General features: G+C 63.7%; 50 protein-coding genes and 2 tRNA genes (2 of these 52 running past the window's edge). 27 read left to right on the top strand and 25 right to left on the bottom strand.

Going from position 1 to position 57123, the window contains the following annotated elements; all coding sequences use genetic code 11:
• The 3 genes in view from mrdA to KUW62_RS13725 are tightly spaced (at most 16 nt apart) and all read left to right on the top strand, a layout consistent with a single transcriptional unit that may run on beyond the window.
• On the top strand, window positions 1-1864 hold the 3' portion of the coding sequence (mrdA, locus tag KUW62_RS13715; protein WP_224816029.1) for a penicillin-binding protein 2. Its footprint begins 98 nt before the window's first position; only the last 1864 of its 1962 coding nucleotides appear in the window; its start codon lies off the left edge, out of view; the stop codon is at window positions 1862-1864.
• On the top strand, window positions 1861-3000 hold the full coding sequence (rodA, locus tag KUW62_RS13720; protein WP_224816030.1) for a rod shape-determining protein RodA: 1140 nt from the start codon (window positions 1861-1863) through the stop codon (window positions 2998-3000). The genes mrdA and rodA overlap by 4 nt, the downstream gene beginning before the upstream one ends.
• Before the next feature lie 16 nt (window positions 3001-3016).
• Entirely contained in the window at window positions 3017-3952 is a 936-nt protein-coding gene (locus KUW62_RS13725; protein WP_224816031.1) for a glyoxylate/hydroxypyruvate reductase A, read from the top strand.
• Here the strand turns inward: KUW62_RS13725 and KUW62_RS13730 are convergent.
• Together KUW62_RS13730 and KUW62_RS13735 are read right to left on the bottom strand one after the other, a co-directional pair.
• Window positions 3949-4734: an SseB family protein gene (locus KUW62_RS13730; RefSeq protein ID WP_224816032.1), complete on the bottom strand. Its 786-nt coding sequence runs from the start codon at window positions 4732-4734 to the stop codon at window positions 3949-3951. The two genes, KUW62_RS13725 and KUW62_RS13730, sit on opposite strands and share 4 nt — an antisense overlap.
• Window positions 4731-5327 (bottom strand): uracil-DNA glycosylase family protein, encoded by a 597-nt coding sequence (locus tag KUW62_RS13735; RefSeq protein WP_224816033.1) that lies wholly within the window; start codon window positions 5325-5327, stop codon window positions 4731-4733. Before KUW62_RS13735 ends, KUW62_RS13730 begins: the two co-directional genes overlap by 4 nt.
• Before the next feature lie 76 nt (window positions 5328-5403).
• Between KUW62_RS13735 and KUW62_RS13740 the strand changes: the two genes are divergently transcribed.
• The 7 genes from KUW62_RS13740 to KUW62_RS13770 all read left to right on the top strand — a co-directional run bounded on the left by KUW62_RS13740 (window position 5404) and on the right by KUW62_RS13770 (window position 11754).
• The gene (locus KUW62_RS13740; RefSeq protein ID WP_224816034.1) at window positions 5404-5754 is read left to right on the top strand and encodes a helix-turn-helix transcriptional regulator; all 351 of its coding nucleotides are present in this window, start codon (window positions 5404-5406) and stop codon (window positions 5752-5754) included.
• Window positions 5747-6775 carry a permease gene (locus tag KUW62_RS13745; protein ID WP_224816035.1) on the top strand — a complete coding sequence of 343 codons (1029 nt, stop codon included), beginning with the start codon at window positions 5747-5749 and terminating at the stop codon, window positions 6773-6775. Before KUW62_RS13740 ends, KUW62_RS13745 begins: the two co-directional genes overlap by 8 nt.
• Before the next feature lie 234 nt (window positions 6776-7009).
• Window positions 7010-7669, top strand: coding sequence for an ABC transporter ATP-binding protein (locus KUW62_RS13750; RefSeq protein ID WP_224816036.1), 660 nt, complete (start codon window positions 7010-7012; stop codon window positions 7667-7669).
• Window positions 7647-9401, top strand: coding sequence for a capsule biosynthesis protein (locus tag KUW62_RS13755; protein WP_224816037.1), 1755 nt, complete (start codon window positions 7647-7649; stop codon window positions 9399-9401). The genes KUW62_RS13750 and KUW62_RS13755 overlap by 23 nt, the downstream gene beginning before the upstream one ends.
• 39 nt (window positions 9402-9440) lie before the next feature.
• Window positions 9441-10274, top strand: a complete 834-nt coding sequence (gene kdsA, locus KUW62_RS13760) for a 3-deoxy-8-phosphooctulonate synthase (RefSeq protein WP_224816038.1) — start codon at window positions 9441-9443, stop codon at window positions 10272-10274.
• Window positions 10275-10284: 10 nt separating this feature from the next.
• Complete coding sequence (locus KUW62_RS13765) at window positions 10285-11604, top strand: mechanosensitive ion channel family protein (protein WP_224816039.1); 1320 nt, start codon at window positions 10285-10287, stop codon at window positions 11602-11604.
• Window positions 11605-11679: 75 nt separating this feature from the next.
• Window positions 11680-11754, top strand: a tRNA-Gln gene (locus tag KUW62_RS13770).
• Between the two features lie 52 nt (window positions 11755-11806).
• Here the strand turns inward: KUW62_RS13770 and KUW62_RS13775 are convergent.
• From KUW62_RS13775 to KUW62_RS13790, 4 genes are all read right to left on the bottom strand, one after another.
• Window positions 11807-12589: an IclR family transcriptional regulator gene (locus KUW62_RS13775; RefSeq protein ID WP_224816040.1), complete on the bottom strand. Its 783-nt coding sequence runs from the start codon at window positions 12587-12589 to the stop codon at window positions 11807-11809.
• 13 nt (window positions 12590-12602) lie between these two features.
• Entirely contained in the window at window positions 12603-13985 is a 1383-nt protein-coding gene (locus KUW62_RS13780) for a TRAP transporter large permease (RefSeq protein ID WP_224816041.1), read from the bottom strand.
• Window positions 13982-14692, bottom strand: coding sequence for a TRAP transporter small permease (locus tag KUW62_RS13785; RefSeq protein WP_224816042.1), 711 nt, complete (start codon window positions 14690-14692; stop codon window positions 13982-13984). Before KUW62_RS13785 ends, KUW62_RS13780 begins: the two co-directional genes overlap by 4 nt.
• Window positions 14693-14914: 222 nt before the next feature.
• The gene (locus KUW62_RS13790; RefSeq protein ID WP_224816043.1) at window positions 14915-16147 is read right to left on the bottom strand and encodes a TRAP transporter substrate-binding protein; all 1233 of its coding nucleotides are present in this window, start codon (window positions 16145-16147) and stop codon (window positions 14915-14917) included.
• A gap of 122 nt (window positions 16148-16269) precedes the next feature.
• Between KUW62_RS13790 and KUW62_RS13795 the strand changes: the two genes are divergently transcribed.
• A complete protein-coding gene (locus KUW62_RS13795) occupies window positions 16270-17886 on the top strand; it encodes a GMC family oxidoreductase (RefSeq protein ID WP_224816044.1) in 1617 nt (538 codons plus the stop codon).
• A 20-nt stretch (window positions 17887-17906) separates the two neighbouring features.
• On the opposite strand, the gene KUW62_RS13800 is transcribed toward KUW62_RS13795, so the two are convergent.
• The 4 genes from KUW62_RS13800 to glpD form a co-directional block, all read right to left on the bottom strand.
• Window positions 17907-18746 carry a carbon-nitrogen hydrolase family protein gene (locus tag KUW62_RS13800; protein WP_224816045.1) on the bottom strand — a complete coding sequence of 280 codons (840 nt, stop codon included), beginning with the start codon at window positions 18744-18746 and terminating at the stop codon, window positions 17907-17909.
• Window positions 18739-20211, bottom strand: coding sequence for a glycerol kinase GlpK (glpK, locus tag KUW62_RS13805; protein ID WP_224816046.1), 1473 nt, complete (start codon window positions 20209-20211; stop codon window positions 18739-18741). Before glpK ends, KUW62_RS13800 begins: the two co-directional genes overlap by 8 nt.
• A gap of 12 nt (window positions 20212-20223) precedes the next feature.
• On the bottom strand, window positions 20224-20982 hold the full coding sequence (locus tag KUW62_RS13810; protein ID WP_224816047.1) for a DUF805 domain-containing protein: 759 nt from the start codon (window positions 20980-20982) through the stop codon (window positions 20224-20226).
• Window positions 20983-21049: 67 nt separating this feature from the next.
• Window positions 21050-22615 carry a glycerol-3-phosphate dehydrogenase gene (gene glpD, locus KUW62_RS13815; protein ID WP_224816048.1) on the bottom strand — a complete coding sequence of 522 codons (1566 nt, stop codon included), beginning with the start codon at window positions 22613-22615 and terminating at the stop codon, window positions 21050-21052.
• A gap of 91 nt (window positions 22616-22706) precedes the next feature.
• Between glpD and KUW62_RS13820 the strand changes: the two genes are divergently transcribed.
• Window positions 22707-23465 carry a DeoR/GlpR family DNA-binding transcription regulator gene (locus tag KUW62_RS13820; protein ID WP_224816049.1) on the top strand — a complete coding sequence of 253 codons (759 nt, stop codon included), beginning with the start codon at window positions 22707-22709 and terminating at the stop codon, window positions 23463-23465.
• Here the strand turns inward: KUW62_RS13820 and KUW62_RS13825 are convergent.
• A complete protein-coding gene (locus KUW62_RS13825; protein WP_370632895.1) occupies window positions 23452-24135 on the bottom strand; it encodes an arylesterase in 684 nt (227 codons plus the stop codon). The two genes, KUW62_RS13820 and KUW62_RS13825, sit on opposite strands and share 14 nt — an antisense overlap.
• Between KUW62_RS13825 and KUW62_RS13830 the strand changes: the two genes are divergently transcribed.
• From KUW62_RS13830 to KUW62_RS13840, 3 genes are read left to right on the top strand one after another with little or no spacing between them, the layout of a single operon-like run.
• Window positions 24134-24823, top strand: a complete 690-nt coding sequence (locus KUW62_RS13830) for an ABC transporter ATP-binding protein (RefSeq protein WP_224816050.1) — start codon at window positions 24134-24136, stop codon at window positions 24821-24823. The two genes, KUW62_RS13825 and KUW62_RS13830, sit on opposite strands and share 2 nt — an antisense overlap.
• Window positions 24820-27339: an ABC transporter permease gene (locus tag KUW62_RS13835; protein ID WP_224816051.1), complete on the top strand. Its 2520-nt coding sequence runs from the start codon at window positions 24820-24822 to the stop codon at window positions 27337-27339. The genes KUW62_RS13830 and KUW62_RS13835 overlap by 4 nt, the downstream gene beginning before the upstream one ends.
• 47 nt (window positions 27340-27386) lie before the next feature.
• Window positions 27387-28190, top strand: coding sequence for a metallophosphoesterase family protein (locus KUW62_RS13840; protein WP_224816052.1), 804 nt, complete (start codon window positions 27387-27389; stop codon window positions 28188-28190).
• A 21-nt stretch (window positions 28191-28211) separates the two neighbouring features.
• Here the strand turns inward: KUW62_RS13840 and mnhG are convergent, their stop codons facing one another.
• Genes mnhG through KUW62_RS13875 form a run of 7 tightly spaced genes read right to left on the bottom strand, consistent with a single transcriptional unit; the run spans window position 28212 to window position 34043 of the window.
• On the bottom strand, window positions 28212-28544 hold the full coding sequence (mnhG, locus tag KUW62_RS13845; protein ID WP_224816053.1) for a monovalent cation/H(+) antiporter subunit G: 333 nt from the start codon (window positions 28542-28544) through the stop codon (window positions 28212-28214).
• Entirely contained in the window at window positions 28541-28876 is a 336-nt protein-coding gene (locus KUW62_RS13850) for a monovalent cation/H+ antiporter complex subunit F (protein WP_224816054.1), read from the bottom strand. Before KUW62_RS13850 ends, mnhG begins: the two co-directional genes overlap by 4 nt.
• The gene (locus KUW62_RS13855) at window positions 28873-29349 is read right to left on the bottom strand and encodes a Na+/H+ antiporter subunit E (protein WP_224816055.1); all 477 of its coding nucleotides are present in this window, start codon (window positions 29347-29349) and stop codon (window positions 28873-28875) included. Before KUW62_RS13855 ends, KUW62_RS13850 begins: the two co-directional genes overlap by 4 nt.
• Window positions 29346-30869 (bottom strand): Na+/H+ antiporter subunit D, encoded by a 1524-nt coding sequence (locus tag KUW62_RS13860; RefSeq protein WP_224816056.1) that lies wholly within the window; start codon window positions 30867-30869, stop codon window positions 29346-29348. The genes KUW62_RS13855 and KUW62_RS13860 overlap by 4 nt, the downstream gene beginning before the upstream one ends.
• A complete protein-coding gene (locus tag KUW62_RS13865) occupies window positions 30866-31288 on the bottom strand; it encodes a Na+/H+ antiporter subunit C (RefSeq protein WP_224816057.1) in 423 nt (140 codons plus the stop codon). The genes KUW62_RS13860 and KUW62_RS13865 overlap by 4 nt, the downstream gene beginning before the upstream one ends.
• Entirely contained in the window at window positions 31288-31710 is a 423-nt protein-coding gene (locus tag KUW62_RS13870) for a Na+/H+ antiporter subunit B (RefSeq protein ID WP_224816058.1), read from the bottom strand. The genes KUW62_RS13865 and KUW62_RS13870 overlap by 1 nt, the downstream gene beginning before the upstream one ends.
• The gene (locus KUW62_RS13875; RefSeq protein WP_224816059.1) at window positions 31710-34043 is read right to left on the bottom strand and encodes a putative monovalent cation/H+ antiporter subunit A; all 2334 of its coding nucleotides are present in this window, start codon (window positions 34041-34043) and stop codon (window positions 31710-31712) included. The genes KUW62_RS13870 and KUW62_RS13875 overlap by 1 nt, the downstream gene beginning before the upstream one ends.
• 484 nt (window positions 34044-34527) lie before the next feature.
• On the opposite strand from KUW62_RS13875, the gene KUW62_RS13880 reads away from it, so the two are divergent.
• From KUW62_RS13880 to KUW62_RS13890, 3 genes are all read left to right on the top strand, one after another.
• Window positions 34528-35466: a hydrogen peroxide-inducible genes activator gene (locus KUW62_RS13880; protein WP_224816060.1), complete on the top strand. Its 939-nt coding sequence runs from the start codon at window positions 34528-34530 to the stop codon at window positions 35464-35466.
• 84 nt (window positions 35467-35550) lie between these two features.
• On the top strand, window positions 35551-36252 hold the full coding sequence (locus tag KUW62_RS13885) for an Ldh family oxidoreductase (protein ID WP_224816061.1): 702 nt from the start codon (window positions 35551-35553) through the stop codon (window positions 36250-36252).
• Between the two features lie 3 nt (window positions 36253-36255).
• A complete protein-coding gene (locus KUW62_RS13890; protein WP_224816062.1) occupies window positions 36256-37221 on the top strand; it encodes a LysR family transcriptional regulator in 966 nt (321 codons plus the stop codon).
• Window positions 37222-37534: 313 nt separating this feature from the next.
• Here the strand turns inward: KUW62_RS13890 and KUW62_RS13895 are convergent, their stop codons facing one another.
• From KUW62_RS13895 to KUW62_RS13905, 3 genes are all read right to left on the bottom strand, one after another.
• On the bottom strand, window positions 37535-38695 hold the full coding sequence (locus KUW62_RS13895) for a carbohydrate ABC transporter permease (RefSeq protein WP_224816063.1): 1161 nt from the start codon (window positions 38693-38695) through the stop codon (window positions 37535-37537).
• Window positions 38696-38758: 63 nt separating this feature from the next.
• Window positions 38759-39787, bottom strand: a complete 1029-nt coding sequence (locus KUW62_RS13900; RefSeq protein WP_224816064.1) for a carbohydrate ABC transporter permease — start codon at window positions 39785-39787, stop codon at window positions 38759-38761.
• Window positions 39788-39905: 118 nt separating this feature from the next.
• Entirely contained in the window at window positions 39906-41138 is a 1233-nt protein-coding gene (locus KUW62_RS13905) for an ABC transporter substrate-binding protein (protein ID WP_224816065.1), read from the bottom strand.
• Window positions 41139-41335: 197 nt separating this feature from the next.
• Between KUW62_RS13905 and KUW62_RS13910 the strand changes: the two genes are divergently transcribed.
• The 9 genes from KUW62_RS13910 (at window position 41336) to KUW62_RS13950 (ending at window position 52398) form a co-directional block, all read left to right on the top strand.
• On the top strand, window positions 41336-42337 hold the full coding sequence (locus KUW62_RS13910; RefSeq protein ID WP_224816066.1) for an ester cyclase: 1002 nt from the start codon (window positions 41336-41338) through the stop codon (window positions 42335-42337).
• 488 nt (window positions 42338-42825) lie between these two features.
• Window positions 42826-44751: an acetate--CoA ligase gene (acs, locus tag KUW62_RS13915; RefSeq protein WP_224817122.1), complete on the top strand. Its 1926-nt coding sequence runs from the start codon at window positions 42826-42828 to the stop codon at window positions 44749-44751.
• Between the two features lie 107 nt (window positions 44752-44858).
• Window positions 44859-45110 (top strand): DUF4212 domain-containing protein, encoded by a 252-nt coding sequence (locus KUW62_RS13920; protein ID WP_224816067.1) that lies wholly within the window; start codon window positions 44859-44861, stop codon window positions 45108-45110.
• 15 nt (window positions 45111-45125) lie between these two features.
• Window positions 45126-46868, top strand: coding sequence for a sodium:solute symporter family protein (locus KUW62_RS13925; RefSeq protein ID WP_224816068.1), 1743 nt, complete (start codon window positions 45126-45128; stop codon window positions 46866-46868).
• A 102-nt stretch (window positions 46869-46970) separates the two neighbouring features.
• Complete coding sequence (locus KUW62_RS13930; RefSeq protein ID WP_224816069.1) at window positions 46971-48794, top strand: DUF294 nucleotidyltransferase-like domain-containing protein; 1824 nt, start codon at window positions 46971-46973, stop codon at window positions 48792-48794.
• A 10-nt stretch (window positions 48795-48804) separates the two neighbouring features.
• Entirely contained in the window at window positions 48805-49335 is a 531-nt protein-coding gene (locus KUW62_RS13935) for a hypothetical protein (protein ID WP_224816070.1), read from the top strand.
• Window positions 49336-49401: 66 nt separating this feature from the next.
• Window positions 49402-51369, top strand: a complete 1968-nt coding sequence (locus KUW62_RS13940; RefSeq protein WP_224816071.1) for an exonuclease domain-containing protein — start codon at window positions 49402-49404, stop codon at window positions 51367-51369.
• Window positions 51370-51562: 193 nt separating this feature from the next.
• Entirely contained in the window at window positions 51563-52252 is a 690-nt protein-coding gene (locus KUW62_RS13945; protein ID WP_224816072.1) for a GntR family transcriptional regulator, read from the top strand.
• A 69-nt stretch (window positions 52253-52321) separates the two neighbouring features.
• A tRNA-Met gene (locus KUW62_RS13950) sits at window positions 52322-52398 on the top strand.
• A gap of 368 nt (window positions 52399-52766) precedes the next feature.
• Here KUW62_RS13950 and KUW62_RS13955 read toward each other — a convergent pair.
• The 4 genes in view from KUW62_RS13955 to KUW62_RS13970 are tightly spaced (at most 5 nt apart) and all read right to left on the bottom strand, a layout consistent with a single transcriptional unit that may run on beyond the window.
• Complete coding sequence (locus KUW62_RS13955; RefSeq protein WP_224816073.1) at window positions 52767-53549, bottom strand: HpcH/HpaI aldolase/citrate lyase family protein; 783 nt, start codon at window positions 53547-53549, stop codon at window positions 52767-52769.
• Window positions 53546-53950 (bottom strand): RidA family protein, encoded by a 405-nt coding sequence (locus KUW62_RS13960; protein WP_224816074.1) that lies wholly within the window; start codon window positions 53948-53950, stop codon window positions 53546-53548. Before KUW62_RS13960 ends, KUW62_RS13955 begins: the two co-directional genes overlap by 4 nt.
• A 5-nt stretch (window positions 53951-53955) precedes the next feature.
• Window positions 53956-55986: a pyruvate dehydrogenase complex E1 component subunit beta gene (locus KUW62_RS13965; RefSeq protein WP_224816075.1), complete on the bottom strand. Its 2031-nt coding sequence runs from the start codon at window positions 55984-55986 to the stop codon at window positions 53956-53958.
• A 3-nt stretch (window positions 55987-55989) separates the two neighbouring features.
• Window positions 55990-57123: the 3' portion of a TRAP transporter large permease subunit gene (locus tag KUW62_RS13970; RefSeq protein ID WP_224816076.1), read on the bottom strand. 183 nt of this gene lie beyond the right edge of the window; only the last 1134 of its 1317 coding nucleotides appear in the window; its start codon lies off the right edge, out of view; its stop codon occupies window positions 55990-55992.

A 57123-nucleotide genomic window follows, 5' to 3' on the forward strand; every position in this document is an offset into this window, starting at 1 on the left:
TGCCGGGCGCATGCGGTATCTTCAAGTGGAGCGCGCGGATGATTTCCGGCTACTGGCCGAGGAAAACCGCATCAACCTGCGCCTGTTGCCGCCCGAGCGGGGGCTGATCTTCGACCGTGGTGGAGTATTGCTGGCCGGGAACGAGCAGAACTATCGCATCACGCTGGTGCGGGAGGATGCAGGCGATGTCGATGTCGTCCTTGATGAGGTCGCGCGGCTTGTGAACCTTGATCTGCGCGCGTTGGAGCGCGCACGAGAAGAAATTCGCCGCCGCCCGTCCTTCGTGCCCGTCACTATCGCCGACCGACTGAGCTGGGAAGAGATGTCGGCAATCGCGGTCAACGCGCCCGCCCTGCCCGGGGTCAATCCGGAAGTGGGGCTCAGCCGTGCCTACCCCTTGGGGGCCGATTTCGCCCATGTGGTGGGTTATGTGGGCCCTGTGTCGGATTGGTATCTGGAACAGACGGGCGACACGGACCCGGTTCTGCAAATCCCGGATTTTCAGGTCGGGCGTTATAACGTCGAGGACAAGGCGGAAGGTCTTCTGCGCGGGCGCGCCGGGACCAGCCGGGTGGAGGTCAACGCCTCGGGCCGGGTGATGCGGGAACTGGACCGCGACGCGCCGATACCCGGCCGCGACGTGCAGCTGACGGTCGATGCGGGGCTTCAGAATTACGTCGAGGCGCGGATGTCCGGCGAAAGCGCCGGTGCGGTGGTGATGGATTGCACGACGGGCGAGGTGCTGGCCGTGGCCTCCGCCCCCACATTCGATCCGAACCTCTTCGTGCGCGGCATCAGCCAGACCCAATGGGCGGGCCTGAACGAAGATCCGTATCGCCCCTTGGCCAACAAGGCGACCCAGGGCCTTTATCCGCCGGGATCGACCTACAAGATGGTCGTGGCCCTGGCCGCGCTTGAGGGTGGGTTCATCACCGCCGATGAAACCGTGCCCTGCCCCGGGCATATGGAAATCGGCAACCGGCGCTTTCATTGCTGGCGACGCGGCGGGCACGGGCGGATGAACCTGCTGGAGAGCATCAGCCAATCCTGCGACGTCTACTATTACGAGCTGGCCCAGAGGGTCGGGATCGAGAATATCAGCGCCATGGCCATCCGCCTTGGCTGTGGTGTCCGCCATGATCTGCCGCTAAGCGGAATCGCTGAAGGTCTGGCGCCCACGATGGAGTGGAAGCGGCGGCGGTTCGAACAGGATTGGGTCGTGGGCGATACGCTCAATGCGTCCATCGGACAGGGTTTCGTGCTGTCCTCTCCGCTGCATCTAGCGGTGATGACGGCGCGGATCGCAAGCGGCCGGGCGTTGGAGCCATCCCTGATCCGGTCCGTCAACGGCGTCCCGCAGGTGCCGACGCAACACCCCGACCTCGGCATCGACCCCGCCCATCTGGCGTTGATCCACCGGGGCATGTGGCAGGTCAACAATGACCGACGCGGGACGGCCTATCGCAGCCGGGTGATGAATGACGCCTATGCCATCGCGGGCAAGACCGGCACCAGCCAGGTCCGCAACATCACTGCCGCCGAACGGGCCGCGGGCGTGATCCGGAACGAGGATCTGCCTTGGGAACGCCGCGACCACGCGCTTTTCGTAGGCTTCGCCCCCTTCGACAATCCGCGCTACGCCGTGTCGGTAATCGTGGAACATGGCGGGGGCGGGTCCGTCGCTGCAGCCCCGATTGGCCGCGACATCCTGCTGCGGGCGCAAGTCGGTGACATTCCGCCATCCGACCTCTACCCCGTCAGCCAGCGGCGGGAGATCGACGACATGCATGACCGCCTGCCGATCTTTCCGGAGCCGCCCCAACCCTCTGGCCGCGAATTGTCCCGCGCACGGGGTCGCCGATGAGTTTTCTGGAATACAACGTCAAGTCGACCCCGACGGGATGGCGCAAAATCCTGCACCTGAACTGGGCGCTGGCGCTTTTACTGGTCAGCGTGGCCAGCGTCGGGTTCCTGATGCTCTATTCCGTGGCCGGGGGGTCATTCTCCCCGTGGGCAGAGACACAGATGCAGCGGTTCGCCCTTGGCTTCGTGGCAATGATGATCGTGGCGATGGTGCCGATCTGGTTCTGGCGCAACATGTCGGTCCTGGCCTATATCGTGGCGATTGTCCTGCTGCTATACGTGGAATTCTTCGGTTCCACATTCGGCGGCGCGCAGCGGTGGATCGACCTGGGGTTCATGCGGCTGCAACCGTCCGAGGTCGCCAAGATCACGGTCGTGATGATGCTGGCCGCCTATTACGATTGGCTTGACCTGGGCAAGGTGTCCCACCCGCTTTACGTGGCCATTCCGCTTGTAATCATCGGGATTCCGGTCGGGCTTACATTCATCCAACCGGACCTCGGCACGTCGCTCCTGATCCTGATGGGGGGCGGTGCGGTGATCTTCATGGCCGGCGTCCATTGGCTTTACTTCGCCACGGTTATCGCACTCGGCCTCGGGGCGATCACGGCCGTCTTGGCAAGCCGGGACACCCCGTGGGCGTTGCTCGCCGATTACCAATATGCGCGGATCGACACCTTTCTCGACCCGACGAGGGATCCCTTGGGCGCGGGGTATCACATAACCCAAAGCCAGATCGCCCTCGGCTCGGGCGGATGGACGGGGCGCGGGTTCATGCAAGGCACGCAAATCCGCGGCGACTTCCTTCCCGAAAGCCACACGGATTTCATCTTCCCCACCCTGGCGGAGGAATTCGGCTTTGTCGGGGCAGCGTCGTTGTTGCTGCTCTATGTGCTCATCCTGATCTTCTGCATCGCCACGGCGCTGATGGTGCGGGACCGCTTCGCCTCGCTCATGGTGATGGGGGTTGCGGTGACGTTTTTCCTCTATTTCGCCGTGAACATGGCCATGGTCATGGGATTGGCCCCGGTTGTGGGTGTACCGCTGCCCCTGGTCAGCTATGGCGGGTCGGCGATGCTTGTGCTGATGGTGGGCTTCGGGCTGGTGCAATCGGCCCATGTCCACCGCGCGCGCTAATCCCAAGGAAACCCCGATGCCGAAAATTCTGTTCGCAGCCCTGCCGGAGCGATGGGCCACCTACGAGCCGCATCTGCGCCAAGCACTCGCCGATGCTGGTGTGACCGATGCCGATCTGGTGCTGGCGGCTGATCCGGCGGAGGTCGATTACATCGTCTATGCGCCCAATTCCGACGTGCAGGATTTCACCCCTTACACAAGGCTCAAGGCGGTCCTGAACCTGTGGGCGGGGGTGGAGGATGTTGCGCCGAACACCACCCTGGCCGTGCCGTTGGCCCGCATGGTCGACGAGGGGCTGACCGAAGGCATGGTCGAATGGTGCGTGGGCCATGTGCTGCGCCACCATCTCGGGATGGACGCGCATATCCACGGGCAGGACGGGGTCTGGCGCAATGGCGATGTACCGCCGCTGGCGCGGGATCGGGCTGTCGGTATCCTCGGCCTCGGCGCATTGGGGCAAGACGTTGCCAAGGCACTTGCGGCGCTGCGCTTCGATGTCGGCGGATGGGCGCGGTCGGAGAAGTCGATTGCGGGGGTGCGGACGTTTCACGGACCAGACGGGTTGGACAAGATCCTGTCGCGATCCGAAATTCTGGTCCTGCTTCTGCCCGACACGCCCGCGACGCGAAATGTTCTTAACGCCGATAGGATGGCGCGACTGCCCAGGGGGGCCGTGATCATCAACCCCGGGCGCGGGCCATTGATCGACGATGAGGCACTGATCGTCGCGCTGAATTCCGGGCAGATCGCCCATGCGACGCTTGATGTGTTCCGCGAAGAACCCCTGCCTGAGACCCACCCGTTCTGGGCCCATCCCGGCGTAACCGTCACGCCCCATATCGCGTCCGAGACACGCCCGGACACGGCCTCCCAAGTCATTGCGGAGAATATCAGGCGGGGCGAGGCCGGAGAGCCGTTCTTGCACCTCGTCGACCGGACGCTGGGGTATTAACGCAGGCGTGGCGGCCTGTCGGGGTCGCTGCCCGGCGCGGACCGCTCCGGCGGCGCCACCAGTTCCGGCAGATCAAAGCGCAATCCGACCTTGGCAAGACGTGCGCAGATCGGGTCGGCGGATTTGAAGAAACCGACATCGAGGCTGGCCGCTTCCAGCCCCGAGAAACTCAACGCCTCCCCCACCAATTGCGCCAATCCGCCCTCCGCCCCCGGAAGGTGATCGACGAAGGCCAGAAGGTGTCCGCGCCGCCCCGCATCGGTCTTGGTTGCCACGAGATACGCAAGCCGCGCCCGCCCCTCCGCCGCCGCAAGCCGCGCGTCCAGCGTCGTGAGCAGCGTGTCGGGCAATCCGTTGGGGGCAAGGATTTCGTCCGGGCGATCCTCCACCGTTTCGGGCCTGTGGGAGAGGGTTCCGGCCAGCCACGCCACCGCCTCAACCTCCAGCACCGTTTCGGCCGACGTCCCCAGGTTCACTGCCATGCCAAGCCCGGCCTCCGTCAGCATACCCGCCAAGGCCCGCCCCGACAGGGCCACGAAGGGCGCGACGTCGCCCGCGAAGGCGGACAAACGCTCCTCCCGATCAAAGGCAAGCACAAGGTCGGCGCCGTCGACCGCGAAGACCTTCGGTTTCACGCTGTCGGCGCCCGCTTCGTCCTCCAACAGCAGAAACATCTCCGTTGCGGCGAGGCGGTCGAACCAGGCCAGCCGAGCTTGCGTGTCGTCTGGGGCCGCCTCCATCGCGGCATGGGCCTGGTCGAGCGGGGTCGGATCCGATGTCATGTTGCCAGCACCTCTGCCACGCGGGCGCGGAGGGCGGGCAAAAGCTCCTCGTTGAACCACGGATTGCGTTTGAGCCACCCGGTATTGCGCCATGACGGGTGAGGCAAGGGAAAGACGTGGGGCGCATAGCTCCGCCAATTGGCGACGCGGTCCGTCACGGTCATCTTGTCGCTGAATTCCCAAGCCTGCGCGTGGCCGCCAACCAGCAGCGTCAGCGGCACGTCGCCCAGATGCGCAAGAAGCGGGGCGCGCCACGTTTCGGCGCAAATCTTGGGGGGCGGCAAGTCTGACCCCTTGGCATCGTATCCGGGGAAGCAGAACGCCATGGGTACGATCGCAACGCGCGAGAGGTCGTAGAACGTCGCCTCATCCACGCCCATCCACGCGCGCAGTCGGTCGCCGGACGGATCAGTGAACGGTTGGCCGGACTGGTGCACCCGCATCCCCGGCGCCTGTCCCGAAACAATGACGCGCGCGCCGGATCGGAACCACACCACGGGGCGAGGGTCGTGGGCGGTATTTGTCGCGGCGAACCTGTCGGCACAGATCCGGCACGCGGCGATTTCCTTGGCCAAGGTTTCAACAAACGACATGTGTGCGAGGGTAGAGGCGCGAACGGCGGAGAAAAGGGGCTTGTCCACATTTCGTCATTTCTATAATAATAGAATCATGAAACAGATTGCCCTTCCCCCTCCGGAATTGACACTCGCCGCCACGGCCTTTGCCGCGCTTGGGTCCGAGCAACGCCTTGCCATCGTTCGCCGTCTCGTGCGCGCGGGCCCCGATGGTTTGGCCATGGGCGATCTGGGGGAGGATGTGGGCGTGACCGGGTCGGTGTTGACCCATCATCTCAAGCAGCTCGTCTCTGCCGGCTTGGTGGCACAGACCCGTGATGGGCGACGTATCCTATCCCGCATCGACCACCCGGCAATCGAGGCATTGTCCGCATTCCTGATCGCTGAATGTTGTGCCGATGCGGGCGGCCACGGGGAACCGGGCGAAAGGGGCCATGATGTCTGACCAGACCCTACCCCCCCGCCTGCTGCCCGATCTGTGGCAACGCGTCGACAAGGTGGCGCTGACCGGCATCCTGATCCTGTTGGTCCTCGCCATATTTGACCGGCCTGCCGTCGTCCCGACAATTCAGGAAACGGCTGAACACTTCTGGGGCACACTTCCCTTCATCGTCTTCGCTGTTCTGGCCATCGGATACCTCAAGGCCACAGGATCCGAGCGTCTGCTCGACGGCGCGTTCAAGGGGAGGGAGACGCGGATGATCCTTATGGGAGCGCTGGTGGGCGGCCTGTCGCCCTTCTGCTCGTGCGAGGTGATCCCGTTCGTGGCAGCCCTTCTGGCCGCCGGTGCGCCCTTGTCGGCGGTGATGGCATTTTGGCTCGCCTCTCCCCTGATGGACCCGGCCATGTTCGCGATCACGGCAGGCGGGCTGGGATTCGATTTCGCGGTTGCGAAGACCATCGCTGCCGTGGGCCTTGGCGTGATGGGCGGGCTGACCGTGAAGATGTTCGCCCAAAGCCCTGTCTTCGCCGATCCGCTTCGCGCGCAACCCGCTGTGGGCGGTTGTTGCAGTGCGAAGAAGCAGACGTTGAACTGGCGGTTCTGGCAAGACGGAGAGCGGCGCACGATTTTCGGGCGCACGACGTGGGACAATTTCGTCTTCCTCGGCAAATGGCTGCTGCTTGCCTACCTGCTGCAATCACTGCTGATCGGCTATGTCCCGGCGGAGCTGATCGCGCAGGTCATCGGAGGTGACGGCGTGGGTCCGATCCTTCTGGGCGCTTTGGTGGGGGCGCCCGCCTACCTCAACGGCTATGCCGCCGTGCCGTTGGTCGCGGGTCTTCTGGAACAGGGGATGAGCGCGGGTGCCGCGATGTCCTTCGTGATCGCAGGTGGCGTCAGCTGCATCCCCGCCGCTGTGGCCGTCTGGGCGCTCGTCAAGCCGCGCGTGTTCATCGCTTATCTCGGCCTTGCCATCGTCGGCGCGATGATCGCGGGCGTGGTCTGGGGCATGATCGCGGCCTGAGTCTCGTACCCGATCGCCGGCCCCGCGCCGCAATTGTCGCGAGCCGGAAGACTATCCGCCCTTGCGTCGCGGGCGATCACATCACCCGACAGCACGCATTTGTGCGAATTTCCCCTGTAATAAAAGCGGGAAACTGGCCATAATGATGCCCTAAAGGGACGTTATGTTTCCAAAATGGTGACGCGCCGCATGTAAGAGAGCGCGCATCGGCGGGCTTATTTGGGCGGCTATGGTATGTTGGCATTTGAAGGGGTTTCCAAATCCTTCTGGACGGGCGAGCGCCGCAAGGTGATTCTCGACCGTGCGTCGTTTCGTGTCGACATCGGCTATTCCATGGGCATCCTGGCCCCGAACGGCACCGGCAAGACGACCCTTATCAAGATGATGTGCGGATTGGAAAAGCCCGATGAAGGCACGATCACGCGCAATGCCCGGATCTCCTTCCCCCTCGGTTTCATGGGCGGTGTCATCAGCAAGCTGTCGGCGATGGAGAATTGCCGCTACATCGCTCAGCTCTACGGCCTCGACCCCGATTATGTGGAGGCGTTCTGCCGCTGGGTCTGCGGGATCGAGGAATATTTCGACATGCCGATCGGCACCTATTCGTCGGGCATGCGCGGGCGGTTCAACTTCTCGCTCCTGCTGGCGCTGGAATTCGACATCTACCTGATCGACGAAGGCATGCCGGCCTCCACCGACGCGGAGTTCAACCGGCGAGCGGGCAACATCCTGGCAGAGCGGTTGAAGAATGCGACCGTGATTATCGTGTCGCACCAAGCGGCCACGTTGGAAAAATTCGCCCGCCACGCAGCGGTTCTGCGCGACGGGAAGCTCTATCAATTCGACACGCTCGAAGAGGCGAAGCAGTTATATGACTACGAGACCCAAGGCTAGGAAGTTCCGCATCCGCCGCAGCGATGCCGTGGCACCCGCCGGGGAAACCCGCCGGGCCGAAGCCGCGTCCGAGCAAGAGATTGACGTGAATGTAACGCCGCCGCCACCGCGCGCGCCCCGGGCCCCGCAGGCCACGGGAGACGATGACAATGCCCTGCCCAACGTGACGGAAGACGGGTTCGGCGCGGGCCCGTTCCCCGGATCCGCCGCCCATGCACAACAGACGGGCGCAGCCGTCGGTGACGGAGCGAGCATCGAGGAAGAATTGGCCGCGATCCGCGCCGAAGGATTGACCGGGCGGCAATTGCGCATGGCCCGTCGCGTCGCCCAGAAACAGGGGTTGCAGCCCTCTTCCGATTTCGACGCGGTGCGCCTGTTGCGCAAGCGCGGGATCGACCCGTTCGGGCAATCCAGCATGTTGGAGCTCGTGGTCAACGACCCCAATGCCGCCGCGGCCGGGACGACCGGAGCTACGGGCGCGGGTGCTGCGGCTGGCGGCGCACAATTGCCTGTCCGCGCCGCGACCGCCCAGGTGCCCGCCCCTGCCATTCCGCCGGGCGCCGTTCACACCGCCGAAAGCCGCGCGGCGGAGATCATCAACGTGCAGCGCGACATCGCACGCCGCCGCCGCCGCAAGCTGATCCAGCTGGCCACGCGGTTGGCCTGTTTCGTCCTGCTGCCCACGATGATCGTCAGCTATTACTACTACGCCGTCGCCACGCCGCTTTACGCGACCCACACGGAATTCGTGATCCAGAAGGCCGAAAGCTCCCCCGGTGGCGCCGGTGGCCTTGGTGGGCTTCTGGGCGGCACGAGCTTCGCCACGGTGCAGGAATCCGTGACCGTTCAAAGCTATCTCGAAAGCAGGGAGGCGATGCTACGGCTGGATGAGGAGCTTGATTTCAGAGGGCATTTCTCCTCCGACGCGATGGATCCGCTGAACCGCCTGGCGCCGGATGCGTCCGTCGAGCAGATGTACGACGCCTATCTGCGCAGCCTGACCATCGGTTATGACCCGACCGAGGGCCTTATCCGGATGGAAGTTCTGGCCGCGGACCCGGCAAGCAGCCAAGCGTTTTCCGAGGCGCTGATCGGCTATGCCGAAGAGCGTGTCGACCAAATGTCGTCCCGTCTGCGCGAAGACCAGATGGCAGGCGCCCGAGAGGCGTTCGAGGAGGCGGAGGTGCGATCCCAGGCTGCGCAGTTGCGCGTGCTGGAATTGCAGGAACAACGTGGCGTTTTGTCGGCAGAGGCCGAGGTGAGCCAGGTCTTCAACCAGATCGGCACGTTCGAGGCCCGCTTGGCCGATGAACGTCTGCGCCTGTTGGAAATCAATGCCTCTCCCCGCCCCAACCCCACACGGGTGGAGGTGGCCGAGGCGCAGATCGAACGGCTGGAAGCCGTCATTGCCGACCTGCGCGCCTCGCTCACGGAAGAAGACCAGGGGCAGGCGTCTCTGGCGCGCATCCAGTCTGAATTGGTGATCGCACAGGCCGATCTCGAAACCCGGCAACTCATGCTGACCGAGGCGATGCAGGCAATGGAATCCGCTCGCACCGATGCCAACCGGCAATCGCTCTATATCTCCATGGGGGTGTTCCCGATCGCGCCCGATGAGGCGGCCTATCCCAAGGCGTTTGAGAATACACTGCTTGCGCTCGTCGTCTTTTCTGGCATCTACCTGTTGATATCAATGACCGCCTCGATCCTGCGTGAACAGGTTAGCTCCTGAGACGTGGGGCCCGGGGCACGGACCCGGGAGAGAGAGCGGATGAAAACGGTTGAGGTTGGCGAGCTTGGCATAAGCAATGCCGCCCGCCTGACGGTGATCGCGGGGCCGTGTCAGCTGGAAAGCCTCGACCACGCGCGCATGATTGCCGGGGCAATGGTGCAGGCCTGCGCGGATACCGGCGCGCAATTCATCTTCAAGGGCAGCTATGACAAGGCGAACCGCACCTCCCTCGGGGGACAGCGCGGCCTGGGGATGGAGGCGGGCCTGTCGATCCTGTCTCAGATCCGGGACGAGTTCGGTTGCCCGGTCCTGACCGACGTCCATGCGCCCGACCAATGCGCCCCGGTGGCTGAGGCGGTCGACATCCTCCAAATCCCCGCATTCCTCTGCCGTCAGACCGACCTGCTGCTGGCGGCTGGCGAAACCGGGGCGGCGATCAACGTCAAGAAGGGGCAGTTTCTCGCTCCATGGGACATGGCCAACGTGGTGGGAAAGATCGAGAGCACCGGAAACACCCGGATGCTGCTGACCGAGCGGGGGGCGTCGTTCGGCTACAACGCGCTGGTGGCCGACATGCGATCCCTGCCCGAAATGGCGAAGACCGGATACCCCGTGGTGATGGACGCGACCCATGCGGTCGCACAGCCCGGCGGCCTTGGCGGATCATCGGGAGGACAGCGGGAATTCGCGCCGGTCCTGGCGCGCGCCGCCGTCGCCGTCGGCGTGGCAGGCGTGTTCCTGGAGACCCACCAGGACCCCGACAACGCACCGTCAGACGGGCCGAACATGATTAGAATGGATGAGATGCCGGACCTGATCCGCACCCTGATGGCACTTGATGCTATCGCGAAGGCCGCTCCGGTTGGTGTGTAGGGGGAACGCGATGATCCGATTAATCCTGACCGTGTGCGTCTTGCTCACGCTTGGCGGGGCGGCACTCGCCCAGACCGAAGGCACCCAGCCCGACGGCGCAATCTCCGTCGAAAGTGACCGAGCGCAGGATTTCGCGACGCGGGATCGGATCATGGCGATCCTCGGCCAACTGGATGGTTATGACGATGTGCGCGCGACCGTGTCCAACGGCATCGTGACGCTGCGCGGCACCGTCGTGGATGCCAGCCGCATCGAGGCACTCAACGAGCTTGTCGCGCGGGTCGACGGCGTGGTCGCGATCGAGAACACGGTCAGCGAAAGCACAGATGTGGTGGAGCGTCTGAACCCCGCAATCGAGCGAATGCGGGACCGGGCGGAACAATTCGTGGCGTTCTCTCCGCTGATCCTAGTCGCCTTGTCCGCTGGTGCGCTGATGATGGTCTTCGGGTTCTGGCTAGCCCGCCGCAGCTGGCCGTGGGACCGGATCGCGCCCAATGCCTTCATCGCCGATATCTATCGGCAAATCGTGCGCCTTGCCTTTGTCGTACTCGGCATCGTGCTTGCGCTTGACCTGCTGAACGCCACCGCCCTTCTGGGCACGATCCTTGGCGCTGCCGGTATCGTCGGGTTGGCCATCGGCTTCGCCGTGCGCGACACGGTTGAAAATTTCATCTCGTCGATCATGTTGTCGATCCGGCAGCCGTTCCGCCCAAAGGATCTGGTGGAGATCGAGGGCGATACCGGCCACGTGATCCGCCTCACGAGCCGCGCCACGATCCTGCTGAGCCTTGACGGGAACCACATTCGCATTCCGAATTCGACGGTCTTCAAATCCCGGATCATCAACTACACCCGCAATGACGAACGGCGATTCACGTTCACGCTCGGGGTAGAGCCTGAGGCCGACATTTCCTCAGCGCAACAAATCATCCTCTCAGCGCTCAACGAGCTGCCCTTCGTCCTTGCGGCCCCCGGCCCCGCCGTCTGGGTGGAGGGGCTTGGCGCGTCGACCATCGACATCACCGCCGCGGGCTGGATCAAGCAGCATGAGACCGGCATCGGCATGGCCAAGGGGGAGGCCATTCGCGTCGTCAAGGCGCGCCTTGAAGAGGCGGGGATTTCCCTGCCCGAGCCGACCTACCGCCTTCTGGGTGTCGGCACGTCCGACAGCGCACCCAGCGCCCCCAAACGCACGCCCGCGCCAGTCACGCCCCTTGAAGCGAAGGACGTAGGCACGGATGAGGCGGCCGCGCTGGAGACCATGATCGAGGCCGAGCGCGAAGCCCTGCCGGACGACGACCTTCTGCGCCGCGAAGCCCCGCAGGAATAGAGGAAAACCGGTGCCATAAATGCGCAGACGGGGCTTGATCCCGTCGCAATGGCGTCGTATCTCCGCTGGCACGGTTGGGGTGTAGCCAAGCGGTAAGGCATCGGTTTTTGGTACCGTGTATCGTAGGTTCGAATCCTACCACCCCAGCCAATCTTACCCATTCGAAACGGCGCGGCGGTTGGCTGACTTGCGGGCCCCGGTCTCAGGCCTCGTCGGTGGATGAGATCAGCAGGGACAATTCACTGGACGCGCTTTGCAACGCTCCAAGGAACACCATGGCGCGTTCAACGTCGAAGCGTTGGGTCGGTGCGTGGAAGGACAGGGTTGCCATGAGGCGACCGTTGGGATCGAGGATCGGGACCGCAAGGGCGATCATGTCTTCCATGAACTCCGCGCGATCCACGGCAAAGCCCTGGCGCTTGATGTCCCGCAATTCCGCCATCAGGGCATCGCGGTCGGTGATCGTGTTCTCGGTTTCTGCCTTCAGCTCCATCGCATTGAGGAACCTGAGCTGGTGGGTCCCCACGAGGGAGCTGAGGTACATCTTGCCCGACGCGGTGCAGTGGAACGGCACCCGCGTGCCTTGGGGCAATTGAATCCGCAGCGGCCATTCCGTCTCCACCCGTTCGAGGTAGAGCATCGCGTCACGATCCGGCAGCGCGATATTGCACGTCTCCCCCACTTCGCGGCTCAACCGCTGAAGGATTGCCTGACGTGCGGTCCGGATGCGTAGCGACGACATGGTCGACGCGGCCAGCACCCGCATCCGGGGACCGGGCGAATACGTCCGCCCGTCCAGATCCTTTTGCAGGAACCCCTCCTCCTCCAGCGTGGCGAAAAGCCGGTGGATCGTCGGCTTGGGAAGTTCCAGGCTGGCATTGACCTCGGTCGGTGTGACGGGGACGCCTGCCTTGGCGACCTCCTCCAGCACAAGCAGCAAGCGCAGGTTCGTGGGTATCGTCTCTTTCGGACTATCCCCGTCCATGTCCCTTACTCCATCAACCGATTTCCGGTAGCAGCATCGTCGAGAGCGACGGCACCAGCGCCACAATGATCCAGATCGTGATCAATGCGATCAGGTACGGCCACGTATAGCGCAGCAAACGGAAGTATGGCACCCCAGTTACCCCGGACGCGACATAGAGGTTGAGGCCGTAAGGCGGCGTGATGAAACCGATGGACGCGCCCACCAGGAAGATGACGGCGAATTGCACCGGCTCCACCCCGATATCGTGGGCGATGGGGGCCAGGATCGGCGCAAGGATGATCGTCACCGGCAGGGATTCCAGCACCATCCCGGAGATGAAGACGATGATCATCGCGGTGAACAACACCGCGTAATACCCGCCCATCGACGTCACAAATTCCGTCAGGAAAGCCTGCGCGCCAAGCACCGAGAGGATCTGCTGCATCACCACCGAAACGGCGATCAGCGGCGCAAGGATGCCGGTGATCTGGGCCGAGCGCATGGTGATCGACGGAAGCTCCAACGGGCCGAACCCGTTCACCACCAACATCCCGCCGAAGCTCCGCTCGTCCACCGGACGGTCTTCGCGGGTGGCAAATTCGGGATTGCGGATGGAGATGATCTTGGTAATTGCCAGGCACAGAAAGCCCACGATCACGCAGAACCCGACGGTCACGCCCGCCGCCTCGGTGGGGGAGAACTTGCCGGTGTAGATACCCCAGAGCACAAGGCCGATCGCGAAAAAGCCAAGCCACGCGCCAAGTCCGGTCTTCATCATGCGGATGATGTTGAGGTCGATGATATAGCCCCACTTGTTGCGGAAGCAGACGAGGAAGCACGCGGTCATCATGGCGAGGACCATCAAGGTGCCGGGTATGATCCCCGCAACGAACAGGTCGGAGATCGGAAGGTTCATCAAGAAGCCGTAGACGATGAAGATGATCGACGGCGGGATAATGATGCCCACCGTGCCGCCCGCCGCGGCCGTCGCGGCCGAGAAGCGTTCGTCGTAGCCACCCTTCACCATTTCCGGGTGAAGCATGGAGCCGATCGTGGCCGTCGTGGCGGAGTTCGAGCCGGAGATCGCGGCGAACAGGCCGCAGGCCCCGAGGGCTGCCATGGCAAGGCCGCCCCGAATCCACCCAAGACAGGCATAGGCGTAGTCGGTCAATCGCCTCGCGATGCCGGATCGGTTGATCAGGTCGCCGGTCAGGATGAAGAGCGGCATGGCCAAAAGCGCGAAGCCATCGGTGAACACCCGCGACAGGGCCGCGGCCATGTTGTCGAGCGGCAGACCAAGAACGAAGGACATGCCGATGACCCAGTAGCCGATCACCAGGAAGACGGGCACGCCCATCATGAACAGGAATGTCACCCCAAGCGACAGGAGCGTGATGAGGGTTCCGTCGGTCATGTGTCACCTCCGATCACGGCCTGGCTGATGATCTCCTCACCCGAGCGGTAGTTCCGCAAATCCTCGAACCAATTCTCCAGAACCCGCGCGACGAGGAAGATGAAGGAGATCGGGACAGCGAGAATGAACCACCATTGCATCAGGTCGTTTGTACCCGGCACGATCTGGAAGTTGTTGGCAGCATTGGCCACGACGCGGCTGCCGGTGACGATGACCACCCACGAAAAGCCGATCCAGAGCAGCGCATCAACCGTCAGCATCACGATCTGGCCAATGCGCGGCAGGTTCGTGCGAAACTCGCTGAAGGCCAAATGGGTGCGCAGCTTGACGTTGTAGCTGCACCCGACCCACGTCATGACCAGGAACAGGAACGGCGGCAGGGTCGTCGTCCAGGGCCAAGGCCGTAGCCAATTGGGCGTATTGGAGAAATCCATACCCAGCATCCCCGGCACGAACCGCTGGATCACCCCGAAAAAGATGATGCCCCCAATCGTCAGATAGGAAATCACCATCACGTAGCCTTCAAGGTGCCGCTCCACGAAAGGCGACAGCCGATAGAGGCCCATGATGAGGAACCCGCCGACCATCAGGATCGCCAATCCCACGACCCACGCCGCCTCATGCTCCAACGCTTCGCTGATCAGCCAGCTGTCGTTTGCGGCGAAGGCTGCAAGTATCTCTCCGATACCGCTGAATAAGTCTCCCATCGGCCCCTCCCGGCGGCTGAAAACGCATCATGTTCGGGGGTCTTTGGCGCCCCGTCTGGAACGATTTGTGGAAGGCCCGGCGTCTTCGGGCTTTTCAGAAAGCGCCCCGTTCCCGCTGCAATCGTCCGCCGTTTGAGGGGACGTGCCTTAGGGGAAAGCGGCGGCCCCACATCTGCCATGGGGCCGCCGTCAATCAGGTCAGGTTCGATCCGGCAACCCGGATCAGCCGCGCCACCAGCGGCGGGGCTCCACATTCTCGGCCAGCGTATCCTCGGGGATCTGACGCGCGATGTCGTAGATCTCCTGGTAGGTGTCGGCGCCGCCGGCCCATCCGTTGAGACGCTCGCGCCACTGGGCCCAGGGCTCGGGGTTGTACTCGGGCGAGCACATCTCGCGGGCGATCTGGATCTGATCCTCGCCAAGGCGCGCCACCCGCACGTCGTTCTCGGCAAAGATCGTGCCGGGCATCGGCGGGTCGGTGAAGCCGACGGTGTTGACCAGCGCCGCTTCGTTCGCGGCCTGCACATGCACCTGCGTGAGGTAGGACGATTCCATGATCGCGTCCTGAAGATGCCCTTCAAGGCTGTCGAACAATTCGGCGTTCATGCCGGTATGCTCGGTGCCGCAGAAGAATTTCAGGTCGACCGACTGGCTGACCACCGGGCTCATGTTGGCGTAGGCCACGGCGGAGGCCCAGGTCTCTGCACCATCCACGAGGCCCTGGCGCAGACCATCGAGCGTCTCTTCCCATGCGATGGGCGTCGGGTTGAGGTTCATCAGGTTCATAGCGATCCGGCCAAGCTGCGTGCCGGTCACGCGGTTGCGCGTTCCAAACAGCTCTTCCAGCGTTGTGACCGTCGGACGATCCGCGAAGGATGCCCCCATCTGAAGGCCCCGCAATTCCGCGTGGCTGAACAGGAATTTCACGCCATGGCGGCTTTCCAACGGCTCGCGCAGAAGGCGCATGGATTCGGGGCTGTAGAGGAAGTGATATTGGTCCGCGCGACTGCGGAACATGTAGGCATAGTCCAGAACGTTCAGATACGGCGCGGAACCGGCGGAGTTCTGGGTCGAGGCAGAGTAAAAATCCACCACGCCAAGCTGCGCCCGCTCAAGGCAATTCAACTGCCCGCAAATCTGGTTGTCGCCGATGAATTCCATGCGGATTTCGCCATCGGTCCGTTCCTCGAGGTCACGGGCGAATTCCAGCACACCGGCGCGCTCGATCAGGAGGTTACGCTGGTTGAAGCCCGCAGCACCCATCTTGAGTTCATAGCGGGCCGGGGTGCTGAGGCGACGGTCGTAGGTCGATTCAACCGCGCGTGCCAGCGTCGGCAATGTCACCGCACCTGTCAGCGTCGCCGCGCCCATCATCACCGAAGACAGGCCATAGGTGCCGGTCAATTTCATCAGGTCCCGACGCGAGATCTGATTGAGGACTTTTGAAGCCTTCATTTTTCATTACCTCCCAATAATGCGCAAAATTGATACTTGTGGTCTCAATCTTGCTCAACTTATGGTCGCATGCGCAAGGAAAAACTTCGGCGTGCCGGAAATCAGTGCAGAGGGTCCGAATTATGTCGGAAGTTTCAGCGGATTACGTAATCATCGGGGCCGGATCGGCGGGTTGCGTCCTTGCCAACCGCCTCTCCGCCGACCCTCGCAATTCCGTGATCCTCCTCGAAGCGGGCGGTCGGGATTGGAACCCATGGATCCACATCCCGGTCGGATATTTCAAGACGATCCACAACCCCACCGTGGACTGGTGCTACAAGACCGAGCCCGACCCCGGGTTGAACGGACGATCCATCGAATGGCCGCGGGGGAAAGTCCTCGGCGGCTCATCCTCGCTCAACGGGCTACTTTACGTGCGCGGGCAGCCCCAGGACTACGACCGATGGCGCCAGATGGGCAATGCGGGTTGGGGCTGGGACGACGTGCTACCCCTTTTCAAACGGGCCGAGAGAAACGAGCGTGGGGCCGACGAATTCCATGGCGACCAGGGACCGCTTTCGGTGTCAAACATGCGCATTCAGCGCCCCATCACGGATGCATGGGTCGCGGCGGCGCAATCGGCGGGATACAAGTTCAATCCCGACTACAACGGGGCCGAGCAGGAGGGGGTGGGCTATTTCCAACTGACCTCCCGCAACGGGCGGCGCTGTTCTGCGGCGGTGGCGTATCTTAAGCCGATCAAGGATCGCGATAACCTTCGGATCATCACGCATGCTCAGGTTGAACGGATTTTGCTGGACGGCACCCGGGCCGTCGGCGTGACCTACACAGATCGCGGCGGTGCGCAGCAGGTCGTGAAAGCCGGGCGGGAAATCATCCTGTCGGGCGGCGCGATCAATTCCCCGCAGCTTCTGATGCTGTCCGGGATAGGAGAGGCGCAGCAGCTGGCGGAGCATGGGATCGAGGTGATCCGCGATTGTCCCGGTGTGGGCAAGAACATGCAGGATCATCTTCAGGCGCGCCTTGTCTACAAATGCAACGAGCCGACGCTCAACGATGAAGTGTCGAGCCTGCTTGGCCAGGCGCGCATCAGTCTGAAATACCTGATGTTCCGGTCCGGTCCGATGACCATGGCGGCAAGCCTTGCCACCGGGTTCATGCGCACGCGCGACGATCTGGAAACGCCGGACATACAGTTCCACGTGCAGCCCCTGTCTGCGGAAAATCCGGGCAAGGGGGCGGACAGGTTTTCCGCATTCACCATGTCGGTCTGTCAGCTTCGCCCGGAAAGCCGCGGGGAAATCCGGCTCAACTCCGCCCGGCCCCTCGACTATCCGAAGATCATACCGAATTACCTGTCGACCGACACGGATTGCAGAACGATCGTGGCCGGTGTGAACATCGCCCGAACGATCGCGCGCCATGCGCCCCTGACCTCCAAGATCTCTGAGGAATACCGTCCGAATCCCAGCCTCGACATGGCGGATTACGATGCGACGCTGGACTGGGCGCGCAACAACACCGCCTCGATCTATCACCCTACGGGGACATGCAAAATGGGCAGCGGTCCGGACAGTGTGGTGGATGCGCGATTGCGGGTGCACGGCATTCATGGGTTGCGGGTGGCGGATTGCTCCATCATGCCGGAAATCGTGTCCGGCAATACGAATGCGCCCGCGATCATGATCGGCGAGAAGGCATCCGACATGATACTGGAGGACGCGCGCGGGGCGGCGTGATCCACATGTGCCACCGGCCTTCAGCTATGGCGCAACGGTACTTCGCGGGCATTGTCGAGCGCCGGGATCTGGGCGCGCGCGCTGGCAACGCGGGTCAGGTCGAGTTCGACCACGCGCAACTTGGGTGCGCCCGCTTCCAGATCTGCCAGCACAGTGCCCCACGGGTCGACGGCCAGCGAATGCCCGTAAGTCGTGCGCCCGTCATCGTGGTGCCCAGATTGAGCGGGCGAAATCACGAAGGACCCGGTTTCGATCGCGCGGGCGCGCATCAGGACGTGCCAATGGGCCTCTCCGGTCGGGACGGTGAACGCGGCGGGAATGAACAGCACCCGCGCACCGTGACTGGCCAAGGCATTGTACAATTTCGGGAACCGCAGATCGTAGCAAATGGAAAGGCCAAGCCCGCCCCAGGGCGTCTCGGCCACGACGGCGGCGTCACCCGGCGCAAAGGCCTTGGATTCAGTGAATACCACCTTGCCTTCGATATTCACGTCGAACAGGTGGATCTTGTCATATTCCGTGACGATATCGCCTCCGCCGTCGATCAAAGTGGAGCGGTTGAAGAAGCGCCCATCGGGCGCGCGAACCGGCGTAGACCCGGTGTGAATCCAGATGCCGTGCCGCGCGGCCAGCTCCCTGCATCCGTTGATGAACGGATCGTCGGCGGCCGCGACGACCAATGCGTCCGCGGCCTTGCGGTCGGCATTCATCATGCTTGCGACTTCTGGCAGGGCCAGCATCTCTGCACCCTGCCCTTTCGCATCGGAGACAAGCGGCGTTACCATCGCAAGGTTCTCCGCCTGCGTCCGGGCGGAGCAGAGTTGCCCGATGGCGATGCGCAGGGTGTCGCGCTTATCCATGGTCGCTCAACGTGCGGGCCACGGCATCCTTCCACCCGGCATAACGTGCCGCCCGCGTGTCCTCGTCCATCTGCGGCTCGAAGGTCTTCTCCAACGCCCATGTCGCGGCGAACCCGTCCTGATCGGGATAAATCCCCGCCCGATGCCCGGCAATCCACGCGGCACCCAGCGCCGTCGTCTCAAGCACATGGGGACGATCGACCGGCGCGCCGAGGATGTCGCTGAGAAATTGCATCGTCCAATCGGACGCGGTCATTCCGCCATCTACCCGGACATTGCCGGTCTCAGCCGCGGAATAATCGGCGAGCATCGCCTCCAACAGATCGCGGGTCTGGAAACCGACCGATTCAAGCGCCGCCCGCGCAATCTCCGCCGGGCCGGAATTTCGCGTCAGCCCGAAGATCGCACCCCGTGCGTCCGGGTCCCAATGCGGTGCGCCAAGGCCCGTGAAGGCCGGGACGAGGTAGAGCGATTGGGACGGATCGGCGGCCTCGGCCAAGGGGGCGCTTTGCGGTGCGTCGTCGATGATCTTGAGCCCGTCGCGCAGCCACTGAACCACGGCACCCGCGATGAAAATGGAGCCTTCAAGCGCATAGGTCGGTTTGCCGTCGAATTGATAGGCGATGGTCCCCAGCATCCGGTTTTGCGACGTGACCAATGTGTCGCCCGTGTTCAAAAGCGCAAAGCAGCCCGTGCCGTAGGTGGATTTCAACATACCCGGCTGGAAACAGGCCTGGCCCACGGTCGCGGCCTGCTGATCGCCCGCAACGCCGAGGATCGGGATCGCGTCGCCGAACAAGGTCGTCTCACCGAAATCCGCGCCGCTGTCGAGGACGTCGGGAAGGATCGCTTCGGGGATGTTTAGCATCGACAGGATATCGTCGTCCCAGCGCCCGTCCCTGATGTTGTAGAGCAGCGTGCGCGCGGCGTTCGTGGCGTCGGTGACGTGCCGCGCACCCTTTGTCAGCCGCCAGATCAGGAAGCTGTCGATGGTCCCGAACGCCAGTATCCCGGCCTCGGCCCGCGCGCGGACGCCGTCCACATTGTCAAGCAGCCAGGCCAGCTTGGTGCCACTGAAGTAGGGGTCAAGCAGCAGGCCGGTCTTTTCCTGCACCATCGCCTCGTGCCCGTCCGCCTTCAGGCGCGCGCAAAGCTCCGCCGTGCGGCGATCCTGCCAGACGATCGCGTTGTGAACCGGCTCCCCACTCTCCCGATCCCAAAGAACGACGGTTTCGCGTTGGTTGGTGATGCCGATCCCCGCCACCGCGCCGCCCTTGTCCAGTGCGCCCTTGCAGGTTTCCACGACCGTATCCCAGATCTCATCCGGGTCATGCTCCACCCATCCCGACGCCGGGTAATACTGCGTGAATTCCTTCTGCGCGCTCGCCTTGGGCCGCAGATCGCCATCAAAGACGATGGCTCGGCTTGATGTCGTGCCCTGGTCGATGGCGAGGATCTGGGTCATGGTGCGGCGTCCTTATCCGAAGCGGTTGGGGCCGGGCGTCCCCTTGGTGCAGAGGAAGACGATCAGCACAATCGCGTAGACCAGCACGCCGATGCCGAAGAGGCCGAAAAGGGCGATAATACCTTCGGGTTCACCGACGCCCGGATCGACCGCGATCAACGCGCCCAAAATCACCCCGAATACGACCATGGCAAGGTAGAATGCACCGATCCACCACCCCGATCGGTTCGTGTCATGCAGACGCCGGATGGCCACCGCGAGCCCGGGCAGAAACAGGATCAGGTTCGCGACGGAGTTGAGGGGCGACAACTCGACCATATTCGGGAAGACAGCCAGGTCGATGACGCTTGTCACGATGCCCACGAGCACAGTGAAAAGGACGAAGAACCAGTATTCAGATCGACTTGCCCGGCCCTGGAACGTGACGAATTTGGAAAAGCAGACAGAGATCGCCTCCCCGAAGGAGCGCGAGGGGGCGCCGACATAAAGCCCGTCCGAGCCAAGATCCCCTCCGGCGTCCGATGGCGCCGTGCGCGCGGTCATCGGCGTGGTGGCACCGGCGGGCTGTCCCTGTGCCGGCATGGGCGGCGGTGCCGTCGTCCCACCGCCGGCAGAGGCGAATTCAGACGATGCGTCGACCCAGCCGTCCAGCCCTTCGCGCCAGACAAGCGTTGTCGCCGTGATCGTGCCGTTTTCGATCAGGCGCTCCATCTCGGCTGCGTCCACGGGGCCGAACCTGTCCTGCCCGTCGGAATAATACCATTTTGTCATGCTCGGCCCTTCGTCTTGTCGTGTCTGGCCTTGATCGCCGGTTTTGCGGAGGATGGTCAAGCCACCCTTACGCCGCCCTGCCCGCCTGCGTGTCGGCCATGAACCGGTCCAACGCTGCAATCTGGTCCGCGTCGAGTTTGAGTCCGAGCTTGGATCGCCGCCAAACCACGTCCGCCGCCCGCCGGGCGTATTCTCGGTGCATGAGCCAGCGCACCTCAGCCTCCGTCAGGGTCGCGCCGAAATCCCGGCCCAGATCGTCGATTGATTTGGCAAGGCCCAGAAGGTCGCTGGCCTGCGTGCCATAGGCGCGGATCAATCGCCTGGCCCACCGATCGGACAGAAAGGGATAGGCAGATTTCAGTTCGCGGATAAGGGCATCCACCCCATCGACGGGAAAATCGCCACCGGGCAACGCCACCCCAGCCGTCCACTTACCGTTCGCTTCGGGGAAATAGCGCGCCAGCTTGTCCCACGCATCTTCGGCCAGCACCCGATACGTGGTGATCTTCCCGCCGAAGACGTTGAGCATCGGCGCGCCCTTGTCGTCGAGGGACAAGACGTAGTCGCGGGTCGCTGCCGTCGCGGATTTCGCCCCATCGTCATAGAGCGGTCGCACCCCTGAATAGGTCCAGACCACATCGTCCACGCTCAAGCTTTCCTTGAAGTATTCGTTGGCGAAAGCCAGCAGGTAATCCCGCTCTTCCGGGGTACATTCCGCCGCGCGCGGGTCGTCCAGGTGCTCGGCATCCGTGGTGCCGATCAGGGTATAATCCGTCTCGTATGGGATGGCGAAGATGATGCGACCGTCGGTGCCTTGGAAGAAATAGCATTTGTCGTGGTCGTAAAGGCGGCGCGTCACGATATGGGAGCCGCGCACGAGCCGCACGCCTTCACTGGAATTCTGCCGCGCCACGTTGCGCACGACATCAGCGACCCATGGGCCGCCGGCATTGACCAGCGCGCGGGCGTAGATCGTCTGCGGCCCCCGTTCTCCGTCGGTTTCGATCCGCCAAAGTTCTCCGTCCCGCTCCGCGCTCTTTACTTCCGTCCGCACCATGATACGCGCGCCGCGATCTTCCGCGTCGCGGGCGTTCAGGACAACGAGCCGCGAATCCTCAACCCAGCAATCGGAATATTCATACGCCTTGTTGAATTTATCGAGGAGCGGTGCGCCCTCCGCCGTGCCGTCCAGCGACACCGATTTGGTGCCGGGCAGGATCCTTCGCCCACCCAGATTGTCGTAAAGGAACAGCCCCAGCCGGATCAGCCAATTCGGCCGGCGTCCCTTCATCCACGGCATCACGGCGCCAAGGATGCGGGAGGTCGGCGTCGTATTGTCGAAGCGCATGTCCTTGCTGAGCGGAAGGACGAACCGCATCGGCCACGAGATATGGGGCATCGCGCGCAGAAGTGTTTCGCGTTCCTCCAGCGCGTGGCGGACCAGTTTGAATTCGAAATATTCCAGGTACCGCAATCCGCCGTGGAACAGCTTTGTGGACGCACTCGACGTCGCGCCTGCCAGATCACCCATTTCCGCCAGGCACACGCGCATGCCGCGACCCTGCGCATCACGTGCGATGCCGCAGCCGTTGATGCCGCCGCCAATCACAAACAGGTCGTAAGGCGCGTCCATTTCGATCCCTTTCCGGTGTCGGATCGGTCTTTTCACTCCATGTTCGCTTTGTCAATTTTCATGTTCGTTTTTTTTCGTTATACGCAGCACCATGCCCCTGAGCCCACGCCAATCCGATATTCTTGCCCTTGCCCGTGACATGGGTCGCGTGACAGTGGATGGCCTTGCCGCATCCTTTGGCGTGACGGTCCAGACAATCCGCCGCGACCTGACGGAATTGTGCGATGCCGGAGTTCTGGACCGGACCCATGGCGGCGCGGCCCTGCCGTCTGGCATCACCAATATCGGGTATGAGGATCGCCGCCGCCTGAATGCCGACGCAAAGGAGGCGATCGCGAGAGCCGCCGCCGCCCTGATCCCGGCCGGCGCGTCCCTGTTCCTCAACATCGGCACAACGACAGAGGCCGTCGCGCGCGCCCTGCGCGATACGCCGAACCTGATGGTCGTGACCAACAACATGAACGTGGCCCAGATCATGGGGGGGCATCCAAGTGCGGAAGTGATCGTCACGGGCGGTCGCCTGCGCCGCGCCGATGGCGGATTGGTGGGCGACATGGCGGTCCAGACGATCCGGCAATTCAAGGTCGACATCGCGGTGATCGGGGCCTCCGCCCTTGATCCGGAAGGCGATGTGCTCGACTTCGATCCGGACGAGGTGCGGGTCAGCCGCGCGATCTTGGGTCAGGCGCGGAGCTCCATCCTCGTGGCGGATCAGGGAAAGCTGGCGCGCGTGGCACCGGTGCGGATCGGGAACCTGTCCGACCTCGATCAATGGGTGACAGATCGCGCACCGCCCGCTGCACTGGCTCAGATATGCAGGGCGGCGAAGACATCAATCATTCTGCCGTGATCCGCGCGATCAGGTCTTCGACCCGGGGGCCAAGCGCCTCCACGATCAGGATCACACCGTTTGCGTTGGGATGGATGCCATCGGGCTGCATCAGGTCGGCAAGCGATCCGGGATCGCTGACCGGATCGCCCAAAAGACCCTCGAAAAAGCTCTCCACGTAAAGCACGTCATGTTGCTCAGCCAATTGCGGGAACATCTCGTTGAAGGCCTGCTGGTAGTCCGGCCCGTAATTGCCCGGCACCTCCATGCCAACCAACAGAACCTCCACACCATCCGCCGCCTCAAGGATACCGGACAGATTCGCGCGGGAGGATTCGGGCGGCAACCCGCGCAGGAAATCGTTGCCACCCAGCGCCACGATCATCCCATCCACATCGTCCGTCAGCGTCCATGCGACCCGCGCCAGACCGCCCGCCGTCGTATCGCCCGAGACGCCTGCATTGATGACCCGAACGTCGTAGCCCCGCTCCTGCAACCAATTCTGCAGCTGTGGCACGAACCCGTCTTCCGCCACCAATCCGTAGCCTTGAGTGAGACTGTCGCCAAGCGCCGCTATCGTGACCTCCTGCGCGTTAACCATGGCGGGCAGGCAAATCAGGACGGCCACCTTGCCCGCTTCCCGGACGGCCCCATATGCCAAGGACCAAGGTGAACGAAGGCGTTTAGACATGGATCAGGTCCTTTCCCTGACGGAGGCCAAGCTGTCGCTTGATGGAAATGCGGGCCGTGTCGACATCCTGCACGGGATCACGCTGGACGTGCAACGCGGTGAGACGCTGGCGCTGACAGGGCCGTCGGGGTCCGGCAAGTCGTCTCTCCTCATGTTGATGGGCGGGTTGGAACGCGCCACGGGCGGTCGTGTTACGGCACTTGACCATGATTTGTCCGCGATGACCGAGGATCAGTTGGCCCGGTTTCGCAGGGATCATATGGGGGTGGTGTTTCAATCCTTCCACCTGATCCCCACCATGACAGCGTTGGAGAATGTCGCGACGCCGCTGGAATTGGCGGGTACGTCGGACGCATTCGACCGCGCAGCGGCGGAGTTGGATTCCGTGGGCCTTGGTCATCGCATGGGCCATTACCCGTCCCAGATGTCCGGCGGTGAACAACAGCGCGTGGCGCTTGCCCGCGCCGCTGCGCCACGCCCCGACATCCTTCTGGCCGATGAACCAACCGGCAACCTCGACGGAACGACCGGCGCACAGATCATGGATTTGTTGATGGACTTGCGCGAAAGCCACGGGGCGACCCTGATCCTCGTGACCCATTCGCCCAGTTTGGCCGCGCGATGTGACCGGGAGGTGCGATTGCGCGACGGGTTGCTGGACACCGGATTGAGGGACGCGGCCGAATGAACGTGGCCCTGCGCATCGCGCGACGCGAATTACGCGGCGGCCTGCGCGGATTTCGCGTGTTCCTCGCCTGCCTTGCCCTCGGGGTCGCCGCCATCGCCGCGGTCGGCTCGGTTCGCGTCTCCATCGAAGAGGGTCTGGCCCGCGAGGGGGCGGTCATCCTCGGCGGCGATGCGGAGATGTCGTTCACCTATCGCTTCGCGTCAGACGAGGAGCGGGCCTTCATGGAGCGCATCGCGCAGGTCGTGTCCGAAACCGTCGATTTCCGCTCCATGGTCGTGGTCGACCGGGACGAGGTGGAACGTGGCCTGACCCAGGTCCGCGGTGTGGATGCGGCGTGGCCGATCTACGGTCAAGCCGGTCTTGACCCGCCGATGAGCATGGCCGAGGCGCTGGAATTGCGGGACCTGCCCGGCGCGGTGATGGCGCCATTGCTCGCCGACCGTCTGGCGCTTTCCGTTGGCGACACCTTCCGCCTCGGCACGCAGGAATTCGAGTTGCGCGCGATCCTCACCGAGGAACCCGACGGTGCCTCGTCCGGCTTCGGGCTGGGACCGCGCACCATTGTATCGCTGGAGGGATTGGATGGATCAGGCCTTCTGGAACCCGGCACCTTGTTCGAAAGCCAGTACCGCCTTGGGTTTGTGGACGGCGCAAACCTCGACGCTTTGCAGGCAGAGGCGCTGGCCTTTGAGGATACGGGCGCACGGTGGCGCGATGCCCGCAACGGCGCGCCGGGCGTGGCGGAATTCGTAGACCGGATCGGAGCGTTCCTTGTTTTGGTCGGCCTTGCCGGTCTGGCCGTGGGCGGCGTCGGGATTTCGTCTGCCGTGCGCGCCTATCTCGACGGGAAAATCGCCACGATCGCCACGCTGAAAACCCTGGGCGCGGAGGCGCGGGTGATCTTCACCGCCTATTTTGCGCAGGTGGGGGCCCTGACCCTCGTGGGTATCGCCCTTGGCCTGATCCTCGGCGCTGTTGCCCCGATCCTGTTCGGACCATTGATCGAGGCTCAGCTGCCCGTACCTGTGGCCATCGGCGTCTATCCCGCGCCCTTGGCCGAAGCCGCCCTTTACGGCGTGTTGACCGCATTGATCTTCACGCTCTGGCCCCTTGCTCAGACGGAACATGTCCGCGCCGCGACCTTGTTCCGGGACGCGGCGGGCGGGGTGGAGGGCTGGCCCTCCGCCGGATACATCCTTGTGACGTTTGGCGCCTTTCTGACCCTTCTGGGCGCGGCGACTTGGTTTTCAGGTACGCCGCGACTGGCCTTGGGAACGGCAGGCGGGCTGCTTCTGGCGCTTCTTCTCCTTGCGGGTGCGGCCTGGGCGATCCGTGCGGTGTCGCGCGGCCTGTCGCGCGGGCGATGGGTGCGGGGCCGGACGATCTGGCGCACCGCGCTGGGGTCCGTCGGCGGATCGGGCAAGGAGGCCGCGTCGGTCGTCCTGTCCCTCGGGCTTGGCCTGACCGTGCTGGCCGCGGTCGGTCAAATCGACACCAACCTGCGCTCCGCCATCCAGCGGGATCTGCCGGAGGTCGCGCCATCGTTCTTTTTCGTGGATATTCAGCCCGACCAACTCGCCCCGTTCCTTGCGCGGGTGGAGGGGGACGATCAGGTCAGCCGCGTGGAAACTGCCCCGATGCTGCGCGGGATCATCACGCGGATCAACGGTCAACGGGCGCAGGACGTCGCGGGCGACCACTGGGTGCTGCAAGGCGACCGGGGCGTGACCTACACGTCCACCGCCCCGCCGGAGGAAGAGATCGTCCTTGGGTCCTGGTGGCCCGACGATTACGCCGGTCCGCCCCTTGTCGCCTTCGCGGCGGAAGAGGCGTTGGAAATCGGGATTTTCGTCGGCGACACCATCACGATCAATATCCTCGGCCGCGACATAGAGGCGGAGATCGCGGCGCTCCGGGATGTGTCGTTCGAGAATGCAGGGATCGGCTTCATCGTGACCATGAACGAGGCTGCCCTTGCCGGCGCGCCGCATACCCATATCGCCACCGTGTACGCGGAGGCGGAGGCAGAGGCGCAGATCTTGCGTGACGTGGCAGGCGACGCTCCGAACATAACCGCAATCCGGGTCCGCGATGCGCTTGATCGCGTGGCGGAGGCATTGCGCGGGATCGCATCGGCCACCTCCTACGCTGCCCTGGCAACGCTTCTGACGGGTTTCATCGTCCTGATTGGGGCCGCCGCCGCGGGAGAGCGGAGCCGCGTGTTCGAGGCCGCGGTGCTGAAGACCCTTGGGGCGACACGCGGCACCATCCTGGCCAGTTTTGCCCTGCGCTCCGGCCTTCTGGGCGCGGCGGCGGGGATCGTTGCGATTGCGATGGGCGCGCTTGGCGGATGGGCGGTGATGACTTTCGTGATGGAAACAACGTACCGCTTTGAACCGCTCTCGGCCCTCGCGATTGTCCTGGGCGGGGCATTGGCCACCCTGCTGGCCGGCCTCGCCTTCGCCTGGCGTCCGCTGGCGGCGCGACCTGCGCGGGTTCTGCGCGCCCGGGAATAGGGTTTGCCCCCTTGCAAAACAGGCCTCAAACGCGCACCTCTTACACCATGTTGAGGTCAATGCGGTCCCTGCTGGGGCGTAAATCCGAGGGCCCGTCGCCTGCATCTCCGCAGGTGCCGCAGGACGTGCCGCAACCGGCGCAACCGACGTACGTGGTTGGGGATATCCACGGGCGCGCCGATCTTCTGGAACTGATGTTGGAGCTGATCGACGCCCATATCGGCGGCACGGCCGCGGAAAACCCCAAGCTTGTTTTCGTGGGCGATTACATCGACCTCGGCCCGGATTCCGCCGTGGTTTTGGCGCGGATGCAGGAGCTTCAGGAAGGCTTTCCCGACAACGTCATCTGCCTGATGGGCAATCACGAACGCATGATGCTTGATTTTCTGGACGATCCGGCGACCCGGGGCCCCCGCTGGCTGCGCGCCGGGGCGGCGGAAACATTGCAGAGTTTCGGGGTCGCCACGGCAGATCTGGAAGATGGTGCGGAGTTCGACGCTTTCCCGGCGGCCGCCAATTCCCTGCGTCGCCGAATGCCCAAGGGATGCCTGAAATGGCTGGAGAATCTGCCGCTTATCTGGTCATCGGGGAACGTGTGGGTCACCCATGCCGGGGCCGATCCGGGGCGCGATATGGAGGATCAGACCGCCCGGGTGATGCTGTGGGGGCATCCGGAATTCGACTCCGCACCACGGGGCGATGGCACTTGGGTAGTCCACGGCCACACGGAACTCGATGCGCCGCTTGCCGCCGATGGGCGGATCTCGACCGATACCGGCGCGTGGCGGACGGGGCGGCTGACAGCGTGCGCTATCCGCACAGACGGACGTCACGACTTCCTCCAGACCTGACGCAAGCGTGGGGCGCGCCGCTCAGCGGCTCAACTTCTCCTGCGCGCCCTCTTCGATCTTTGTCTTCCACAATGGCACACCGGACCGGAACGCCGCGCGCCCGATCATGTGCGCCGCCACGGGCGCGGTTATCAGCAAGAACACGACGGTCGCCACCGCCCGCGTGATCGTCGCCGTATCACCAAAGAAGATGGCGGCAGCGATCAGGATCAGGCCGGCGCCAAGTGTGCCCGCCTTGGTCGAGGCGTGCATGCGGATCAGCACGTCGGGCAAGCGCAAGACACCAAGGCCCGCCACGAAGCAGAAGAACCCACCCAGAACGACAAGCGCGGCCATGACATATTCAAGGATCATGGCGCGTTCTCCGGTGGGGTGTCCGATTTCTGGGCAACGCTTCCGGCGCGCGTCGAGCTGCGCCTTTGCTGGCGGTCGACAAAGCGTGCCAGCGCCACGGTCGCCAGAAACCCGATCAGCGCCAGAACGATCGCCACGTCAACGAACGCTGTGTCGCCTGACAAGATAGCGTAAAGGCCGCAGAAGCTGACGATCAGGACCGTCATCATGTCAAGCGCCACGATACGGTCCGGCAGGCTCGGGCCTTTGACCAGGCGGATGAACCCGGCCACAACTCCCAGAACCACAAGGATGAAGGAGATGTCGACGGCGAGGGACAGGATCGGGCTCATTCAAAGGCCTCCCTTACACGCGCTTCGACGCCTTCCTTGATCTGGCGGCGGATCTCCCCGGGATCATCGGCGAACATGGCGTGGATATAGAGGGTATTGCAATCCTCCGTCACGTCCAGCGACAGCGTTCCGGGCGTAAGCGAGATGTAGTTGGTCAGGACCAGCACCGCCATCTCCCCCTCCACATCAAGGGGCACGGACACGATGCCGGGGCGCGATTTCTGCTGCGGGGTCAGCACGTCCCACACCACTTGCAGGGAGGACACGATCAATTCCCAGATGAACCGGATGATGAGGGTGATCCAGCTGAAGGTCCGCGTGAAATAGCTGTCGCAACCGGGAAAAAGCGGGCGCGTCACGAACAACGCGGCAGAGCCGAGGCCGAAGCCGACAAGAAGGTTGAGAAGCGTGATCTCCCCTGTCAGGGCCGCCCAGATCACGGCGAGTGCGATGTTGAGGCCGAAGATATTCATGGCTGCACCTCCGCAAGATCACCACCATCCGGCCCAAGCACCGCCGCGACGTAGCTTTCGGGGTTCAGAAGCTGCTCGGCGGACCGTTCGGCGAATTGCACGAATGGTTCCGGATAGAAGCCGATCACGCATGTCAGGATCGCCAAAGACGCAATGGGGGTCAGAAGGGCGGCGCGGTCGCGCGCCGGAAGGGACGACAGGCGCGGCTGCACCCCGGACGGATGCGGCTTCCAGAAGGCGTTGCCCCAGATTTTCGTCATGGAATAGATCGTGAGCAACCCGACCACCAGTGCCACGCCCGCAATGATGTAGTTGCCATTATCGAGCGCCGCCTTGACCAGCACGTATTTCGCCCAGAAGCCGGAAAGTGGCGGGAAACCGGCAAGGCTGAAGGCGGGGATCAGGAACAGGAGCGCCAGAAAGGGTGCGGTCTTATAGAGGCCGCCGATCTGGCTCAACTCCGTCGAGCCCGCGATGCGCCGGGCCACACCGGCGACAAGGAACAGGTTCGCTTTCACGATGATATGGTGGACGAGGTAGAAGACCGCGCCGACGATCGCCAACGGCGTGAACAGCGCAAGGCCAAGGATCATGTATCCGATCTGGCTGACAATATGGAACGACAGGATGCGCCGGAAATCGTTCATCGCCGCAGCACCCAGAACGCCCGTCACCATTGTGAACCCGGCGACCCACAGCAGGATCGTGTGGGTGTAGGCCACGTCCGTGGTGAAGACGAGCGTGAACATGCGGATCAGCGAATAGACACCGACTTTCGTCAGCAGACCAGCGAAGATGGCCGAGACGGAAATCGCGGGCACATGATAACTTGCCGGGAGCCAGAAGAAGAGCGGGAAGACCGCCGCCTTCACCCCGAAAGCGATCATGAACATCACTGCCACAGCCACCAGCAGGCCGGGATTTTCAACTTCCTGCACCGCGGAATGCAGGTCCGCCATGTTGAGCGTGCCGGTCATCCCGTAAAGCAGGCCGATGCCCGTCAGAAACATGATCGTGGAGACGAGGTTCAGGGTCACGTACTTGATCCCGCCGTCCAACTGCTGCCGGTTGCCGCCCATGACCAGAAGCCCGAAGGACGAGATCAGCATGACCTCGAACCAGACGTAAAGGTTGAAGAGGTCGCCGGTCAGGAACGCGCCACAGACGCCCGCAAGCAGCACCTGATAGAGCGCGTGGTAGCCCAGCTGTTCCTTGCGCTCCTCCACATCCGAAAGGGCGTAGATCGCCACGGCAAGACCGGTAATGCCGGTGATGACGACCATAACGGCGCTCAGCAAATCAGCGACGAGGGTGATCCCGAACGGTGCGGCCCATTGGCCCATTTGCGCAGCCACGACCCCCTCGCGCAGGACTTCCACCATCAAGACGGCAGACGCGACGAGGAGCGCCGCGGAGCCGAGGACGGACAGCCAACGCCCCTCCGGCCCATGCCGGAAGAGGAATGCCAGGACCGCCGTGGCAAACGGGATGATGATCGGCGCGGCGAGGATCCAACTCATGGTTTGGCCCCCGTCCCCTGCGCCGGGGCAGCGATGTAGGTCTTGGAGGTGGCGGCGGGCTCCGCATCATCCACCGGTTCGGCCAACCGCATCTCATCGGAATTCAGCGTGCCGAGGTTCTGGTATGTGCGGTAAACCAGCGTGAGCGCGAACGCGAACAGGCCGAAACCGATCACGATCGCCGTCAGCACAAGTGCTTGCGGCAAGCCGTTGGCCACACCTTCGGCGGCCACATAGGCATCGCCTTCGATCAGGGGCGGGTTCTGCGGCGTGAGCCGACCGGAGACGAAAATCGTCAGGTTGGCCGCGTTGGAAATCAGCACCAGCCCGAAAATGAACCGCAACACGTTGCGGGCCAGCATCAGGTGGACGGCGGTGGCGACCAGGACGCCGACCATGATGGCAACGAACAATTCCATCAGACCTCCTCCTCCAGTGCCAGAACGAGGGTCAGGATCGACCCGAACACGACCAGGTAAACGCCGATGTCGAAAAACAGGACGGAGGAGATGGGGATATAATCCCCGGAGGCGAAATCGCCGATGAACCACCATTGGCCGGTGAAGAAGGCATCGTTGAAGAAGACGGCATAAACGCCTGAGGCCAGCGCAATGCCTAGCCCGACCATGGCGATATTCTGCGGCTCCGCCCTCAGCGCATCTCGCGTGGCCTGCGCGCCCTGGGCAATGGCGTAAAGGATGAAGCCCGTGGACCCGATCAGCCCGCCGATGAACCCGCCACCGGGAAGATTATGGCCCCTTAGAAGCATGTAGACGGAAAACAACAGCAGCAGCGCGGTCAGAAGCCGGGTCGCGGCCTTGAGGATGATCGAATTCACCATTAGGCGCCCCCCTCCGTACGGTTCGGCGCCGGTTTCGGTTCGCCGGCCTCGTCCCGGATCGCGCCGTACCGCGTGCCGCGCAGGAGGGCATAGGCCGCAAGGGCCGCGACCACGACGACCGCAATCTCTCCGAACGTGTCGAGTGCGCGGAAATCAACGAGGATGACGTTCACGATGTTGCGCCCGAACGCTTCGGTATAGGCGGCCTCATTGAAGAATTGCGTCAACCGCAGGTCAAGGTCCGATTGCAGAACCGCCACGAGGACTAGCGTCGTCACCGTGCCCACCGCAATCGCAAGGATCGCGTGGAGGGGTCGTGCATGCTCCCCGTTCCGCATGCCAAGATGCGGGAGTTTCAGCATGGCCACGGCGACCAGTACGACCACCAAAGTCTCCACCAGCAATTGCGTGATGGCCACGTCGGGGGCGGAGAACATGATGAAGATCAACGCCACGCCGATCCCGACCACGCCGAGAGCCGCGACAGCCGTCATCCGGCTGGAGGTCAGGGCGGTCAGGAATGCCCCGGCGATGATGAAAACCAGAACGGCCCAATGCTTGAACAGCAACCCGTCAAGTTCGGCGGCAAGGTCGATCCGGAAATTCAGCACATCCTGCAGGTAGAGCGTCACGCCCATGCCGACCGCGAAGGTCGCGAATGTGATGAAGATGTAGCGTTGCAGTACACCCGATTGCAGGTGCCGCGTCTGCCAGCCTGCCAGTGCCTTCAAGCCGTCCAGCGTGCGGTCCCAGCCCGGGTCGAACTTGATCGGGTTGGCCGCGAAGATCCGGCTCAGGACGTTCCGCAGCCGCGCATGGCCAAGATAGACGAAGAAGCCGACCGCAAAGGTGATGAGCGACAGGATGAATGCCTCGTTCACCTCTCTGAAGAGGTAAAGGTCGACATCCACGGTGGCGCCATAGACGGCCTCCGTCGCCGGGGCGACCAGCCAATATTCGGGAATGTCGGCGTAGATGCCGAAGAACAGCGACAGCGCACCCAGAAGGAAGGGGCCGATCCACATGACCAGCGGGCCTTCGTGGACGTCCTTGAACCTATCCGGCAAGCGGCCAAGGAACGGGCGAGCCACGGCGATACCGGCGGCGACGAACATCAGCACGGATGCGGCAAAGATCGTCCCCGTGATCCAGAGCGACGCGGTCTCCATCTCCAGCCCTGCCTTGTAGAGGAACTCCTTACCGATGAAGCCCACGAAGGGCGGAATGCCTGCCATGGAAATTGCGGCCAGCGCCCCGGCCAGGAAAGTCACCGGCATCTTCCGGGCCAGGCCGCGCAGGTCCGCAACCTCCCGCGTTCCGGTCTCATGGTCAACAATCCCGATCATCAGGAACAGCGCTGCCTTGTAAAGCGAGTGCACCACGAGGAACAGCATCGCGGCCTGGATCGCATCGCTGCTGCCCGCCCCGATGAACAGGGTCAGCGCACCTAGCGCCATCAAGGTGGTGTAGGCCAGCACCTGTTTGATGTCGGTCTGGCGCACGGCAAGTATGCTGGCGAAGACGGTGGTGAAGCCGCCCGCAATGACCAGCGCCCAGAACCACGCATCGGTGCCGCCAAGCGACGGGTTTATCCGCGCCATCAGGTAGACGCCGCCTTTCACCATCGTCGCCGAATGCAGGTAGGCGCTGACCGGCGTGGGTGCGGCCATGGCATTGGGCAACCAGAAATGGAACGGGAATTGGGCGGATTTCGTGAAGGCGCCTGCAAGGAACAGGATTAGGATTGGCGTGTAGTATTCGTGATTCCGGATCGCGTCGCCTTGGGCGGTGATCTCCGACAGGGAAAACGTCCCCGCGGCCGATCCCAGAAGGATCATGCCCGCCAGAAGCGCCAGACCACCCGTACCGGTCAGGAGCAGCGCCTGCAGGGCGGAGCGGCGCGATTTTGCGCTGTCCGACGTGAACCCGATCAACAGGTAGGAGGAGATCGTCGTGACCTCCCAGAACACAAAGAGCGCGATCAGGTTGTCGGCCAGGACAAGGCCCAGCATCCCGACCATGAAAACCATCAGATACAAGACGAAACGCGGATATTCCGGGTGCTTGCCCAGGTAGCTGGTGGAATAGAGCGTCACCAGCGTACCGATCCCGGTGATGAGCAACGCGAAGGTCAGCGACAATCCGTCGATGAGCATTTCGAGCCGGATATCGAGGGAGGGAACCCAGCCGATCCCGATCAGCGGTGTCTGACCTGCGGCAACGGCGGGAAGAAACTGGGCGAACCAGACGAACAGAATGGCCGGGATCGCGACTGAAATCCAGCCCGCTGGCCCACCTGCCACCCGTGGCACTTCTTCGCCGCCCTGTGCCACGTCTTGTCGTCCCTCGGATCATTGCGCCGTATCGCTGCTGCGCGTCGTGTCTTTACTGGCCGGTCTTCACGTTATTTGGCGCGACGGACGGGAACGTCCAGCACAAAGCGTGACTTGTAACCTGCTGTGATCGTGAAACGCGAGATAGGCTGAGCCTATTGATAGGTCAATCCTACGGGCGAAGGTTTTTTGATAGTTAATGACTATCACTCTAGCGCACCGGACAGGGAAGCGGAGACCCGAGTTACCCCGGATGATGCGCTGCAGCTGACGGCAGGAGCCACAGCACATCATCCAAGGGCGGCGTTCGCGACGTGTATGAGCACTGGGAAGGGACAACTTTCCAGCCCCGCGAACCCCCAATCGGATGCCACCGCGTGCAGGCGCATCCAATCCGATCTCTCGGTGCAATTGATTTAGCCTGATGACGGCATAGTTTGGAGTCACGGACATCTAAAGTTTCCATTGGAAAAAACTATTGGCCATGCAAACAAGCTCCCTCCCCTTCACGTTGCGGCAGTTGCGGTATCTCGTGGCGTTGGAAGACACCCGGCACTTCCGGGAAGCGGCAGAGGCCTGCGGTATCTCGCAACCGTCCCTGTCGGTTCAGATCAAATCGCTGGAGGAATCCCTTGGCCTCACGCTCGTGGAACGGGGGCGCGGGCCGGTGCGCCTGACGCAGGCGGGGCGCGAGATTTGCCGCCGCGCCCGTGACATGCTCGATGCGGGTCAAGGCATCCTGGACCTCACCGCGACCTTGCAGACCGGGCTGGGGGGCACGTTGCGCATGGGCACATCCACGACGCTCGGCCCCTACCTGATGCCCCATGTCGTCGGGGACCTGCACAAATCCCACCCCGAATTGCGCCTTTATATCCGTGAGGCTGCGCCGCGCGATCTGCTGCGGGAGTTGAACGACGGGGTCCACGACCTGATCCTGACGCAATTGCCCGTGGCGGGCGCGACCCTGTCGGTGGCGCGCCTGTTCCGCGAACCCCTTGGCCTCGCGATGCCCGTCGACCACGCGTTGAGTGCCGTTGACAACGTCGATGGCCCCGACCTTACCGGCCAGACGATCCTGTCGCTGTCGCCGAATTACGCGCTCCATGACCAGATCAGCGCAATCTGCATGGAAACCGGCGCCCACGTGTCCCGCGAGTATGAGGGGACGTCGCTGGATGCCCTGCGGCAGATGGTTGCGCTCGACATGGGGCTTACCTTCCTGCCCGCGCTCTATGTCCGCTCCGAGATCGAAGGGCGGGCGAATGACGTCGTGGTTCGGCCGTTCCGGGGGCGGCGCTTTTCCCGGTCCATCGGGCTCGTCTGGCGCGCAAGCTCGGGCGCGACCTCCGCGTTCGAGGGGCTCGCCTCCGCCATTCGGGACACGGCGCGCAGGTTCCCCGAACTGGTACTGGAGGGGTAAGGCACACGGGCGCAGGATCGCCGGGATCGCCGGTGGGCGGGGACGGCCATTGACCTCGGCAAACCTCCAGTAAACACTGCGGGCATGAGCCATCTTTACGATCTCGCCGATTTGGAAATGTTGGCCCACGATTGCCTGACCCGCACCGGCGTTGCACAGGACGCAGCCCGCGCTGTCGCACGGGACGTGTCCCTGGCGGAGGCATATGCCCTCCCCGATGGCGGTTTCGTGTCTCTGTTGAGGGATATTCGCCTGATCCGGTACGGGCGGCTCCTGCCCTCGGCTGATGTGGAGATCAGCCGCCCTGCCCCCACCATTCTGCGCGTTGCAGCGGGTCACGGATTTGCCGCCGCCGCCCTCGGGGACGCCCTACCGGAGCTTTGCGAACGCACATTGCGGGAGGGGATGGGGATGATCCACCTGACCCAGGCCAGTGATCCCGGGCCGATGGCGGGCACCATGATGGCGCTGGCGGAGAACGGACTGGCCGCGATCGGTGTCTGCGCCCAGGGCAAGACCTATGCGGTAGGGCCCAACGGAATGCGCGTGACACCGCTTGATCAAGGCACGGGCGGAATGCTCGACGCGCTTCTGTCGCTGGCCCCACCAAGCGAGGATTCCCCGCTGGACGGGCCGGTCGCGCATACGGCGTGGCTTGCGGCAATCGATCCTGCCGTCACGTCGATCCATGACCTGATGGACCGCCTGCCCCTGGGCGACGTCACCCGCCCGGCGGGCGGCATCCCCGTTGCGCCGGAGTTGCTGGCGCAAATCGTGAACGCCTGAGCCATGCCGACACCGCTTCTCAAAGGACTGACGCTTCGCGGGTTGGAGGTCTTCGAGACGCTGGCGCGGACCGGATCCGTTGCGGCGACGGCGGCCGAGCTTGGCATGAGCGCGCCCGCTGTCAGCCAGCAGATGAAGAACCTGTCCACGGCTCTGGGCGTGGAACTGGTCGACGCCTCCCGCCGCCCGATGAAAGTGACGCCGGCGGGGCGGCTTTTCCTGGCGCAGGCGCAGACCGCGCTGAGGGCCTTGCGGGCGGGGCAGAGAGACCTCAAGGCGCTCGACCTGACGGAGCTAACCTCCCTCTCACTTGGGGTGATTGAGGATTTCGAGAACGAGGTGACACCGCTTCTGGCGACGCGGCTGGCCGAAGCGATGGTTCAGTGCGAATTCGTGCTGCAAACCGGGCCGAGCCACCTCTTGCAGCGCCGGATCGCCGATCGCGCACTGGACATGGTGATCTGCGCCGAGGGGGCGCAGCCGCCGGGGGGCGCGGTCACACTGCCGCTGGTGGAGGACCCTTACGTGCTTGCTGTGCCCAAGGGCGAGACTGTGACCGGCGGGTTGAGCGGATTGGACCATCTTCCGCTTCTCAGGCGCGATCTGGATCAAGTCATGGGACGTCAGATCGAAGAGTACCTCGAACGCGAAGGCGTTCTTCCGGCCAAACGGTTCGAGATGGATTCCAACCAGTCGATCAGCGCGCTGGTGGCCGCCGGAAAGGGCTGGACGATCACGACGCCCTTGTCGCTGCTGCGCGGTGGACGCTTTGCCGGGAATATCGACGCCCATCCCTTGCCTGGCGCGCCCATGGCGCGGCGGATCGTGCTCTATGCCACGGCGGATTGGTCGGGCGGCATTCCGGGACAGATCGCGGAACTGGCGCGCGAGTTGATCGGCCAACATTTCTGGGAGCCGGGGCAGGAACAAATGCCGTGGCTGGGGAAGAGCTTTCGCGTGCTGGGGTGAATGGTTGCAGGGTTGCAACCACGGGTTAAGAACCTGAAAATCATACCTTTTCAGATATTTGGTAAGTTTTTGTTAACCACGACAGGGCCGTGACGCTGCTCTTGCGCCGGGCCATATTGCCGGACGATCGCCATCACGCGAAGCGGCGGCAGATGGTCTATCCAACCACTTCACGGCGGGAAAACGTGCGCTCGATAGGGGCAGAGAGCCTGCATTACGCGGCCCCACACCGGGGGACGCAATAGCGAACGACCGGCGGCCTGTGGCCTAGTCTCGAGCCTAGCCCGGCGTGAAACAAGGCCGATCCGGCGACTCAGCCCTTCACAGCGCCCGCCGTCAGTCCGCTCACGATCTGGCGCTGGAAGACCATCACCAGCAAGAAGAGCGGCGCGATGATCGAGACTGCTGCGGCCACCGCCACGACCTGATCGGTCGTCGTCGTCTCGCGGTTGAAGAAGCCCGCGATGGCCGGAACCATGGTCTGGTTCGTGCTATCCAGCAGAAGCGCCGTGATCAGGTAATCGTTGTAAGCCAGAAGGAACGAGAACAGGCCCGTGGTGATGACGCCCGGCCACATGACCGGCATGATGACCCAGCGGAACGCCTGGAAATGGGTGCAGCCATCGACGCGCGCGGCCTCATCCAGTTCATTCGGGATGTTCTGGAAGAAGGATCGCAGCATCCAGATCGTGAAGGGCTGGTTAATCGACACGAGCACCGCGATCACGGCCAACGGCTGACCATAGAGCGTGGGCGCGTTTTCACCCAGCCACGGCCGAAGGATCTCGGCGGAATTGACGAAGACGGGAAGGTAGCCCGCCAAGAGCACCGAATGCGGCAGCGCGCGGAAGATCAACGCGACGATCAGGATCCAGAACGCGATGTTGGACCCGGACCGGGCCAGGCCATAGCCCGCCAATGTCCCGATGGTGAGGGAGATCGTGACCGTACCGCCCGTCACGATCAGGGAGTTGATGAAATTGTTGTAGAACCCGCGTTCGACCCAGATCGTCTGATAATGTTCGGTCGTCAGCCCGACGATGGGCGTGCCGAGCGGCCCGAGGATCGGGTTCAGGAAACCGAGGATCGTGGGGAGGATCAGGAAAAACACGAAGATGAAGGCCACGCCATAGGCCATGGCGCCGATAATCCATCCGGCCCAGACCTGGCCCTTCGGACTCCAATCCGCGACCTTTCCGGGCAGCCATGAGAAGGCCAGTTTGATCGCGAAAAACAGCACCACGATCCCGACGATCAGGTCGAGCGCCGAAAGGCCATTGCCCCGATCCCGCGTGACAGGCCCGAGGATCACGTCGAACGGGTTGGACGCGAACGCATCCACCGGCGACTTGAAGCTCATCAAGGTGATCCAGACGATCGGGAAGGCCGCCAGGAGACACCAGAACGCCAGGAAGGCGGCGGAGCCCAATTTCAAGCCGAAGGGCTGGCGCATGGCGCGGGGGGTATCGCTCATTTCAAGCCCTCCGTGGAGGCGTGCACGCGTGCACAAGTGGCCAAGATATTGAAAACCAACATGTTAGTGCGAGCTCCCTTTGTGGTCGCGCCAGGTGCGGCGCAGGAGCGGGATCAGCAGGATCACGATCCCCACCATGGTCAGCATCGAGGAGGCGGAGGCCCGGCTGAACGCCCGGTTGCCCGCATCGTCCGGTTCGAGAAAGTCGAATGTCAGGTACTGGAGCGAGGTGACATGCGCCTCGGCCCGGAAGCCCACGATCTCGTCGAAGACACGGTAGGCGTCCATCAGGTGGATGAGCGCGATGAACACGATCAGCGGCATCAGGTGCGGGATAACCACGTATTTCAGGCGATCCCAGCGCGACGCCCCGTCGATGATCGCCGATTCCAGCGTATCCTGGTTCACCGTTTGCAGGCCCGCGTAGAAGATCACGAAGGCGAAGGGCGCGACGTGCCAGACACGGTAGAACAGCATGAGCAATTCGATCGTCCAGGCCTGGGCGAACATGGCGATGTCGCGGTCGAGCCAAGCCTCGATCCCGCGGGTCAGGATGCCGTCGCCGACAAATAGCCAGTAGATCGACAGCGACCCGATGACGGGCGTGATGATGAACGGCAGGAGCGAGATGAAGATGATCGGGCCGCGGATGGATTTCGCGGCGTTGTTGACAGTCAGCGCGATGGTGAGCCCGACACCGATCACCAGCGGCAGGGTAACGAAGGTGAACATGAGCGTGAAGCGGAGCGCGGCCCAGAAGTCGATCTGCATGAGCGCGCCGTAATCGAGGTTGCGGATCGCCTCCCACGCGCGCTGGGGTTCAAGCACCCGCTCGTAGCTGAGCCAGCCGACCCACTCGGTCGTCGTGATCATCTCGCCGGTTTCTTCGTCGAGCAGCGGGATGGTGCGTAATTCGGTGGTGCAGGTCTGGGTCAGGAACCCGGCGGAGCAGGTTTCGACCTCCACCTGTTCGGTCACGGGCTGCGTCACCTGGAACGAGCCGGTGAGCACCGCGTAGAGCGGCAGCGCGATGAACAGAAGCATCAGGAACAGCGACGGTCCGACGAACCAAATGAATGTCCGGAATTTCATGGGCCCGTGCCCTCCCCCGCTGAGCGCGCCGCGCGTGTGTCGGCGGCTTTTGTCGGTGTGGTCGGGGCCTGGTGGTGGCCCCGACCGGGTGTTGCGTGAGTGATCGCGTGTCGGAGGGTTACTCCAGCAGGCCCGCTTCCTGTGCGGCGACCGTATAGGCGGCCTCCACGGCGGCGAGTGCCTCTTCCGCCGACACTTCGCCGGTGAAGAAGGCAGGCAACTCGTTGCCCAGCGCCGTATGCATCAGGCCCATCTGCGTGGTGGACGGGTATGCGGGCGGTGCAGGGGTGGCGGTGGCCGACGCGATGGCGCCGGTGGCCATATCGTTGGGCTCATAGCCTTCGATCAGCCAGATGGCCGCATCGGGTGCCGCGGCCACGGTTTCGCTGTCGAGACCTTCCATCGCCAGCCGGAAGGCGTTGTCGGCCTCCTCGTCAGTGATGTTGGCCGCGACGACGATGCCGTCCCACCACAGCGTGGTGGCCGGTGCGCCGCCTTCCATGGCGAGCGGTGCAGCGGCGGAAGCGACGAGGCCCACGACCTGGCTTTCCGCCTCGTCATTCATCGCGCCGCCACGGGACGCCCAGAGGTTCGCCATCGCGATGGAGCCCTGCTGGAACTGCTGCTGCACATAGGTGGAATCGGACACGAGGAATTCGGGGTCCATGTATTCCGTCATGCGCATCATCATGTCGAGCGCGGCAAGGCCCGCTTCGCCGTTGACGGCAGGCGTGTTGTCATCGTTGACGAATGTGCCACCGAAGCCGCTGAACATGTTCACGAAATCCTGCGCAAGGTTCCAGCCGGATTTCATGGTGGCACCCAGCGGGTAATCGACGACGCCCGCTTCCTGGATTGTCGCGGCCGCGGCCAGAACCTCTTCCCAGGTGGTGGGCACGTCGATGCCGAGATCGTTGAGGATATCCTCGCGGTACATCAGGTGCTGGACGTTGACCATCATGGCCACGGCCATGGTCTGACCGTCGATCTGGATCAACTGGTTCGGCGTGAGGCTGTCGCCGTGGGCGGCGATCAGGTCGTCGAGGGGACGGATCGTGCCCTGGTTGAGAAGCGGCGTGATGGTGCCGTTGGATACCCCACCCAGCGCGTAGAGCGAGGGATCGGCGGCGAAGCCTTCGGGCTGCTTGGTGCGGAATTCCTGGTCCAGCTCGGGCGAGAAGTTGCCGCAGGCGGACATGCCGTCGGCCACGGCAACCCACGCTTCGAACGCGGCGGAAAGCATCGTGACTTCGGTGGTGTTTTCCCAATCGCAGGTCGCGTGACCGTCGGCATAGGCGGCGGTGGCCGCGACGCTGACCGCACCCGCGAGGGCAAGGCGTTTGACGAACATTGTTGGTATCTCCCTGTGTGTCGTTTGGCCCTTGGGTTCGCGCCCTTCGGACCGGGTCTTTTTTGGTGCTGTTCGGGGTCGACGTGGACCCGTGTGGGGCACAGTCTGCCGAATTTGCATAGGATTGCAATATTAGGCTAGTGCCGTCCGCTGCCTTCTGGCAAGCCTTTGTCTGAGCCAATTCCGAGAGACCTTCCATGACCGACACGCGCCGCATCGTCCAAGACGCCCTCGACTCACTCTATAAAGTTGACGCAGACGGGCTAAGCGCATTGGCTGAAACGACATTTGCGGCGGATGCGACGCTTTCGATTTCCGATCCGATCGGCGATCTGACCGGGCCCGACGCGATCCTTGCGGGCCTTGTGCAGCCGCTTCGTGACGCCCTGAGCCCGGCCCGCAGGCGCGACCTCATGGTGATCGGCGCAGAGAATCGGCGCGATTACGGTGGCACATGGGTCGCCACGATCAGCCACATGACCGGCCTGTTCGCCGCGCCGCTATGGGGCATCGCGCCCACGGGCAAGCTGGTGCATCTGAGGATGGGAGAATTCTGGCGGGTCGAGGACGGCAAGATCGCCGAGGGGCGGATCATCGTGGACCTTCTGGACCTGCTGCACCAGGCCGGGCGCTGGCCCCTGGCCGAGGCCCATTACGGGGCACCGATTGCCTTCCCCGCCCCCGCGACCCAGGACGGTCTTTGCCCCGTGAACCGGGAGGACGGCTCTGCCAGCCTCGACGTGGTGGAGGCGATGCTGTCGGCGTTACATGTCTATGACCCGGAAAGCTTCGGCTCGGACGGGCAAGTGGGCGCCGGCGGCACATGGGCGCCGGATTTCGCGTGGTACGGGCCGGGTGGCATCGGGTCCACCGTATCATGGTCGGGCTTCGTCGATCACCATCGCGGACAGTTCCTTCGCGCCTTCCCGGACCGGAAGGGCGGCAACCATTATTGCCGGATCGGCGACGGGGCCTATGCCGCCGTGTCCGGTTGGCCCTCCATGACCATGACGCATCACGACACCTTTCTGGGGGTTCCGGCGACGGGGAAGGCCCTGACCTTGCGGGTGATGGATTTCTACCGCTGCGCCGGCGGGTTGATCGCGGAGAACTGGGTTTTGCTGGATTACGTCCATCTGCTGCGACAGATGGGTGTCGACGTGATTGCCGAGGCCGCGGCGCTGAACGCGGAGCAATGATCAAGACGGGGAGCGGTTCGGTAGGGCCGGATTTTGGTCGACGAATCGATCAGTTTCGCCCGTCCGGGTAGTAAACTTTTTTACAATCAACCGTCACGTGTGTAAAACCACCTTACATGATTTGGCGTGACCCTCGCGTTCGGTCCCCGGTCGCCTTGAACTCGTGGCATGGTTAACGGGCACATCAAGTCGTGGGGCCCGGCCCCGGACGTGCAGGCCGGAGGGGCGGCATCGCGAGAGGGGAGGCCTCGCGCACCGCCAAGAGGACCCCCGGACATCCGCGATGAAGGTTGGAGGGAGGCCAACCGGATCAACCCAATTCCCAGAGCAGCATTCGGGCCAAGGTCGCAGCAAAACGCGCCACGCCCCATCCACGGCGAGATCGGATCAGGCGCTTCACGCGTGTCTGGGACGGCCCGATCCCGAAAGCCAAGCTGCAACCGGTCGTCCGACATACGATATTAGGAGAGAGACACGTGCCCAACGACATGACCCCTGCCCTGCTGCCCAACGCGCATATCGACGCTGCCAAATACGAAGAGATGTACGCCGCCTCCATCAACGATCCCGAGGCGTTCTGGGGGGAGCACGGCAAGCGCATCGACTGGATCAAGCCCTACACGAAGGTCAAGGACACCTCCTTCGCCCATGACGACGTGCATGTGCGGTGGTTCGAGGACGGCACGCTGAACGTCAGCGCTAATTGCATCGACCGCCACCTGGAGACACGCGGCGACCAGACCGCGATCCTGTTCGAGCCCGATGAGCCGAGCGACGAGGCGCAGCACATCACCTACAAGCAACTCCACGAGGAAGTCTGCAAATTCGCCAATGTCCTGAAGGGCCTGGGCGTGGAGCGTGGCGACCGCGTCGTGCTCTACATGCCGATGATCCCCGAGGCGGCCTATGCGATGCTGGCCTGCACGCGGATCGGCGCGGTGCATTCCATCGTGTTCGCGGGCTTCTCCCCCGACGCGCTGGCGGCCCGGATCAACGGGTGCGACGCGAAGCTGGTCGTCACCACCGATGGCGCGCCGCGCGGCGGCCGGGTGACGGAGCTGAAGGATAACGTCAACAAGGCGCTTCTGCACAACCAGATCAAGACGCAATGCCTGGTGGTGAAGCGCACGGGCGGTCAGGTCGCCTGGGTCGAGAACCGCGATCACTGGTATCACGAGCTGGCCGAAGGTGTGTCCACCGAGTGCGCGCCCGAGGAGATGAATGCCGAAGACCCGCTGTTCATCCTTTATACGTCCGGGTCCACCGGTATGCCCAAGGGCGTGGTGCATTCGACGGGCGGCTACCTCGTCTATGCGTCGATGACCCATGAATACACGTTCGATTACCATGACGGGGACGTCTTCTGGTGTACCGCGGATGTGGGCTGGGTCACGGGCCACAGCTATATCGTCTATGGCCCGCTGGCCAATGGCGGCACGACGCTGATGTTCGAGGGCGTGCCGACCTATCCCGATGCCGGGCGGTTCTGGCAGGTTTGCGAAAAGCACAAGGTCAACCAGTTCTACACCGCGCCCACCGCCATTCGCGCGCTGATGGGCAAGGGGACGAGCTTCGTCGAGAAATACGACCTGTCATCCCTGAAGTTGCTGGGCACCGTGGGGGAGAACATCAACCCCGAGGCGTGGAACTGGTACAACGAGAATGTCGGCAAGGGCCGCTGCCCCATCGTCGACACGTGGTGGCAGACGGAGACGGGCGGTCACATGATGACGCCCCTGCCCGGCGCCCATGAATTGAAGCCCGGCTCGGCGCAGAAGCCGTTCTTCGGCGTCAAGCCGCTGGTGCTGGACCCGACAAGCGCCGAGGTGATCGAGGGCAATGACGTCGAGGGCGTGCTGGTCATCGCCGACAGCTGGCCCGGCCAGATGCGCACCGTATGGGGCGATCACGAGCGGTTCGTGAAGACCTATTTCAGCGATTACAAAGGCTACTACTTCTCCGGCGACGGCTGCCGCCGCGACGCTGACGGGGAATACTGGATCACGGGCCGCGTGGATGACGTCATCAACGTGTCGGGCCACCGCATGGGCACGCCCGAAATCGAGTCCGCGCTTGTCGCCCATGAGACGGTCAGCGAAGCCGCCGTGGTGGGCTATCCCCACCCCGTGAAGGGCCAGGGCATCTATTGCTACGTCACCTTGATGAGCGACGAGACGCCATCGGACGAGTTGAAGGCCACGCTACAGGCCTGGGTTCGGCAGGAGATCGGACCGATCGCGAAGCCGGACGTCATTCAATGGGCGCCGGGCCTGCCCAAGACACGCTCGGGCAAGATCATGCGCCGCATCCTGCGCAAGATCGCCGAGAACGATTACGGATCATTGGGGGATACCTCCACGCTCGCCGACCCGTCGGTGGTGGATGATCTGATTGCGAACCGCGCCGACGTCTGAGGCGGCGCGCACGAAGTCCTGCCGTCCGAACACCGACTGGGCGGCAGGGGTAAACCGAGGGGACCGGAGGGGCCCCAGAGGCAAAAACCTTGAAGGGAGAACATCGAATGTCGGAAAACAACAATGCGTATTGGTCTGCGAACATGCGCCTGATCACCATCTGCTTGGTGATCTGGGCGCTTGCGTCGTACGGCTTCGCTATCCTGCTCCGGCCGCTGATCAGCGGTATCGAAGTGGGCGGCACCGATCTGGGCTTCTGGTTTGCCCAGCAGGGTTCCATTCTCGTGTTCTTGTTCCTGATCTTCTTCTACGCCTGGCGTATGAACAAGATCGACAAAGAACATGGCGTGGACGAATAGGGAGCGCCGAGGGACATGGATCAAACAACACTCAATTTTATCGTCGTGGGGCTGTCTTTCGCGCTCTACTTCGGTATCGCGATCTGGGCCCGCGCTGGGTCCACATCTGAATTCTACGCGGCCGGCCGGGGTGTGAACCCGGTGGTCAACGGGATGGCCACCGCTGCTGACTGGATGTCGGCCGCGTCGTTCATCTCGATGGCGGGCCTCATCGCGTTCACCGGCTACAACAACTCGCTCTTCTTGATGGGTTGGACGGGCGGCTACGTGCTGATGGCGATGCTGCTGGCACCCTACCTGCGCAAGTTTGGCAAGTTCACCGTGCCGGAATTCGTGGGCGATCGCTATTACTCCAACACGGCGCGCGTTGTGGCCGTGGTCTGCCTCATCATCATCTCGACCACCTACGTGATCGGCCAGATGACGGGTGCGGGCGTTGCGTTCTCGCGCTTCCTGGAAGTGAACTCCACCATGGGTCTGATCATCGCGTCCTGCGTTGTGGCGGTCTATGCGGTTCTGGGCGGCATGAAGGGCATCACCTACACCCAGGTGGCGCAGTATTGCGTTCTGATCGTGGCCTACACGATCCCGGCCATCTTCATCTCGCTGCAACTGACCGGCAACCCGATCCCGGGCCTGGGCCTGTTCAGCACGATGAACGAAGGTCTGCCGGGTGGCGTTGAGGCGGGCACACCGCTTCTGGTGACGCTGGACGGTCTGCTGACCGATCTGGGCTTCAACGAGTACACCGCAACCACGAACCCGTGGCTGATGGCGCTTTACACCCTGTCGCTGATGATCGGTACCGCGGGCCTGCCCCACGTGATCATCCGCTTCTTCACGGTGCCCAAAGTGTCTGACGCCCGCTGGTCCGCCGGTTGGGCGCTGGTGTTCATCGCGCTTCTGTACCTGACGGCACCTGCCGTGGGCGCAATGGCCCGCCTGAACATCATCACCACCATGTGGCCGGAAGGCACGCAGGCCGAAGCGGTTGCCGTGGACGATCTGCCCGACTGGTTCCGTACGTGGGAGGTCACTGGCCTTCTGGGTGTCGAGGATCTGAACGGCGACGGTCGTATCCAGTACACCGCCGGTGAGGACAACGAACTGACGACCTTCAACCGTGACATCCTGGTTCTTGCGAACCCGGAAATCGCCAACCTGCCGCCCTGGGTGATCGCATTGATCGCAGCGGGTGGTATCGCGGCGGCCCTGTCCACGGCGGCGGGTCTGTTGCTGGCGATCTCGTCGGCGATCAGTCACGACCTCATCAAATCGGTGATCAACCCGAGCATCTCGGAAAAGGGCGAGCTTACGGCGGCCCGGATCTCGATGATCGTGGCGATTGTCGGCGCAACGCTATTGGCGCTGAACCCGCCGGGCTTTGCGGCGCAGACGGTGGCACTGGCCTTTGGCCTCGCGGCAGCCTCGCTGTTCCCGACGCTGATGATGGGGATCTTCTCCAAGCGGATGAACGCGGCCGGTGCAATTGCCGGTATGCTGGCAGGCATCATCTCGACCTGCCTGTACCTGTTCACCTACCTGGGCTGGTTCTTCATCCCCGGCACGGCCATGCTTGACAGCTCCCAGTATATCCTGGGTATCCCGCCGACCCATTTCGGGCCGATCGGTGCGCTGTTCAACTTCGGTGTGGCGTTCCTGGTGTCCCGTGCAACCGCGGCCCCGCCGCAGCACATCGTGGACCTCGTCGAATCCGTCCGTATCCCCCGGGGTGCAGGCGCGGCAACCGACCACTAAGCGATCTTGGCAGGCCCTGCGACCTTGCGGGGCCTGTCGGATACAGGGCGCATCCCGACACGTTCGGGGTGCGCCTTTTCATAAAGTGACCGACATCCGATCATGCCCCACACACCCATAGATCAGCTTCTGGCCCGCACGCATCCTTACGATGCCCTGTCCGACGAGGACCGCGTGGCGCTGGCGAAAGTGGCGGGCGTGCAGGAGGTCGAGGCCGGTCACCTGATCTATCGCCTCGGCGCACCGGTGACGGCCCTGTGCCTGATCGAGCGGGGTCAGGTGAATATCACCGACGAACACGCAGAGGTCCTGTCGATCCTGGGGCCCGGAAATTCCTTCGGAGAACGCGGTTTGATGCGCGACGGGATCGCCCCCGTGAACGCGATCACGACCGAGGCGAGCCGGATCATCACGATCCCCGCGGATGTCTTCCACTCGCTGATCAAGAACAACCCGACCGCGCGACGGTTCTTCGACCGCACGCGGCCCGCGGCGACCAAGCAGCAGGACATCACCACCATGGCGGTGGCCGACCTGATGACGCCCGCGCCGCTGACCTGCCGCCCCGACACGCCGTTGATCGAAGCTGCGGGCCAGATGCGGGACCGCCACGTGTCGTGTATCATCGCGACCGAGGCCGAGGACGGCCCGGTGCGCGGCATCCTGACAACCGGCGACATCACCGCACGCGCCGTGGCGGAGGGGTTGGACAACCACGTTCCTGTTGGCGACATCATGACGCCCGATCCCCTGACGCTGCCGCCCAGCGCCCTCGTGGCCGATGTCCTGCACACGATGGTGGAGCGCGGCATCACCCATATGCCGGTGGTGGAGGCCGGGCGGCTGGCCGGTATCCTGACCCAGACCGACCTGACACGGTTCCAGGCCACGTCGTCCGCTGCCCTGATCCGCGACATCGTAACCGCCCCCGATGCGGACGCCATCGCCAAGGTCACGGCAAAGATCCCCGAATTGCTGGTCCAATTGGTCGGAGCCCAGAACCCACACCAGGTCGTCACCCGCCTGATTACGGATATTGGCGATGCGGCCACGCGACGGCTTCTGACGCTGGCCGAGGCGGAGCTTGGCCCGCCGCCCTGCCCCTATCTGTGGCTTGCCTGCGGCAGTCAGGGTCGGCAGGAGCAGACCGGCGTCAGCGATCAGGACAATTGCCTCATCCTCTCAGACGAGATGGCGGAGGGCGACGACGCCTATTTCGAGGCGCTGGCACGGTTTGTCAGCGACGGGCTGGACAAGGCCGGTTATTTCTTCTGCCCCGGCGACATGATGGCGACGAACCAGAAATGGCGCCAACCCCTGCGCGTCTGGCGCGACTATTTCCAAGGCTGGATCGACCGCCCCGACCCCGAGGCGCAGATGCTTGCCTCCGTCATGTTCGATTTGCGGGCGATCGGCGGGGCCGCTGACCTGTTCGACGGCCTGCAGGCGCGGGTGCTGGAGGCGGCGGCAGGCAATTCGATCTTCGTGGCGCATATGGTGGCCAATTCGCTCAAGCATCAACCGCCGTTGGGGTTGTTCCGGGGCTTTGCCATGGCACGGTCGGGGGAACACAAGAACACCATCGACATGAAACATGCAGGCGTCGTGCCCATCGTCGATCTGGGGCGCATCTACGCGCTGACCGGCAAGCTGACGATTGCCAATACCCGCGCGCGGATCGAGGCGGGGATGGAGGCGGGCGTCGTGTCGGGCTCCGGCGGGAGGGACCTGCTGGACGCGTACGATTTGATCGCGGAGATGCGGCTGGAGGACCAGGCCGCCCAGATCAAGCGTGGGGAGAAGCCGGACAATTTCATGGCCCCCGCCAGCCTGTCCGATTTCGAGCGGAGCCACCTGCGCGACGCCTTCGTCGTTGTGAAAACCATGCAATCGGCCGCCCAATCGGGCCGCGGATACCTGAGCTGAGGAAGACGAGATGTTCTGGACCTTAATCGCCGCGATCTTCGGGGGCCTGGCCGGGGCCGGGATCGGGATGGGGCTGCGCAAGCTGTCGCGGGGGCGGCTGAATGCCGGGATCGTGCCGGTCTGCGCGGGCATCATGATGGTCATCACCACGGTCTCCACGGAATACAGCTGGTACAACAGCTCGCTGGCGCAACTGCCCGCCGACACGGTCGTCGTGACGGAGCGGGAGCAGCAGGCCTGGTACCAGCCCTGGACGTTCGTACGGCCCTGGGTGCGGGGCTTCATCGCCTTTTCGCCATCCGAAACCGTGGAAGTGGCGGAAGACAGCGGCGTTTACGCCGCGCAGATGCAGGTGCGCGAACGCTGGCAGCCCGCGATGGTGCGCCCGGTTCTGGTCGATTGCCCCAGGGAGCTGCGCTTCGACGTCACCCCCGAGACAGAGTTTAACGAGGCCGGTCAACCGATCGGCGCGACCGCCGTGGGCGAAGGCGAGGACGATCCGATCATCACATCGGTCTGTACCGCGTCGCCGCCCGGCTGACACCCTGCCCCGGCGCTGCGCGACCGCCGGGACGGGCAAGATGGGGCAAGGAGGAGGCCCCGATCCATGTTCCAGCATCTATCCCTGCGTCTGCGCATATTCCTGTTCTTCGCCTTCCTAGCCGTCGCCACGTCCGGCCTTGCCATCGCGGGGCTGATCCTGGGCTACGTGCGGTTGGGAGAGGATCACGCCCTGTCGGCCTTTGTCATCGCCGGTCTGATAGGTGTCTTCGCCATTTTCGGGCTGACCGCCTGGGTCTGGACGATGTTCGACGAGAACGTCGCCAAACCCGTGGAACGGCTGGCCGCCGAGATGCGCGCGCGGGTCCATGCGGGGGTGGACCGGGACCTTGATGAGCGTGCGGCGCAGCATCTGGGGGATCTGGGGCCCGCGGCGGCAGCGGTGACGCAGAACCTAAACGAGACGCGCAATGCGATGGCCATGGCCGTGGCGCGCGAGACCGCCCGCATGACGACGGAAAAGGCGCGGCTGGAGGCCTTGTTGAGTGAGATGCCGGATGGCGTGCTGTTCTGCACACCCGACCACAAACTCGCCCTCTATAACGGACAGGCGCGCGACGTGCTTGGCGCGTCCGACGCCCTCGGCCTTGGCCGTCCGCTGTCGGCGCTCCTGCGCATGGCCCCGGTAGAGATGGCCTATGACCGCCTGGCGGAGGAGGCTGAGGATGTCGGGACGGATATCCTGGTCACAACGCGTGCAGGCGCGCGGCTGCTTGAGGCGCGGATGCGGCTTTTGCGGCTGGAAGGGCAGGAAACGACGCGACCGGGCTATGTGCTGGCGCTGCGCGATGTCTCGGGCGATCTGCCGGTCCTGGCGGAACGCGCGCATCTGCTGGAGGAGGCGATTGCCAATCTGAAAGAGGCGGGGCGTGAGGACCTGGCCCGCGACATCAGTGAGCGCAAGGCCGCGACCGACACGAAATGGTGGCCGATGGAGGCATTGCGGGCCAGTGACCTGGGTGCGGCCCTGTCGGCGCGATTGACACGGAAGGGCGTGGCGCTGGACTGCGATCTGGGAACGCAACGTTTGCGCTGTGACGGCTTTGCGATCACCCGCTTGCTGGAGCGCCTTGCGCTGGATTGGACCAACGCCGGGGCCGCCGATCTTTGCCTTACCTTCGCCCGTGAGACGCCGGATGCCGCCGTGCTGAGCCTGGAGGCCACGGGCGATGCGCCGGATGGGTGGGAGGTCTGGCTGACCACACCCCTTTCGCCCGGCCTGTCGGGCTTCGCCGGACGCGATGTCCTGATCTGCCACGGCGCGACCCTGACAATGGAACCGGCGGGCGACGGGCGCGCGGCCTTCCGCTTTGGTCTGCCGATGGCCGAGCCGGGCGTGCGCGGACCCATGCGAGAGGTCCTGTACGATTTCGACCTGCTCCACACCCCGCTTTCCGCGAGCCTTGCCGAAGCGCCGCTTTCCGCGCTCAGCTACGTGGTTTTCGACACCGAGACCACCGGGCTGAACCCGGCGGTGGACGAGGTTTGCCAGATCGCCGCCGTGCGCATCGTCAACGGCAAGATGCGCGCGGAGGAGCGGTTCGACATGTTGGTCAATCCAGGCCGTCCGATCCCTGCCGCCTCCACCGCTGTGCATCACATCACCGACGACATGGTGGCCGATGCGGTGCCCGTGGGCGAGGCGCTGGCCCGGTTCCACACCTTTGCCGAAGGGGCCGTCCTCGTGGCGCATAACGCGCCGTTCGACATGGCTTTCCTGCGGCGGCGCGAGGCGGAGATCGGGGCGCGGTTCGATCAGCCGATCCTCGACACGGTCCTGTGTTCCGCGATTCTGTTCGGGCAATCGGCGGACCACACGCTCGATGCGCTGTGCGACCGGCTGGGTGTCACCATCCCCGAGGCCGAACGCCACACGGCATTGGGGGACGCGATCGGCACGGCGGATGCCATGGCGCGCATGATCCCGATGCTCAAGGCGGTCGAGATCGGGTCCCTGTCCACCCTGATCCGCACATTCGATCAGCACAAACGCCTGATCGAGCACCTCAATTAGGGCGTTTCGAGGCAAGCCTAGTACATTGGCTTGTCTCGAAACGCGCGCAACGTCCAAACGTGGCGGACGCTCCGAATTGATCTTCTGACGCAGGTTCAAACCGAAACGCTTTAGGCCTGCGACATCGCGAAGGATTGCGAGACATGCTGCACTGCGGCATAGTCGTGCCAACGTTACCTCGGAGCCCGATATCATGGCGCGTACCCCCCTCTACAAGGCCGCAGAAACCCAGATGATCGCCCGGATCAAGGAAGGCGATTGGGAGGTCGGTCGCCGTCTGCCCAACGAATTCCAACTGGCCGATGAATTCGGGGTCAGCCAGGGCACGATGCGGCGCGCGCTGATCAGCCTTGAGGATATGGGATACCTCAACCGAAAGCCCGGACGCGGCACGCTTGTGGCAACCAATATGCCCACGAAGCCGAGCGCGCCCGCGCCGGTGCCACGCCTCTTGACGGAAGACGGCACGCCCCTGGTGCTTGATCCCTTCCGGGCACGCACCGACACACGCGGCGCGACCCCCGGGGAGGCGGATCTGTTCGGGTCCAACCGTCTTGCCACGATGGAACGGACGCTGAAGTGCAATGGCACGCGGGCCGCGGTGGACGAGGTTGTGGTGCCCGAGGCCTTGATCCCGGCCTTGGACGAGGATGCCCCCGCAGACCTCGCGTCGCTCTTGCAGGCCCATGGCCAGGAGGCCGCGCGGATCACCGCCACCGCCCGCGCAGAGATGACGGACATGGCGCTCTCCGTTGCGCTTTCGACCGACCGGCACACGCCGCTTCTGTGCGTCACCAGCGTGGCGCTGGACGGCAGCGGTGCAGCAATCGCCAGACAGGTGTTGCGCATAGCCATGCGCGGCGTCACCCTCGCCCACGAATAGCGCCGGCACGCCGCCCTTTTTTGATGTTGACGCACGACCCGCGCTGTCATACCCACAGCGCGCTTAGATGGCGGAGTAGCTCAGTTGGTTAGAGCAGCGGAATCATAATCCGCGTGTCGGGGGTTCAAGTCCCTCCTCCGCTACCATTTCCCGACCGAACGTATCCGGTTCCAACGCAGTGCCATAAGGCGCGCCCGACCGACGCGCATCGCTGCAAGATGCTCTGGGTCGGGGGGTCAAGTCCCTCCTCCGCTACCATTTCCCGAACCGCACGTATCCTGTTTCAACGCGGTGCCCGTCGGCAGCCGCGATCGAACAGTCGAGGCTGGGAATCAGGCCGGTCAGGCCGCGGTCCTGTCCTGAAATTGTGTTGCTGATAGGATCGGCACAGGTCCGCGCCGCCCCTGCGGCTTAAATCAATTCGATTGGACCGGTTCGCGCGCGGTCGCGTTGCGTCGATGCTCCGACCACGTGGCACGGTCGGGTGGGGCCGTGCATCCAACATGGACCGACATCAATCGCCCGTGAGAGCTTGGGTCCAATTCGCGAAGGCGGTCGCGATCAGGATCTTGTCCGAGCCGATCACGAATGTGCGTACGCCCCGCTCGCGCCATCCAGCCACCAGATCCGCACATTCCGACGGGTCGGGCGAAAAGACGGGCATGATGACCGGCAGATCCGCATCAAGCGCGGTGGCCACCATCCCCTCCACCGCCAACCGCACATCGGCATGGCGCCAATCGCCGTTCAGGCCCATGGAGACGGACAGATCGAACGGACCGACCATCACGGCGCGCAGGCCTTGGGTCGCGCAGATGTCCTTGATGTTGCGATGCCCTTCGGCTGTTTCGACCAAGGCGATGATGCCGACACGCGCCTCCTCTTCGGCCACGTAGTCCGTCCAGTTGCGGATGAAGTGCCCGCCCGAACGGCAACAGGGGCAGGCCCCGCGCAGACCCTGTGGGCCGAAGCGTGTTGCCGCGACCGCCTGAGCGGCGTCGGCCCCCGAGGAGAGGTTCGGGACGACGACATGTCGGATGCCCGCATCCAGCGCCTTCATGATGAGCACCGGATCATTGCGCGGCACCCGGACGGCGCAAGCGATGTCATTGGCGTCCGCGGCACGGGCGAGGTTCTCGGCAGTCTCCATCCCGAAGACGCCGTGTTCGCAGTCGATGATCGTGAAGCCGAACCCGTTCAAGCCGATCAGGTCCACCATTTCGGGTGCCGCGATCTGCGACCACGTGCCAAGCGTCACCGCGTCTGATGCGAGAAGCGTTCTGAGGTCGCGAGTCATGCGTCTGACAGGCCGAGGATGGCCTTGCATTTGATCTCGACCAATATGCCAGGCATCGAGAAACCCTTGACCGAAAAGCCTGTCCAAGTCGGGTATCGGTTGGTGAAGTACCGGTCCTTGACGGCCATGAAGGTCTTCAGCTCGTCCATCGAGCCCGCGAACCAGCTTTCGAGCTCGACCACATCATCAAAGCTGGCCCCGGCCGCGGCCAGAACCTTGCCCGCATTCTCGAAGGCCTGGGTGAACTGCGCCTCCGCTCCTTCGACCACGTTGAGGTTTTCGTCCCGGCCCACCTGACCGGAGCAATAAAGCGTGTCGCCCACCAGAATGCCGGGGGCGTAGTGATAGGTGTCGTAGATGTTCTCCATCCCCTCGGGGATGATGACCTTGCGGCTGGGCATTGGGCTTACCTCCTGTAGCAGACGGATTTCACGGCCTCGGCGATGCGGCGCGCATCGGGCATGTATTGGCGTTCCAGCCTGTCGTTGTAGGGCACAGGCATCTCGGGCGCGCCGATGCGGGCGACGGGCGCGTCGAGCCAGTCAAAGGCGGCCTCATTGATGGCGGAGGCGATTTCACCGCCGAACCCGCCGAAAAGCGGCGCCTCGTGCACGACAACGGCGCGGTTCGTCTTGCGGACACTGTCGGCGATTGTGTCGATGTCGAACGGCTTGATCGTGCGGGGGTCGATGACCTCCACGCTGATCCCTTCATCGGCGAGTTTCTCGGCGGCCTGAACGGCACGCTCCACCATCGCCAAGGTGGCAACGATTGTGCAATCCGTCCCTTGCCGCACAACGCGCGCGCGGCCCGGTTCGATCGCGTAGGTCTCGTCAGGAACAGGTTGCGGTTGTCCCAGGTATAGAAGCTTGTGTTCCAGAAAAACGACCGGCCCGTTGTGACGGATGGCGGCGGCCATGAGGCCCTTGGCGTCATAGGCGGAGGCGGGCGCGTAGATCTCCAGCCCCGGTACGTTGGCAAAAAACATCTCAAGCGATTGGCAATGCTGTGCGGCCAGTCGGATGCCCGCGCCCTGGGGACCGCGGAACACGATGGGAACCTTGGCCTTGCCACCCAGCATGAAGCGCGCCTTGGCGGCCTGGTTGACGATGGCATCCATCATGAGGGTCACGAAATCCCAAAGCTGAGCCTCCACCACCACGCGCTTGCCACGCATCGCCGCACCGACGCCGCAGGTTGCAATCGCACCCTCAGAGATCGGCGTGTCGCGCACGCGATCTGGTCCGAAGTCGTCGAACAGGCCGCGCGTCAGGCCGAAAATGCCACCGGTTTTGCCAATGTCTTCGCCCAAAAGGACCACATCCTCGTCGCGGGCCATTTCCTGGGCAAACGCCTCGGTGATGGCTTGCGCATATGTGATTTCGCGGTTGCCCGGGGCGGGCGGTGCCGCTTTCAGCTTGGGGCGCGGCGCGCTGACAAGGGCCATGGCGCCACCCATGTCGGGTTCGGATTGGGATTTGGCCCAGTCGATCGCGGCTTCGATCTCGGTCTCAGCGGCTTCGTTCAGCGCGGTGTAGCGTGCGTCGTCGAGTTCGGAGCGTGCCGCCATGTCCGCGCCGAGACGGATGATCGGATCGCGGGATTTCCACGCCTCCTCCTCCGCCTCACTCCGATAGGCGGGCAGGTTGGCGCGCATGGAATGGTCATCCCAGCGATAGGTCAACGCCTCGATCAGGGTCGGCCCATCGCCCGCGCGGGCGCGCAGGGCGGCGCGGGTCACGGCAGCATGGACAGTCGCCAGATCATTGCCATCGATCCGGTCGTTCGGGACGCCGTAGGCGTCGGCCCGGCCCGCGATCGTGGCACCCGCCGTGACCGCCTCCGTCGCTGTTGTCAGACCGTATTGGTTGTTTTCGCAAAAGAAGATCAGCGGCAGGTTCCAGATCGCGGCAAGGTTCATGGCCTCGTGGAAGATGCCCTCATTCGCCGCGCCATCGCCGAAGAAGGTGATCCCGATGGCACCGCTGCCATCAAGCTGCTCAGCCAGGGCCGCCCCGGTCCCAAGGCCCATGCCCGCGCCGATGATGCCGTTTGCGCCCAGAATACCCTCGTCGAAATCCGCGATATGCATCGACCCGCCCAGGCCCGCGCAATAGCCTGCTTCGCGCCCCATCAATTCGGCAAACATCCGGCCCAGATCGGCCCCTTTTGCGATTGTGTGGCCGTGGCCGCGATGGTGGGTCAGGACGAAGTCCTGCGGCTCCAGCACGGCGCAGGCCCCCGCCGCGATGGCCTCCTGCCCGACGCTGGAATGGGCGGTGCCTTTGATCACGCCCTGCAGGAACAGCTCCTTCGCGCGGGTCTCAAACCGGCGAATGCGAAGCATCATTTTCAGGCCAGCCAAACGCTCTTCCGGCCCCAGCGTATTGCCGCTTGGGTCAGTGCGAAGCGTGTCGAGGATGGAGGGATCAGCCATGCATCACCCGTAAAACAGCCGTGGCAACCAGAGCGACAGATCGGGCCACAGGATCACGATGGCCAGCGCGATGATCTGCAACCCGATGAACGGCCACTGGGCGGAGAAGATGTCTTGCAGCGTCACGCCCTCGGGGGCCGCACCTTTGAGGTAGAAACAGGCCGGGCCGAAGGGCGGTGTGAGGTAGGCGATCTGCATCGACAGGTTGAAGACGATGCCGAACCAGATCGGGTCATAACCCAGTTCCGTCAGAACCGGCAGGAAGATCGGCATGGTCAGGAAGAGGATGCCTATCCAGTCGATGAAGAACCCCAGCAGGATGAAAACACCAACCATCACTGCCAGGATCACGGACGGATTGTCGGACACGCCCGCCAGCATGGTCGAGGCGAAGTCGATCCCGCCCATCAGGTTGTAGACCCCGATCAGGGCGTTGGTGCCGAAGACCAGCCAGAACACCATGCCGCAGGTGCGCAGCGCCTGGACCATCACCTCGCGGATCATCGCGTAGCTGAGCGTGCCGCGCGCCCATGCGGCGACGGCGGCCCCGAAGGCCCCAAGGGCCGCGCTTTCGGTGATGGAGGCGAGGCCCGCATAGATCGACACCAAAACCCCTCCCGCAACGGCCACGGGCAGGGCCACACCCTTGAAAAGGCGCAGCTTTTCGGAAAGCGGCATATCCCGCTCCTCCGGGCCGAGAGCCGGGCCCATGGCGGGGTTCAATCCGCAGCGCAGCAAAACGTAGGTTGCGTAGAAGCTCGCCAGCATCAGGCCGGGGATCAAGGTTGCGAGGAAGAGGTGAGAGATATTCACCTCTGCCGTCAGACCGTAGAAGATCAGGATGATCGAGGGCGGGATCATGGTGCCGAGCGATCCGCCTGCCGTGATGATGCCGATGGCCAGCTTCTTGTCATAGCCAAGCCGCAGCATCTGGGGCAGCGCGATCAGGCCCAGGAGGACGATTTCGCCACCTATGATGCCGGTTGTGGCCCCAAGGATGACGGCCACGAAGATCGTCACCACGCCGATGCCGCCGCGCAAGCTGCCGGCCCAGACATGGAACGCGCGGTAGAGGTCCTTGGCGACGCCCGACTTCTCCATAAAACTCGCCATGATGACGAACATCGGCACGGCGAT

It is taken from the genome of Hasllibacter sp. MH4015 (genome assembly GCF_020177575.1).
GTDB lineage: Bacteria > Pseudomonadota > Alphaproteobacteria > Rhodobacterales > Rhodobacteraceae > Gymnodinialimonas.

What these genes read in the sequence shown, in the direction of transcription:
- KUW62_RS13825 (WP_370632895.1), bottom strand. Translation starts at nt 24,135, where the DNA reads ATGTCTAAACGCCTTCGTTCACCTTGGTCCTTGGCATATGGGGCCGTC.
- glpD (WP_224816048.1), bottom strand. Translation starts at nt 22,615, where the DNA reads ATGGACGCGCCTTACGACCTGTTTGTGATTGGCGGCGGCATCAACGGC.
- acs (WP_224817122.1), top strand. Translation starts at nt 42,826, where the DNA reads ATGACCCCTGCCCTGCTGCCCAACGCGCATATCGACGCTGCCAAATAC.
- KUW62_RS13725 (WP_224816031.1), top strand. Translation starts at nt 3,017, where the DNA reads ATGCCGAAAATTCTGTTCGCAGCCCTGCCGGAGCGATGGGCCACCTAC.
- KUW62_RS13850 (WP_224816054.1), bottom strand. Translation starts at nt 28,876, where the DNA reads ATGAGCCCGATCCTGTCCCTCGCCGTCGACATCTCCTTCATCCTTGTG.
- KUW62_RS13830 (WP_224816050.1), top strand. Translation starts at nt 24,134, where the DNA reads ATGGATCAGGTCCTTTCCCTGACGGAGGCCAAGCTGTCGCTTGATGGA.
- KUW62_RS13890 (WP_224816062.1), top strand. Translation starts at nt 36,256, where the DNA reads ATGCCGACACCGCTTCTCAAAGGACTGACGCTTCGCGGGTTGGAGGTC.
- KUW62_RS13810 (WP_224816047.1), bottom strand. Translation starts at nt 20,982, where the DNA reads ATGACAAAATGGTATTATTCCGACGGGCAGGACAGGTTCGGCCCCGTG.
- KUW62_RS13800 (WP_224816045.1), bottom strand. Translation starts at nt 18,746, where the DNA reads ATGGATAAGCGCGACACCCTGCGCATCGCCATCGGGCAACTCTGCTCC.
- KUW62_RS13905 (WP_224816065.1), bottom strand. Translation starts at nt 41,138, where the DNA reads ATGTTCGTCAAACGCCTTGCCCTCGCGGGTGCGGTCAGCGTCGCGGCC.
- KUW62_RS13820 (WP_224816049.1), top strand. Translation starts at nt 22,707, where the DNA reads ATGCCCCTGAGCCCACGCCAATCCGATATTCTTGCCCTTGCCCGTGAC.
- KUW62_RS13835 (WP_224816051.1), top strand. Translation starts at nt 24,820, where the DNA reads ATGAACGTGGCCCTGCGCATCGCGCGACGCGAATTACGCGGCGGCCTG.
- KUW62_RS13765 (WP_224816039.1), top strand. Translation starts at nt 10,285, where the DNA reads ATGATCCGATTAATCCTGACCGTGTGCGTCTTGCTCACGCTTGGCGGG.
- KUW62_RS13865 (WP_224816057.1), bottom strand. Translation starts at nt 31,288, where the DNA reads ATGGAATTGTTCGTTGCCATCATGGTCGGCGTCCTGGTCGCCACCGCC.
- KUW62_RS13775 (WP_224816040.1), bottom strand. Translation starts at nt 12,589, where the DNA reads ATGGACGGGGATAGTCCGAAAGAGACGATACCCACGAACCTGCGCTTG.
- KUW62_RS13795 (WP_224816044.1), top strand. Translation starts at nt 16,270, where the DNA reads ATGTCGGAAGTTTCAGCGGATTACGTAATCATCGGGGCCGGATCGGCG.
- KUW62_RS13735 (WP_224816033.1), bottom strand. Translation starts at nt 5,327, where the DNA reads ATGTCGTTTGTTGAAACCTTGGCCAAGGAAATCGCCGCGTGCCGGATC.
- KUW62_RS13855 (WP_224816055.1), bottom strand. Translation starts at nt 29,349, where the DNA reads ATGAATATCTTCGGCCTCAACATCGCACTCGCCGTGATCTGGGCGGCC.
- mnhG (WP_224816053.1), bottom strand. Translation starts at nt 28,544, where the DNA reads ATGATCCTTGAATATGTCATGGCCGCGCTTGTCGTTCTGGGTGGGTTC.
- KUW62_RS13730 (WP_224816032.1), bottom strand. Translation starts at nt 4,734, where the DNA reads ATGACATCGGATCCGACCCCGCTCGACCAGGCCCATGCCGCGATGGAG.
- KUW62_RS13925 (WP_224816068.1), top strand. Translation starts at nt 45,126, where the DNA reads ATGGATCAAACAACACTCAATTTTATCGTCGTGGGGCTGTCTTTCGCG.
- rodA (WP_224816030.1), top strand. Translation starts at nt 1,861, where the DNA reads ATGAGTTTTCTGGAATACAACGTCAAGTCGACCCCGACGGGATGGCGC.
- KUW62_RS13790 (WP_224816043.1), bottom strand. Translation starts at nt 16,147, where the DNA reads ATGAAGGCTTCAAAAGTCCTCAATCAGATCTCGCGTCGGGACCTGATG.
- KUW62_RS13920 (WP_224816067.1), top strand. Translation starts at nt 44,859, where the DNA reads ATGTCGGAAAACAACAATGCGTATTGGTCTGCGAACATGCGCCTGATC.
- KUW62_RS13870 (WP_224816058.1), bottom strand. Translation starts at nt 31,710, where the DNA reads ATGGTGAATTCGATCATCCTCAAGGCCGCGACCCGGCTTCTGACCGCG.
- KUW62_RS13940 (WP_224816071.1), top strand. Translation starts at nt 49,402, where the DNA reads ATGTTCCAGCATCTATCCCTGCGTCTGCGCATATTCCTGTTCTTCGCC.
- KUW62_RS13860 (WP_224816056.1), bottom strand. Translation starts at nt 30,869, where the DNA reads ATGAGTTGGATCCTCGCCGCGCCGATCATCATCCCGTTTGCCACGGCG.
- KUW62_RS13880 (WP_224816060.1), top strand. Translation starts at nt 34,528, where the DNA reads ATGCAAACAAGCTCCCTCCCCTTCACGTTGCGGCAGTTGCGGTATCTC.
- KUW62_RS13840 (WP_224816052.1), top strand. Translation starts at nt 27,387, where the DNA reads ATGTTGAGGTCAATGCGGTCCCTGCTGGGGCGTAAATCCGAGGGCCCG.
- KUW62_RS13780 (WP_224816041.1), bottom strand. Translation starts at nt 13,985, where the DNA reads ATGACCGACGGAACCCTCATCACGCTCCTGTCGCTTGGGGTGACATTC.
- KUW62_RS13910 (WP_224816066.1), top strand. Translation starts at nt 41,336, where the DNA reads ATGACCGACACGCGCCGCATCGTCCAAGACGCCCTCGACTCACTCTAT.
- KUW62_RS13895 (WP_224816063.1), bottom strand. Translation starts at nt 38,695, where the DNA reads ATGAGCGATACCCCCCGCGCCATGCGCCAGCCCTTCGGCTTGAAATTG.
- KUW62_RS13740 (WP_224816034.1), top strand. Translation starts at nt 5,404, where the DNA reads ATGAAACAGATTGCCCTTCCCCCTCCGGAATTGACACTCGCCGCCACG.
- KUW62_RS13750 (WP_224816036.1), top strand. Translation starts at nt 7,010, where the DNA reads ATGTTGGCATTTGAAGGGGTTTCCAAATCCTTCTGGACGGGCGAGCGC.
- KUW62_RS13755 (WP_224816037.1), top strand. Translation starts at nt 7,647, where the DNA reads ATGACTACGAGACCCAAGGCTAGGAAGTTCCGCATCCGCCGCAGCGAT.
- KUW62_RS13955 (WP_224816073.1), bottom strand. Translation starts at nt 53,549, where the DNA reads ATGACTCGCGACCTCAGAACGCTTCTCGCATCAGACGCGGTGACGCTT.
- KUW62_RS13745 (WP_224816035.1), top strand. Translation starts at nt 5,747, where the DNA reads ATGTCTGACCAGACCCTACCCCCCCGCCTGCTGCCCGATCTGTGGCAA.
- KUW62_RS13900 (WP_224816064.1), bottom strand. Translation starts at nt 39,787, where the DNA reads ATGAAATTCCGGACATTCATTTGGTTCGTCGGACCGTCGCTGTTCCTG.
- kdsA (WP_224816038.1), top strand. Translation starts at nt 9,441, where the DNA reads ATGAAAACGGTTGAGGTTGGCGAGCTTGGCATAAGCAATGCCGCCCGC.
- KUW62_RS13960 (WP_224816074.1), bottom strand. Translation starts at nt 53,950, where the DNA reads ATGCCCAGCCGCAAGGTCATCATCCCCGAGGGGATGGAGAACATCTAC.
- KUW62_RS13885 (WP_224816061.1), top strand. Translation starts at nt 35,551, where the DNA reads ATGAGCCATCTTTACGATCTCGCCGATTTGGAAATGTTGGCCCACGAT.
- glpK (WP_224816046.1), bottom strand. Translation starts at nt 20,211, where the DNA reads ATGACCCAGATCCTCGCCATCGACCAGGGCACGACATCAAGCCGAGCC.
- KUW62_RS13945 (WP_224816072.1), top strand. Translation starts at nt 51,563, where the DNA reads ATGGCGCGTACCCCCCTCTACAAGGCCGCAGAAACCCAGATGATCGCC.
- KUW62_RS13930 (WP_224816069.1), top strand. Translation starts at nt 46,971, where the DNA reads ATGCCCCACACACCCATAGATCAGCTTCTGGCCCGCACGCATCCTTAC.
- KUW62_RS13965 (WP_224816075.1), bottom strand. Translation starts at nt 55,986, where the DNA reads ATGGCTGATCCCTCCATCCTCGACACGCTTCGCACTGACCCAAGCGGC.
- KUW62_RS13935 (WP_224816070.1), top strand. Translation starts at nt 48,805, where the DNA reads ATGTTCTGGACCTTAATCGCCGCGATCTTCGGGGGCCTGGCCGGGGCC.
- KUW62_RS13785 (WP_224816042.1), bottom strand. Translation starts at nt 14,692, where the DNA reads ATGGGAGACTTATTCAGCGGTATCGGAGAGATACTTGCAGCCTTCGCC.